Source organism: Mesorhizobium sp. WSM3859 (assembly GCF_002295065.1).
Taxonomy (GTDB): Bacteria; Pseudomonadota; Alphaproteobacteria; order Rhizobiales; family Rhizobiaceae; genus Mesorhizobium.
Genome location: NZ_NSGG01000005.1, coordinates 344,403 through 401,388, shown reverse-complemented (window position 1 = coordinate 401,388; position 56,986 = coordinate 344,403). Strand labels below are relative to the sequence as shown.

General features: G+C 64.8%; 53 protein-coding genes (1 of these 53 running past the window's edge). 34 read left to right on the top strand and 19 right to left on the bottom strand.

The features are described from left to right. Positions 1-828: 828 nt before the first annotated feature. The 8 genes from CK230_RS14450 (at position 829) to CK230_RS14415 (ending at position 6,432) form a co-directional block, all read left to right on the top strand. A complete protein-coding gene (locus tag CK230_RS14450) occupies positions 829-1,017 on the top strand; it encodes a YodC family protein (protein ID WP_095817820.1) in 189 nt (62 codons plus the stop codon). A gap of 133 nt (positions 1,018-1,150) precedes the next feature. Beyond that, on the top strand, positions 1,151-1,600 hold the full coding sequence (locus CK230_RS14445) for an acid-shock protein (protein WP_095817890.1): 450 nt from the start codon (positions 1,151-1,153) through the stop codon (positions 1,598-1,600). Between the two features lie 45 nt (positions 1,601-1,645). Further along, complete coding sequence (locus tag CK230_RS14440; protein WP_095817819.1) at positions 1,646-2,185, top strand: RNA polymerase sigma factor; 540 nt, start codon at positions 1,646-1,648, stop codon at positions 2,183-2,185. A gap of 73 nt (positions 2,186-2,258) precedes the next feature. After that, the gene (locus CK230_RS14435; protein WP_095817818.1) at positions 2,259-2,708 is read left to right on the top strand and encodes a hypothetical protein; all 450 of its coding nucleotides are present in this window, start codon (positions 2,259-2,261) and stop codon (positions 2,706-2,708) included. Then, on the top strand, positions 2,705-3,148 hold the full coding sequence (locus CK230_RS14430; protein WP_095817817.1) for a periplasmic heavy metal sensor: 444 nt from the start codon (positions 2,705-2,707) through the stop codon (positions 3,146-3,148). Before CK230_RS14435 ends, CK230_RS14430 begins: the two co-directional genes overlap by 4 nt. 109 nt (positions 3,149-3,257) lie before the next feature. Beyond that, positions 3,258-3,548, top strand: coding sequence for a hypothetical protein (locus CK230_RS14425; RefSeq protein ID WP_095817816.1), 291 nt, complete (start codon positions 3,258-3,260; stop codon positions 3,546-3,548). A 94-nt stretch (positions 3,549-3,642) separates the two neighbouring features. Continuing rightward, the gene (locus tag CK230_RS14420) at positions 3,643-5,112 is read left to right on the top strand and encodes a DUF1800 family protein (RefSeq protein WP_095817815.1); all 1,470 of its coding nucleotides are present in this window, start codon (positions 3,643-3,645) and stop codon (positions 5,110-5,112) included. A gap of 81 nt (positions 5,113-5,193) precedes the next feature. After that, the gene (locus CK230_RS14415; RefSeq protein WP_095817889.1) at positions 5,194-6,432 is read left to right on the top strand and encodes a DUF1501 domain-containing protein; all 1,239 of its coding nucleotides are present in this window, start codon (positions 5,194-5,196) and stop codon (positions 6,430-6,432) included. A gap of 349 nt (positions 6,433-6,781) precedes the next feature. On the opposite strand, the gene CK230_RS14410 is transcribed toward CK230_RS14415, so the two are convergent. Next, the gene (locus tag CK230_RS14410; RefSeq protein ID WP_095817814.1) at positions 6,782-7,045 is read right to left on the bottom strand and encodes a hypothetical protein; all 264 of its coding nucleotides are present in this window, start codon (positions 7,043-7,045) and stop codon (positions 6,782-6,784) included. Positions 7,046-7,330: 285 nt separating this feature from the next. Between CK230_RS14410 and CK230_RS14405 the strand changes: the two genes are divergently transcribed. Continuing rightward, on the top strand, positions 7,331-7,777 hold the full coding sequence (locus CK230_RS14405; RefSeq protein WP_095817888.1) for a pyridoxamine 5'-phosphate oxidase family protein: 447 nt from the start codon (positions 7,331-7,333) through the stop codon (positions 7,775-7,777). Here CK230_RS14405 and CK230_RS14400 read toward each other — a convergent pair. From CK230_RS14400 to CK230_RS14375, 5 genes are all read right to left on the bottom strand, one after another. Beyond that, complete coding sequence (locus CK230_RS14400) at positions 7,767-9,389, bottom strand: indolepyruvate oxidoreductase subunit beta family protein (protein WP_095817813.1); 1,623 nt, start codon at positions 9,387-9,389, stop codon at positions 7,767-7,769. The two genes, CK230_RS14405 and CK230_RS14400, sit on opposite strands and share 11 nt — an antisense overlap. Further along, entirely contained in the window at positions 9,382-11,535 is a 2,154-nt protein-coding gene (locus tag CK230_RS14395) for an indolepyruvate ferredoxin oxidoreductase subunit alpha (RefSeq protein WP_095817812.1), read from the bottom strand. The genes CK230_RS14400 and CK230_RS14395 overlap by 8 nt, the downstream gene beginning before the upstream one ends. Before the next feature lie 45 nt (positions 11,536-11,580). Then, a complete protein-coding gene (locus CK230_RS14390) occupies positions 11,581-12,063 on the bottom strand; it encodes a MarR family transcriptional regulator (protein ID WP_095817811.1) in 483 nt (160 codons plus the stop codon). Further along, the gene (locus CK230_RS14385; RefSeq protein WP_095817810.1) at positions 12,063-13,634 is read right to left on the bottom strand and encodes an NAD(P)/FAD-dependent oxidoreductase; all 1,572 of its coding nucleotides are present in this window, start codon (positions 13,632-13,634) and stop codon (positions 12,063-12,065) included. Before CK230_RS14385 ends, CK230_RS14390 begins: the two co-directional genes overlap by 1 nt. A gap of 307 nt (positions 13,635-13,941) precedes the next feature. Further along, positions 13,942-14,733: a cyclase family protein gene (locus tag CK230_RS14375; RefSeq protein ID WP_095817809.1), complete on the bottom strand. Its 792-nt coding sequence runs from the start codon at positions 14,731-14,733 to the stop codon at positions 13,942-13,944. 119 nt (positions 14,734-14,852) lie between these two features. Between CK230_RS14375 and CK230_RS14370 the strand changes: the two genes are divergently transcribed. The 13 genes from CK230_RS14370 to CK230_RS14305 all read left to right on the top strand — a co-directional run bounded on the left by CK230_RS14370 (position 14,853) and on the right by CK230_RS14305 (position 28,817). Beyond that, complete coding sequence (locus CK230_RS14370; RefSeq protein WP_095817808.1) at positions 14,853-16,427, top strand: NAD(P)/FAD-dependent oxidoreductase; 1,575 nt, start codon at positions 14,853-14,855, stop codon at positions 16,425-16,427. 144 nt (positions 16,428-16,571) lie between these two features. Then, complete coding sequence (locus tag CK230_RS14365) at positions 16,572-18,098, top strand: ABC transporter substrate-binding protein (RefSeq protein WP_095817807.1); 1,527 nt, start codon at positions 16,572-16,574, stop codon at positions 18,096-18,098. 190 nt (positions 18,099-18,288) lie between these two features. Then, positions 18,289-19,296 carry an ABC transporter permease gene (locus CK230_RS14360; protein ID WP_095817806.1) on the top strand — a complete coding sequence of 336 codons (1,008 nt, stop codon included), beginning with the start codon at positions 18,289-18,291 and terminating at the stop codon, positions 19,294-19,296. Further along, positions 19,289-20,137, top strand: a complete 849-nt coding sequence (locus CK230_RS14355; RefSeq protein WP_095817805.1) for an ABC transporter permease — start codon at positions 19,289-19,291, stop codon at positions 20,135-20,137. The genes CK230_RS14360 and CK230_RS14355 overlap by 8 nt, the downstream gene beginning before the upstream one ends. 8 nt (positions 20,138-20,145) lie before the next feature. Next, positions 20,146-21,024 carry an ABC transporter ATP-binding protein gene (locus tag CK230_RS14350; RefSeq protein WP_245429910.1) on the top strand — a complete coding sequence of 293 codons (879 nt, stop codon included), beginning with the start codon at positions 20,146-20,148 and terminating at the stop codon, positions 21,022-21,024. Next, the gene (locus CK230_RS14345) at positions 21,017-21,841 is read left to right on the top strand and encodes an ATP-binding cassette domain-containing protein (protein ID WP_095817803.1); all 825 of its coding nucleotides are present in this window, start codon (positions 21,017-21,019) and stop codon (positions 21,839-21,841) included. Before CK230_RS14350 ends, CK230_RS14345 begins: the two co-directional genes overlap by 8 nt. An 80-nt stretch (positions 21,842-21,921) precedes the next feature. Further along, entirely contained in the window at positions 21,922-22,521 is a 600-nt protein-coding gene (locus CK230_RS14340) for a VOC family protein (protein WP_095817802.1), read from the top strand. Between the two features lie 136 nt (positions 22,522-22,657). Further along, positions 22,658-24,952, top strand: a complete 2,295-nt coding sequence (locus tag CK230_RS14335) for a bifunctional salicylyl-CoA 5-hydroxylase/oxidoreductase (protein WP_095817801.1) — start codon at positions 22,658-22,660, stop codon at positions 24,950-24,952. Beyond that, entirely contained in the window at positions 24,949-25,722 is a 774-nt protein-coding gene (locus CK230_RS14330) for an SDR family NAD(P)-dependent oxidoreductase (protein WP_095817800.1), read from the top strand. The genes CK230_RS14335 and CK230_RS14330 overlap by 4 nt, the downstream gene beginning before the upstream one ends. Then, positions 25,716-26,180, top strand: coding sequence for a MarR family transcriptional regulator (locus CK230_RS14325; RefSeq protein ID WP_095817799.1), 465 nt, complete (start codon positions 25,716-25,718; stop codon positions 26,178-26,180). The genes CK230_RS14330 and CK230_RS14325 overlap by 7 nt, the downstream gene beginning before the upstream one ends. Further along, entirely contained in the window at positions 26,177-26,989 is an 813-nt protein-coding gene (locus CK230_RS14320) for an enoyl-CoA hydratase family protein (RefSeq protein WP_095817798.1), read from the top strand. The genes CK230_RS14325 and CK230_RS14320 overlap by 4 nt, the downstream gene beginning before the upstream one ends. A 211-nt stretch (positions 26,990-27,200) precedes the next feature. After that, positions 27,201-28,349, top strand: a complete 1,149-nt coding sequence (locus CK230_RS14310) for an acyl-CoA dehydrogenase family protein (RefSeq protein ID WP_095817796.1) — start codon at positions 27,201-27,203, stop codon at positions 28,347-28,349. Positions 28,350-28,421: 72 nt separating this feature from the next. Continuing rightward, complete coding sequence (locus CK230_RS14305) at positions 28,422-28,817, top strand: RidA family protein (protein ID WP_095817795.1); 396 nt, start codon at positions 28,422-28,424, stop codon at positions 28,815-28,817. Here CK230_RS14305 and CK230_RS14300 read toward each other — a convergent pair whose 3' ends face one another. After that, the gene (locus tag CK230_RS14300; protein ID WP_095817794.1) at positions 28,818-29,909 is read right to left on the bottom strand and encodes an LLM class flavin-dependent oxidoreductase; all 1,092 of its coding nucleotides are present in this window, start codon (positions 29,907-29,909) and stop codon (positions 28,818-28,820) included. It abuts the gene before it with no gap. Between the two features lie 122 nt (positions 29,910-30,031). On the opposite strand from CK230_RS14300, the gene CK230_RS14295 reads away from it, so the two are divergent. From CK230_RS14295 to CK230_RS14275, 5 genes are all read left to right on the top strand, one after another. Further along, complete coding sequence (locus tag CK230_RS14295; RefSeq protein WP_095817793.1) at positions 30,032-30,868, top strand: HpcH/HpaI aldolase/citrate lyase family protein; 837 nt, start codon at positions 30,032-30,034, stop codon at positions 30,866-30,868. Between the two features lie 111 nt (positions 30,869-30,979). After that, on the top strand, positions 30,980-32,170 hold the full coding sequence (locus tag CK230_RS14290) for a pyridoxal phosphate-dependent aminotransferase (protein WP_245429919.1): 1,191 nt from the start codon (positions 30,980-30,982) through the stop codon (positions 32,168-32,170). 89 nt (positions 32,171-32,259) lie between these two features. Further along, positions 32,260-33,057, top strand: coding sequence for an ABC transporter substrate-binding protein (locus CK230_RS14285; protein WP_095817791.1), 798 nt, complete (start codon positions 32,260-32,262; stop codon positions 33,055-33,057). 160 nt (positions 33,058-33,217) lie between these two features. Continuing rightward, positions 33,218-33,892 (top strand): amino acid ABC transporter permease, encoded by a 675-nt coding sequence (locus CK230_RS14280; protein WP_095817790.1) that lies wholly within the window; start codon positions 33,218-33,220, stop codon positions 33,890-33,892. Positions 33,893-33,942: 50 nt separating this feature from the next. Continuing rightward, positions 33,943-35,232: a cysteine desulfurase-like protein gene (locus tag CK230_RS14275; protein ID WP_095817789.1), complete on the top strand. Its 1,290-nt coding sequence runs from the start codon at positions 33,943-33,945 to the stop codon at positions 35,230-35,232. Between the two features lie 244 nt (positions 35,233-35,476). Here the strand turns inward: CK230_RS14275 and CK230_RS14270 are convergent, their stop codons facing one another. The 5 genes from CK230_RS14270 to CK230_RS14250 are packed head-to-tail and all read right to left on the bottom strand — an operon-like array spanning position 35,477 to position 40,718. Next, positions 35,477-36,304, bottom strand: a complete 828-nt coding sequence (locus CK230_RS14270; RefSeq protein ID WP_095817788.1) for a dipeptide ABC transporter ATP-binding protein — start codon at positions 36,302-36,304, stop codon at positions 35,477-35,479. Next, complete coding sequence (locus tag CK230_RS14265) at positions 36,301-37,152, bottom strand: ABC transporter ATP-binding protein (protein ID WP_095817787.1); 852 nt, start codon at positions 37,150-37,152, stop codon at positions 36,301-36,303. The genes CK230_RS14270 and CK230_RS14265 overlap by 4 nt, the downstream gene beginning before the upstream one ends. Continuing rightward, entirely contained in the window at positions 37,152-38,036 is an 885-nt protein-coding gene (locus tag CK230_RS14260; RefSeq protein WP_245429918.1) for an ABC transporter permease subunit, read from the bottom strand. Before CK230_RS14260 ends, CK230_RS14265 begins: the two co-directional genes overlap by 1 nt. Positions 38,037-38,060: 24 nt before the next feature. Next, complete coding sequence (locus tag CK230_RS14255) at positions 38,061-39,068, bottom strand: ABC transporter permease subunit (protein WP_095817785.1); 1,008 nt, start codon at positions 39,066-39,068, stop codon at positions 38,061-38,063. A gap of 51 nt (positions 39,069-39,119) precedes the next feature. Beyond that, the gene (locus tag CK230_RS14250; RefSeq protein ID WP_095817784.1) at positions 39,120-40,718 is read right to left on the bottom strand and encodes an ABC transporter substrate-binding protein; all 1,599 of its coding nucleotides are present in this window, start codon (positions 40,716-40,718) and stop codon (positions 39,120-39,122) included. Positions 40,719-41,169: 451 nt separating this feature from the next. Between CK230_RS14250 and CK230_RS14245 the strand changes: the two genes are divergently transcribed. Next, complete coding sequence (locus tag CK230_RS14245) at positions 41,170-43,119, top strand: long-chain fatty acid--CoA ligase (RefSeq protein ID WP_095817783.1); 1,950 nt, start codon at positions 41,170-41,172, stop codon at positions 43,117-43,119. 71 nt (positions 43,120-43,190) lie between these two features. Next, a complete protein-coding gene (locus tag CK230_RS14240; RefSeq protein ID WP_095817887.1) occupies positions 43,191-43,820 on the top strand; it encodes a 50S ribosomal protein L11 methyltransferase in 630 nt (209 codons plus the stop codon). Here CK230_RS14240 and CK230_RS14235 read toward each other — a convergent pair whose 3' ends face one another. Both CK230_RS14235 and pgi read right to left on the bottom strand, forming a co-directional pair. Further along, entirely contained in the window at positions 43,821-44,546 is a 726-nt protein-coding gene (locus tag CK230_RS14235; protein ID WP_095817782.1) for an HAD family hydrolase, read from the bottom strand. 5 nt (positions 44,547-44,551) lie between these two features. Next, a complete protein-coding gene (pgi, locus tag CK230_RS14230; RefSeq protein WP_095817781.1) occupies positions 44,552-46,195 on the bottom strand; it encodes a glucose-6-phosphate isomerase in 1,644 nt (547 codons plus the stop codon). A gap of 421 nt (positions 46,196-46,616) precedes the next feature. Here pgi and CK230_RS14225 point away from each other — a divergent pair, with 421 nt between their 5' ends. Next, the gene (locus CK230_RS14225) at positions 46,617-48,110 is read left to right on the top strand and encodes a PLP-dependent aminotransferase family protein (RefSeq protein ID WP_095817780.1); all 1,494 of its coding nucleotides are present in this window, start codon (positions 46,617-46,619) and stop codon (positions 48,108-48,110) included. A gap of 226 nt (positions 48,111-48,336) precedes the next feature. Then, on the top strand, positions 48,337-49,926 hold the full coding sequence (locus CK230_RS14220) for a trimethylamine methyltransferase family protein (RefSeq protein WP_095817779.1): 1,590 nt from the start codon (positions 48,337-48,339) through the stop codon (positions 49,924-49,926). A 150-nt stretch (positions 49,927-50,076) separates the two neighbouring features. Here CK230_RS14220 and CK230_RS14215 read toward each other — a convergent pair whose 3' ends face one another. Next, the gene (locus tag CK230_RS14215) at positions 50,077-50,475 is read right to left on the bottom strand and encodes a hypothetical protein (protein ID WP_095817778.1); all 399 of its coding nucleotides are present in this window, start codon (positions 50,473-50,475) and stop codon (positions 50,077-50,079) included. 128 nt (positions 50,476-50,603) lie between these two features. Continuing rightward, entirely contained in the window at positions 50,604-52,409 is a 1,806-nt protein-coding gene (locus tag CK230_RS14210; protein WP_095817777.1) for an IlvD/Edd family dehydratase, read from the bottom strand. 150 nt (positions 52,410-52,559) lie between these two features. Between CK230_RS14210 and CK230_RS14205 the strand changes: the two genes are divergently transcribed. Then, positions 52,560-53,009: a carbon monoxide dehydrogenase subunit G gene (locus CK230_RS14205; RefSeq protein ID WP_095817776.1), complete on the top strand. Its 450-nt coding sequence runs from the start codon at positions 52,560-52,562 to the stop codon at positions 53,007-53,009. Between the two features lie 115 nt (positions 53,010-53,124). On the opposite strand, the gene CK230_RS14200 is transcribed toward CK230_RS14205, so the two are convergent. Then, positions 53,125-54,300 carry an Mrp/NBP35 family ATP-binding protein gene (locus tag CK230_RS14200; RefSeq protein WP_095817775.1) on the bottom strand — a complete coding sequence of 392 codons (1,176 nt, stop codon included), beginning with the start codon at positions 54,298-54,300 and terminating at the stop codon, positions 53,125-53,127. Between the two features lie 202 nt (positions 54,301-54,502). On the opposite strand from CK230_RS14200, the gene CK230_RS14195 reads away from it, so the two are divergent. Then, entirely contained in the window at positions 54,503-54,880 is a 378-nt protein-coding gene (locus CK230_RS14195) for a VOC family protein (protein WP_095817886.1), read from the top strand. Positions 54,881-54,893: 13 nt separating this feature from the next. Here the strand turns inward: CK230_RS14195 and CK230_RS14190 are convergent, their stop codons facing one another. Together CK230_RS14190 and CK230_RS14185 are read right to left on the bottom strand one after the other, a co-directional pair. Continuing rightward, positions 54,894-55,898, bottom strand: coding sequence for an inorganic phosphate transporter (locus CK230_RS14190; protein ID WP_095817774.1), 1,005 nt, complete (start codon positions 55,896-55,898; stop codon positions 54,894-54,896). Between the two features lie 3 nt (positions 55,899-55,901). Next, positions 55,902-56,543, bottom strand: a complete 642-nt coding sequence (locus CK230_RS14185) for a DUF47 domain-containing protein (protein WP_095817885.1) — start codon at positions 56,541-56,543, stop codon at positions 55,902-55,904. 159 nt (positions 56,544-56,702) lie between these two features. Here CK230_RS14185 and CK230_RS14180 point away from each other — a divergent pair, with 159 nt between their 5' ends. Continuing rightward, positions 56,703-56,986, top strand: the start of a protein-coding gene (locus CK230_RS14180) for a LysR family transcriptional regulator (RefSeq protein WP_095817773.1). 616 nt of this gene lie beyond the right edge of the window; only the first 284 of its 900 coding nucleotides appear in the window; it begins with the start codon at positions 56,703-56,705; its stop codon lies off the right edge, out of view.

The window sequence follows — 56,986 nt, the reverse complement described above, 5'->3', positions numbered from 1 at the left end:
TAAACGCGATTTAGCGCGGGTTGTCGACTCTCCAGAGCGGCGTCTTTGTCGCCTTTTGACCCGACTCGATCCGCGCCCGATGCCCGTGGCCTGGGACAGTATCTGATGGCGCTTGCAGATTTTTGCAAAGCCCGGCCCTGACTGATCACCGGCACAGGCAATCTGCCCCAACGGAATAAGGGGCTATATCTTTGGTCCCTTCGGACCAATGCGTCCGGCAGGATGGACCTCGGTCGATTGTGGACCAGCGGGCAAATCAGCCAGTCTCGCCATCGCGCCGGCTGATACCCCTAAGCCCCCCGCCCATCGGTTGGCGCATGCCCGGCTCGGGGACCTCAAAATCCTAACCACAAAAGCGAGCCGGGCTTTCATCCGCGTGCCCGCGCCGAGACGCAAATTGCGGGAAATGCAATGAGGAGTTGGATTGTCTATCACGTCGATTTCGAAGCGAGCGGCAACAGCCCGCTTCTCACCGAGATCGGACGCGTTGAAGCAGACAATCTCCTGGTAGCGGTTATGAAGGCACAAGCGTTGTGGCCCGATGAAAGGTCCATGACCGTCCGCCCGGGCGGGCAAGACAGCCAATCGACACAGCCGCCAGCTCCACAGCGCGACACCGATTGAACGCACAGAGCGATCAGGCCGCCCGCTTCGCCTACGAAGACCCGACACGACCGGGCGCCGCATGGAGCGCTGCCCGGCGCGCCACGCAAGCGGGATCAGTTTCTCGACACCTTGCCAACCCTGTGCCACGTCGTCGGCGCGTCTCAGCCATTGTCGGGAATCGCTGTTGGTGGGAAACTCGGCCAGTCAGCATGGGAGGTCGAAATGCCCAATAGTTTCAAGACCGGAGACGTCGTCAGGCTGAAATCCGGAGGCCCGGAAATGACCGTCAGCGACGGGGCGGCTTCCGGCATGTATCTGTGCCACTGGTTCAACCGCGAGGGCGATGTCTGGACGCCGCAGCATGCAGGCTTCAAGCAGGACCAGCTGGTGGCGGTCGACCAGCCGAGATAATCGTCGCCTGCCTTCGATCCGGCTGCGTCGGATCCGGCAGGTTTGGTCGAAAAGGACCGACGGATTTTGCTCCTCGCTGCGTTCAACGGCTGAAGCGTGGCCGCCAATGGCCGCGCCAACCGGAGACGAGAGCATGATCCGCCTATTCGTCGTTGCCCTTGGCCTGCAGACCGCTGCCGCGGTCGCCCAGACGCCGACGTCTGTCCCCGCGCCCGCCCAGACGACGCCGGACGCTGCGGCTGCCGCCAAACCCGACCAGACCAAGCCCGACCAAATCAAGTCCGGCCTGACCATGGAGAAGTTCGAGGCGCGCCGGGAGAAGGCGTTCATGCGGGCCGACACCGACAATGACGGCAAGGTCAGCCTCGCCGAATGGACCGCTTTCCAGACCGCGCGCAAGGCCAAGGGCGATCCGGCCAAATCCTTCGCGCGCATGGACGCCAACAAGGACGGCTTCGTCGACAAGGGAGAACTCGACGCCTTCCTGGCCAAGCGCTTCGCCAAGCTGGACAAAAACGGCGACGGGATGCTTAGCGCCGACGAGCGGCCGGGCCACAAATCCGCTGCCAATGAGGAGCAATGACCACGAGGTTATGGCGCGCAATGACACATGCGAGCGCTCCCGTTGATGGGCGCCGACCCGGACGAGGAACTGGTACGCCGCATCGGCGCCGGCGACCCCGCCGCCGTGCAGGCGATGGTGACGCGCAAGCTGCCGCGCATCCTGGCCCTGGCCGCAAGGATGCTCGGCGACGCGGCGGAGGCCGAGGACGTCGCCCAGGAGACTTTCGTGCGCATCTGGCGCCACGCTTCCGGCTGGCGCCGGGGGCACGCCCGCTTCGACACCTGGATCCATCGCGTCGCGCTCAACCTCTGCTACGACCGGCTGCGGCGACGGCGCGAATGGACGACGGACGAACTGCCGGAGCTGGCCGATGAGGCGCCGCTTCCCGATGCCATGCCGGGCGACGAAGAGCGCAGGGTCAACCAGGCGCTGCAGCGCATCGCGCCGCGCCAGCGCGAGGCGATCGTGCTGGTCTATTATCAGGAGCTGTCCAACATCGAGGCTGCGGGCGCCATGCAGGTCAGCGTCGATGCGCTGGAAAGCCTGCTCGCGCGGGGTCGCCGCGCCCTGCAGGCCATGCTCGCAGGAGATGGCGATGATTGAGACCCGGAACGGACTGCGAATTCTGAGGACTGCGGCGTGGGGGCCACGTCAAAATGGTGGAAGGGGGAGAAAGATGGCTGAGAAAACCACAGGCGGGCCGATGGATGCCGGGCGCTTTGCCGCGCTGGCGGACGCCTATGGCAGCGCCTTGCACCGCTGGCCGCCGGCCGAGCAGGCCGCCGCCATGCTGTTTGCCGAGACCGAGCAAGGCCGCGCCATCCTGAGGCGCGCCGGCAGGCTCGACGTCATGCTCGACCGGTATCGCGTCGAGGCGCCCAGCCCGGCGCTGCATCGCGCCATCGTCGCCCGGGCAACGACCGAGGTCCGGCAGGAGCGCCGCCGCCGGTTCTGGTGGCTGGGCTTCGGGCTTGCCGGCGTCGGGCTCGCCGGTGCCGTGGCCGGGCTGGCGCTGGTGACCGTCGTCAGCCCGGATATCCAGCCCGATCATTATGTGATGGACGCCAATGCGACGTCGTTCGGCGACGCCGGGCCCGATTCCGATCAGGCGGAGGAGGACCTATGAACCCCCGTCTCGTCGCGGCATCCCTGGTGCTCAACGTCTTTCTGATCGGCGCGCTCGCCGGCGGGACTGGCTGGCTGATCGGCAAGTTCAACCCGGGCTATTCGCTGGAATCGGCCGGCGGCAGGCTGCCGGCCGCCGACCGCAAGGCGTTCCGGCAGGCACTGCGCGAGGTGCGCCGGGAATCGCGGGACGTGATCCTCGACGGCCAGGCCGCGAGGCGCGAGGCGGCGAACCTTCTGCAGCAGCCGACGCTCGACACCGCCGCCCTTGCGGCGGCGCTCGAGCGGGCGCGCAATGCGGACGCCACCGTGCGGGCGCGGCTGGAGCAGCGCATCCTCGAATTTGCCGCATCCGGATCGCCGGAAGACCGCCAGTTGCTAGCGGACGCCCTGTTGCGGCGCGCCGGCAGGCAGCCGCCGCCTGCAAAAAAATCGCCATAGGCGACGACGGAAAAAGCGAGCGCGCTCCGTTCAAGGGAAAGAGGGACAGGCCTGCCATCCGTTGACGGCGGCAGGCGCTCTTCAACCTCGGAACTTCGGGAGTATCCCCATGAACAGTCTGACGAAATATTCGCTCGCGGCAGGGCTCGCCATCGGCGGCACGGTCGCCGCAAGCGCGGCTTCGGCCATACCGATCGCGCCGGTTGCGCCCGCCGCGCCGGCAATGATCGAGCATGTCGCCTGGGGCTGCGGTCCGGGCTGGCATCCCAACTACTGGGGCCGCTGCGTCCCCAATCGCCGCGTTGTCTATCCCGGCAATTATTACTGGGGCGGACCGCGCGTCTATATCGGCCCGGTCTGGCATCCGTATCACCGCTGGCACCACTGGCGCCGCTGGTAAGAGCCGCCTCCCGATGTCAGGGCTGCGGCCGGCGTCGTGAAGCCATCCGACGACGAGGACATTCCGGTCGACGCGGCGAGCGCCGGCCGGCGAGATGGAGGCTGGATTGGCCTTACCCGCATCAAATGCAACGCCGCCGGATCCAGCTCTGGTCGCGCTCCACCGCTTCGGCCTCGGCGCGAGACAAAGCGACGATTTCGGCAAGATCGCCGCCGATCCGCGCGGCTACCTCAAGGCCGAGCTCGGGCAGCGGGACATCGCGCTGATTTCCCTCGACGACCCGAAGAATGCCGGGTTGCTGGACAGCACGGCGGCGATCCAGGCCAGCATGACGGCGGCCATGGAGCGCAAGGCGGCGCGGGATGAGAAGACGGCGGCCGCCATGCAGCCGATGGCGGCGGATGATCCAGCCGGCCCGGCCGTGACAAAAGCCAAGCCCGCTGTGCCGCGCGTCGAGGCCGATATCTATCGGGACGAGGCGCAGGCCCGGTTCGGCAAGGCGCTCGCCGCGACGCCCGGCTTCGTCGAGCGCCTGGTCGGCTTCTGGTCGAACCATTTCTGCGTTTCCGTCGCCAAGGCGCCGGTCGTGCGGGCGAGCGCCGGCGCCTTCGAGCGCGAGGCGATCCGCCCCTTCGTGCTCGGCCGTTTCGCCGACATGCTGCTTGCGGTCGAGCATCATCCAGCCATGCTGTTCTATCTCGACAACCAGCAGTCGATCGGGCCGAATTCGCGCGCCGGCAAAAGACGCGGCCGCGGCCTCAACGAGAACCTTGCCCGCGAGATCCTGGAACTGCACACGCTGGGCGTCGGCAGCGGCTATGCCCAGTCCGACGTCACCAGTTTCGCGGGCATGCTGACCGGCTGGACCATGGCTGGACGCGAGGGGCGGCTGGGCGAGCCGGGAAGCTTCGTCTTCAACGCCAATGCGCACCAGCCGGGCCAGGCCGTGATGCTCGGCAAGACCTATCCTGACGGCGGCATGGGCCAAGCGGAGGCCGCGCTCAACGACATTGCCCGCCATCCGGCCACTGCGCGGCACATCGCCAACAAGCTTGCGCGCCATTTCATCGCCGACGATCCGCCGCCGGCGGCGATCGCCCGCCTGGCCTCGGTCTTCGCCAGGACCGACGGCGATCTGCGCTCGATCGCCTTGACGCTGATCGACATGCCGGAAGCCTGGTCGACGCCGCTCACGAAGCTGCGCTCGGCCTTGGACTATGTCTTGGCGCTGCGACGGGCGGTCGGCGCCACCGCCGGCAACGAACTGCAGCGGTCGCTTCGCTGGCTGAGCGTGCTCGGCCAACCGCTATGGCAGCCGACGGGACCGAACGGCTTTTCCGACAGCACCGACGCCTGGGCTTCGGCGGAGGGGCTGAAGACGCGTCTCGACACCGCCTGGCAGGCCGCGAAGCAGGTGAACGATATCGGCGATCCAGACGAGATGCTGGCGTTACTGATCGGCACGTCCGTCTCGACCGAGACGAGGCAGGCGATTTCGCGCGCCGAATCCAAGCAGCAGGGCCTGGCGCTGTTGCTGATGGCGCCGGAATTCCAACGGCGGTGACCTGGAGCAATTCCAGGAAAAGTGTGCAGCGGTTTTCCGTCCGGAATTGCGTAAAAACAAATAGTTAGTGGAGATATGGCCATGAGCCTCCTTTGCGAAATGCCAAACTCCTCCCGCCGCGCGGTGCTGATGACCGGCGGGGCGCTGTTTGCCTGGGCCTATCTGCCGCGCTTCGCGCGCGCAGCAGACAAGCGCGACCCGCGCCTGATCGTCATCGTGCTGCGCGGCGCGCTGGACGGGCTGTCGACGATCGGGCCGGTCGGCGACCCGGACTATGCCGGCCTGCATGGCGACATCGCGCTTTCACTCTCAGGCGCCAACCCGGCATTGCCGCTCGACGGTTTCTTCGCCGTCAACCCGGCAATGCCGGTGTTTGCGCGGCTGTTCAGAGCGGGCCAGGCGGCGGCGGTACATGCGGCGGCGACCGGCTACCGCGACCGCTCGCATTTCGACGGCCAGGACGTGCTGGAAAGCGGCCTCCCCGGCCCCGGCAACGCCACCACCGGATGGCTCAACCGAGCGCTGGACAGCCTGCCGGCGGGCGAGCGCGTGGCGAAGCTCGGCGGGCTGGCGGTCGGGCCTTCGACGCCGCTGGTGATCCGAGGCGGCGCCCCTGTGCTCGGTTGGGCGCCGCAGGCGCTGCCGACGCCCGGCGATGCGCTCGCCGAGCGGGTGCTCGATCTCTACAACCATCGCGATCCGGTGCTGGCTGCTGCCCTGCAGAAAGGTCTCGACGCCGACCGCATGGCGATGGGCGATCAGCTCGACGGCAAGACGATGAAGCCGAAAGGCGGCCTCGACAATGCCGTCGGCATGCGCCAGTCGGCGCAGGGCGCAGCAAGGCTGATGGCGGCCGATGACGGTCCGCGTATCGCGGCTTTAGCCTTCGACGGCTGGGACACGCATGTCAACGAAGGCGGTGCGACGGGGCGGCTCGCCAATCTGCTCGGTGGCCTCGACGGCGCGTTCGAGGAATTCGAGAAAGGGCTCGGCGAGCGCTGGAAGGATACGGCGGTCGTCACCATCACCGAGTTCGGCCGCACGGCGCGCATCAACGGCACCGTCGGCACCGACCACGGCACCGGCACGATGGTGCTTTTGGCCGGCGGCGCGATCAAGGGCGGCCGCGTCATCGCCGACTGGCCGGGCCTGAAGCCGACGCAGCTCTATGAAGGCCGCGACCTCGCGCCGACCAGCGATGTGCGCGCGGTGCTGAAGGGATTGCTTGCCGACCAGTTCGGGCTGTCGGCAGCGGTGCTTGGCGACAAGGTGTTTCCGGAGTCGGCTGCGGTGAAGCCGATGCGGGATCTGGTGGTGTGAGCCCTGGGTTTGCCGGTCAGAGATGGCTTCGCCGCCTGTCAGTTCGTCATCCACGGGCGGAGCGGGAGCGAAGTGGACGCGGAGACCCGAGGATCCGTTCCGTTACCTTCACCGAAGGGCGCAGCGGAGCAGAATTCTGAACCGTGGCAACGCCTCAACGTCACGGAATGGATCCTCGGGTCTGCGCTGCGTCGCTTCGCTCCTTGCTCCGCCCCGTGGATGACGAGGCTGAGGGGCCGCTGCCAATCACGAACGCTGGCGCGGAGGTTTCGAACCTGTGCGTGGGGACCTTAGCCAAATTGCCCGCGCCGTTGCCAGCGCAGGCGTCGATGGCGATCCGGAGCGATCATCAGCTCCAAAAACCGCGATGCCAGCGGCCGTGATACCAAAAGCCGGGATGCCAGTGGCGTACATGCATCGGGCGGACCCGGCCGTTCGGCACGCATCTGCGCCAGCGGTTCATGTGCCAGCCGGGACCGCAGCGCCAGCCGATGGTCTCGACCGGCAGCGGTGCAGCACCCGGCTTGACAAGCGGCATGGATTGCGAGCCGGCGGCCGACAGCATCAAAGTGCCGGCGGCCAGGGCGATAGGCAGAAAGTATCTTGTGAACATGCGTCGTCTCCGTAATTCATCCCTACCGCCGTGAAACGGAGGAAAGGCTGAATTCCGTCGGAGCGGTGCGGATCACATCTTCGTTAGCCCCGTTCGACGGTTCCGCTCTCGCGGCGGTTCGGCGCGCGGCGCCTCGCGGTTGCGCCATTGAAACGGCATGTCGCGGCCATTGCCGGCACCAAATTGATCCATATCAAGGAGCCAGGACGTGCCCCGCTCTAGGTTTGATTAAGGCCGATCGGCGGAGACCGGCTGGAGGCCGGTTGAAGACGGGAGTTCATGGCGATGATGATCCGCACGCTCTCCACTTTGGAATGCACGAAATTGCTGGCGGCAAACCGCACCGGACACCTGGCATGCGTGAAGGACGGACAACCCTATGTCGTGCCCTTCAATTACGCCTATGCCGACAGCCACCTCTATGCGTTTTCGCTGCTTGGCAAGAAGGTCGACTGGATGCGGGCCAATCCCTTGGTGTGCGCACAAGTGGCGGCACGCACACAGGCGCGCGGGTGGAAAAGCGTGGTCGTCGACGGCCGCTATGAGGAACTGCCGGACCGGATCGGCCACAAGGTTCAGCGCGACCATGCATGGTCGGTGTTGAGCAAGCACACCGACTGGTGGGAGCCCGGCGCGCTCAAGCCGGTCTCGCCTGCCACCTCGGACAGCATGCCGCATATCTTTTTCAGGATTCTTGTCGAGCAGATTTCGGGACGGGAAGCTACAGAGTAGCCAGGTTCGCGACCGCAATCCGAGCGTCTACTGAACCGGGGTATGCGCCAAGCGTCGCCACCGTCTTCAGCGCGCCGTCCAGCATGTCGCCCTTTTCGTCCTTGAGAGCCGCCTCGCGCAGGCGGCGGAGCCAGTCGGCGGCGTCGTCGCGCCCCTCGAGCATCGGCAGCGCCGAGAGCACGCGGTCGAATTTCGACTGGGCGCGGGCATGGGTATCGCTGTAGCCCTTGATCAGGCGGCGGCAATTCAGGATTTCGGTGGCCAAAGCGTAGTCCTTGCGCGCGTGGCTGAGCGCCAGTTCGTACCAGCGCTCGAGATGCTCGACTTCGACCTTGTGGCGCAACAGGCGGCGGCGCCAGCGGCGCAGGCCGCCGATGAACCAGAGCATGGCGAAGCCGGTAAAGCTGTCGGTGCGGATGTGGCGGCCGCGATTGATGCGGCGGTCGAGGAAGGCGGCAAGCTTCGGCCGGCTCTCGATGTAGCTGCCGAGCCCCGCCGGCAGCGTGCCGCAGAACTCCTCGATGCGCGGATGGAAATATTCGGTGACCTGCAGCACCGAGCCTTCCTTGACGCCGACCTCCTTGCGCACGCGCTTGTCGCGGGTCGAGCGCGTCTTCAGATCGGCGACGCGGATCATGTCGTCGTAGCACATGGCATTGGCGAGATGCTTTGCCGCGGCGATCGACAGCGCGTAGCCGCGCTCCGCATTGTCGAGCGCGACCGCCTTGTCCAGCCGGTCGAGATATTCGCCGCCATAGGCGATGTCCTGGTAGTCGACGACCTTTTTCAGGCCGCGTTCGGCCATATCGCGCGTCGGCTCCGGCAGCGCCGCGACGCGGGCGGCAAGCCCTTGCCAGCCCTTAAGCAGGGTTTCCGGGCCGCTGACCTTCGCCGTCGACTTGAGTTCGGCGGCGACAGGCTTCGCCGCCTTCTCGCTTGTTGGCGCGGCCGCGATGCCGCGCGCGCGATCGCAAGCGGCACCAAACGCTGCGAGGCTGGCCTTGACGCCACGGCCGCCGGCGCCGATCGCCTGCTCGTAGCTTTCGCGGGTGAAGGGCAACGCATCGGACCCGGCCAGCGCGCCGAGCAGGCTGGCCGAGATCATGGTGCCGTTGTCGGCGGCGATCTTTTCCATGTCGAAGGCGATGAAGCGCTTGGCCGCCGCTTGCGCCGTCGCGTGCACCTTCTCCGACGAGGCGCGGCCATCGCCCGGTTCGATCTTTTCCGAGACGGCGGCGATGCGGTGCGAAGAGGTGATCAGCGTGGTGCGCTCGGGCGTGACGAAGCCGCGGATGATGGCGCGGCCGGCTTCCATCAGCTCGGCGGCAATCAGGATGTCGACGTCGCCCTGCGATGGCGATAGCGCGAAGACCGGCAGCCGGCCGGTGTCGCGGGCCATCTCGATGTAATAGATCGTCGCCCCGGTGCGCTGGGCGACGCCCGCCACGGAGGTCGATTGCGCGATGTAGCCGTTGCGCTCGGCGACATCGGTGATCCAATCGGCGAGCACGCCGCCGCCCTGGCCGCCGACGGCGAGTACGGCGAGCTTTATCACACGCTCGTCGTTTGAGGCGCCCGTCTTCGGGCGCAGCGCTGCGCTGGGGTCAAGCATCGGCGAACATCAAACGGCGGCTCTCGCGGCGGCGCTGCAGCAGGCCGATCACGGCGCGGCGGGCGCTTTCCAGGAAACGGTCCCAGCGGCCGGGATTGTTGACGACATCGGCGCGGTAGAAGGACGGGCATAGCACGGCGGCGTCCGCCACCTCGCCGCAATTGCCGCAGCCGACGCAGTTCTGGTCGATCGAGGCCACCGGATCGTCGCGTAGCGGATCGTCGAGCGACTTGACCGACAGCGACGGACAGCCGGAGAGCCGCATGCAGGCATGGTCGCCGGTGCAGATGTCCTCATCGACGCCGAATTTCGGCTTCACCACGCGCTCGCCGCCCTTGATCGCCTTGTCGACCAGCGGCTTCTCGCGGCGCTGGCGGTTGAGCATGCATTCGGACGAGGCGACGATGACCTTCGGCCCCTTCTCCTCGGTCGTCAGCGCCTCGCGCAGCGCGGCGCGCATCTTGCCGACATCATAGGTGCGGTCGATGTGGCGCAGCCATTTGACGCCCATGCCCTTCACCGCTTCATCGATGGGATGTTTTGTCGACTTGGTGCGGTTGTTGGCGCGCGACGACAGGATGTCCTGCCCGCCGGTGGCGGCCGAGTAGAAATTGTCGACGATGACGATGACGCCGTCATTCTTGTTGAAGACGGCGTTGCCGATCGAGGAGGTCAGGCCATTGTGCCAGAAGCCGCCGTCGCCGACGAAGGAGATCGAACGGCGTTTTGCTTCCGGCGAGTTGAAGGCGGAGGCCGAGGCCGGCCCAAGCCCGTAGCCCATCGTCGTGGCGCCGAGCTCGAAGGGCGGCATGATCGAGAACAAATGGCAGCCTATATCGGAGGCGATGTGGTGCTTGCCGAGTTCCTGCTCGACCAGTTTTGTGGCCGCGAAGATCGGCCGCTCTGGGCAGCCGACACAGAAGCCCGGAGGACGTCCAGGCACGACATTGATCAGGTCGGCGGTGTCGACGCCCTCGCCCAGCTTGTTCGGCGCACGCACCTCGCCGGGCAGCAGGTGCGGGGCGTTGGCGCGCAGGAAGGAGCCGATGCCGTCGAGCATCACCTGCCCAGTATATTCGCCGGCCATCGGCAAATGCTCCTTGCCGACCAGCTTGGTGCCGCGCCCGGCCTTGTGCAGCATGGCCGCGAAAGCCTGCTCGATATAGTTGGGCTGCCCCTCCTCGACGACCAGCACCGCCTGCTTGCCCTCGCAGAAGGACAGGAACTCGTCGTCGACCAACGGATAGACGGCGTTGAGCACATAGAGCGGCACGTCGGTGTCGCCATAGATGTCGGCAAGGCCAAGCCGCTGCAGCGCGCGGATGACGGAATTGTACATGCCGCCTTGCATGACGATGCCGACCGAGCCGTGGTCCGGCCCGAACATCTCGTTGATCTTGCGGCTCTTGATGAAATCGACCGCCGCCGGCCAGCGCTTGGCAACCTTCTCCTTCTCATGCAGGAAGGAGGCGGGCGGCAGCACGATGCGGCCGGTGTCGCGGCGTGGCGCCGACAGCGCGTCGGCGACCGACATTGGCGGGCGCTTGTTGTCCTTGGCGGTGAAGTGGCCATGCACGTGGCAGCAGCGGATGCGCACCTGCAGCATCACGGGTGTGTTCGACGCCTCGGACAGTTCGAAGCCGTCCTCGACCGCCTTGACGATCGAGGGCAGGTTCGGGCGCGGATCGAGCAGCCACACCTGGCTCTTCATGGCGAAGGCGTGGCTGCGCTCCTGCATGATGGAGGAGCCCTCGCCATAATCCTCGCCGACGATGATCAGTGCGCCGCCGGTGACGCCGCCGGACGCCAAATTCGCCAGCGCGTCGGAAGCGACATTGGTGCCGACCGTCGACTTGAAGGTGGCCGCGCCCCGGATCGGGTAATGCACCGAAGCGGCGAGCATTGCCGTGGCGGTTGCCTCCGAGGCGCTCGCCTCGAAATGCACGCCGAGCTCGCCCAGGATGTCCTGCGCGTCGGCCAGCACATCCATTAGATGGCTGATCGGCGCGCCCTGGTAGCCGCCGACATAGCCGACGCCGCATTGCAGCAGCGCCTTGGTGATGGCGAGGATGCCCTCGCCGGCGAATTCCTCGCCGGAGCCGAGCCTCAGCTTTTCGACTTCCTTGGCAAAAGACCGTTCGGCCATCCCTGCCTCCTTCCGTTGCCGCAATCACGCGGCGCGTACGTCAACTCAGATGTCGTGCTTGCGGATATTCTTCAGCATCTTCTGCAGGATCGCGATCAGCGCGGCGTATTCGGCATCGTCGACGCCGTCGAACATCGCCTCGAAGGCGTCATGCATGGCCGGCCAGGCGCGGGTGAACAGCGCCCGCCCGTCGTCGGTCAGGAAAACATGGCGGATGCGGCTGTCGGTGACGCCCTGCTCGCGCCTCACCAGGCCCTGGCCTTCCAGCGTGTCGAGCGTGCGGCTCAAGGTCGACTGCTCGATCACCGTATAGACCGACAGGTCGTTGACGGTGACGCCGTCGGTGACCGAGAGCACGGCGAGCGTCCGCACCTGCGGAATGGTCAGGCCCTGCTTGCGGAAGTCGTCGCGCAAAGTGGCGTTGTAGCGGCCCATGATGCGGTTCATCAGATAGGGCGCGAATTGCTGCAGGCCGATCTGGCCGAGGGTCGAGATGCGCTGACGCTTTTCGAGAGGTTTCTGATCCATCAGAGCCTCCCCGCCAGAAGAAAGCCGGAGCCGCCGCCAAGGCCGGCGCCCGGATGGGTCGAGGCGCCGATATGGTAGAGGCCCTTGATGCCGGTCTCATGGTTGCGGCTCGCCTTGAACGGCCGCCACAGGAAGGACTGGTCGATGGTCGACGAGCCGCTATAGGGATCGCCGCCGACGAGGTTGATGTTCATCGCTTCGAGATCGGCCGGCGAATAGGCGCGGCGCGCGATGATCGTGCCGCGGAAACCGTCGATGTGGTTGGCAAGGATTGCTTCGGCGCGGTCGGCATAGGCCTCGCGAAGCGCTTCGTTCCAGCGCCCGTCGGCGGGCGCCTCCAGCTTGCCGGCGGCATCGCCCTTGATGTGGCGCGGCGCTTCCGGAAGCTGCAGCCACAGGATCGCCTTGCCTTCCGGGCAGCGCGATGGGTCGAGCGCATGCGGCTGGCCGACACAAATGGTCGGCACTTCCGGCAGCAGGCCGCGCACCGCCTCGTTGCAGGCTTTGGAAACGCCGTCCAAACCCGGCGTCAGATGCAGCAGCGCCACCTTGTCGAGGCCCTCGCGGCGCCAGGCCGGCGGCTTGTTCAGCGCATAGTGGATCTGGAAATTGCCTTTGCCGTAGCGATAGGACTGCGTGGCCTTGGTTGCTGCCTGCGGCGCATCCCTGCCGAGCAGGCGGCCGTAGAGCTGTGTCGGCGTGACCGAGCAGATGACGCTCTTCGCCGCGCTCACCGTCTCGCCGGGCGCGAGCCGCACGCCGGAGGCGCGGCCACCGGCCTGGACGATCGAGGTGACATCGGCGTTGACGCGGATCTCGCCGCCGCGTTCCCTGATCAGCGCCTCAAAGGCGGCGAGCAGGTTTTTCGCGCCGCCCTTGACGATCGGCGCGCCTGCCGCCTCCAGCGCGAAGGCGATGACCTTGGCGATCTGGCCGGAGAAGGCGTCTTCCGGGCCGAGCCCGGCATGCAGCACCCAGGGCGCCCAGAGCGCGCGGATCGTGTCGGAATTGTAAGTCGTTTCCAGCCAGCCGCGCGCAGGCACCAGCGCCTCGCCCATGAAGGCGGCGAGGTTGCGCGGGCCGCGCCGCCAGGCCTCGCCGGCCAGCAGCTTGGTTGTCGGGTAGGACCAGAGCGCGCCGCCGAGCAGGCCGAACAGCAGCGCGGCATTGCGCTCGATGTCGCCGACATCGATGCCGTGACGGTCGCCGTCGCCGGAGACGATCCGGTTCAGCGCCGCAATGTTGGCGGCGCGATCGGTGGAGAGCACGGCATGGCTGCCATCGGGCGTGAGCACACCGGTCGGCGTGGCGGTGTGGCAGAACTCCAGCCCGTGCCGCGCAAGGTCCTTGCCGAGCGCGGCGAAGGCCGGCGAGGTGATGAACAGCACGAAGGTCGTCGCCATCACGTCATGGACGAAGCCCGGCGCGGTGATCTCCTCGGTGCGCATGCAGCCGCCAATGCGGTCGTTGCGCTCGAGCACGAGCACCTTGGCGCCCTTGGCGCCAAGCATCGCCGCGCAGACCAGGGCGTTGATGCCGCTGCCGACGATGATGTGATCGACGTCGGTCATTGAGGGATCCCATGTGCCGGCAGTTGAAGGTCAATGGCGCAAAGCCGAGTTCCTTCGCGCCCCCCTCTGTCCTGCCGGACATCTCCCCCACAAGGGGGGGGATCAGCTGTCATCGCGGCTTTCGCCAATTGCCCGCGCTGCAGGATCGAGCGGGGCGCCAAAACTGCCAATCTCCCCCCTTGTGGGGGAGATGTCCGGCAGGACAGAGGGGGGCGCCGTAGAGCGCCAGCGCTCCAAGACGGCCGCTCCAAATCCATCACTCCATCGCTTGCGACCATGATCTTCTCCCGAAGACCGCCGCCTCGCCTTACTTGCCCGGCACCAGCGCCAGCGCCCGGATCGGGCTGCCGGTGCCGCGCTCGATCTTGAGCGGAGCGGCGATCAGGATCGCGCCCTTCGGCGGCAGCTGGTCGAGATTGCAGAGGCTGGCGAGCCCATAGCGGTTGGCCTTGTGCATCAGCGTGTGCGCCGGGAACGGCGGCTCCATGCCGCCGGCCTTGCCGGCATCGGTGCCGATCGTCTCCGAGCCCCAGCCCTTGATGTCCTTGGCTATCAGGAACTGGATGGCTTCGGCCGTCGGGCCGGGCGTGTGCGGGCCGGTCTCGTTGGCGTTGAGGAACTCGGCTTCGGAGCCGTTGCGCTTGTACCAGTCGGTGCGCATCACCACCCACTCGCCGGGGTTGATGGCGCCGTGCGTGGCCTCCCAGGCCTTGATGTGGTCGACGGTGAGCAGGAAGTCGTGATCGGCGGCCGCCTCTTTCGAGCAGTCGATGACATTGACCGGGCCGATGAAATTCTGCGCCGGAATGGTGTCGGTGGCGCCGTCCGGATAGTCCTTGCCGGTGATCCAGTGCTGCGGCGCATCGAAATGCGTGCCGGAATGCTCGCCGAGCTTCAGCCAGTTCCAGGCCCACCACGGACCGTTCTTGTCGTATTTGGAAATCTCATGGATCTCGACCTTCGGCGTGTCGACGGCGAGTTCCGGCGGCAACTTGATCAGCGGCGTGTTCGGTCCGAGCGGCGCCGTCAGGTCGACCACCTTGATGGCGCCCGAGAGCAGCTGGCCGGCGACCTCGCCGAGGAGTTTCTGCGTGTCCATGGTCTTTGTTCCCTCTTGTCTCTGACGATCAAGGCTCGTTGCGGCCCTTAATATACCTACTAGACGAAAACATATGCATCTGCAATTATCTTTAAGCATAAAGCATTTTGGGGCGGGGCGTGAGCGAGTTCGACGCCATCTTGATCGGGGCGGGCCACAACAGTCTGGCATGCGCCGCGCATCTGGCGCTCAAAGGCTGGAAAATAGCGATTTTCGAGCGCAGCCAGACGATCGGCGGTGCCGTGCAAACCGGCGAATACACGCTTCCCGGCTTCCGGCACGATTTCGGCGCGATGAATTTGAGCCTCTTCGCCGGCTCCGCCTTTCACCGGAAATATGCAAATGAATTGAAAAGCCATGGGTTGGAGTTCGCGCCTGTGGCCGATTGTTTCGCCAGCGCCTTCCCGGATGGGAAATGGTTCGGTGTCAGCAACGACCTCGAAAAAACCGCTACTCGGCTGGCCGCCTTCTCCGCAGAGGACGCGGCCACATGGCGGAAACTGTTCGCCGCCTTCCCGGGTGAGGCCGAACATCTGTTCCGGCTGCTGGGTTCGCCGATGAGCGCGCGGGCGCCGGCCGGCATAGGCTGGAATCTCTGGCGCAAGAAAGGTCTTGCCGGCGCGCTGGATACGGCTCGATTGCTGCTCTCCTCGCCGCGCGCATGGCTGGAGGAAAATTTCAAGACGCCGCATGTCCGCACCACGCTCGCGGCCTGGGGCATGCATCTCGACTTCGCGCCCGACATCGCCGGCGGCGCTGTGTTCTCCTATCTGGAATCGATGGCCAACCAGAGTTTCGGCATGGTGCTGGGCAAGGGGGGCGCCGATACGATCATCCGCGCCCTGGCCGGCATGGTGAAGGCGGCCGGCGGCCAGATCACGACCGGCGCGGATGTCGCCGAAATCATGGTTTCCGGCGGCAGGGCGACCGGCGTGCGGCTGGCATCGGGCGAAACCCATTTCGCGACCAAGGCCGTCATTGCCGGCGTCGCGCCGAAAGCGCTGACGGGCAAGCTGCTGCCCAACGGCTCAGGCGACGCCGGCTTTGATGCGGCGATGCTGAAATTCCGTCATGCGCCCGGCACGATGATGATCCACCTGGCGATGGACGATTTGCCCGACTGGAGTACCGGCGCCGAGCTTCGCCAGTTCGCCTATGTGCATCTGGCGCCGTCGCTCGACGCCATGTCGCGCGTCTACCAGCAGGCGATCGCCGGCCTGCTGCCCGACCAGCCCGTGCTGGTGGTCGGCCAGCCGACGGCCGTCGACCCGTCGCGGGCGCCGCAAGGCAAGCATGTGCTGTGGGTGCAGGTGCGCATGCTGCCGGCGGAGATTGCCGGAGACGCGGCCGGCAAAATCGCGCCGGCGCATTGGGATATAGTCAAGGACGCCTATGCGGAGCGCGTGCTCGACATCATCGAGAGCTATGCGCCGGGCCTGCGACAGAAAATCCTTGGCCGCGCGATCTTCTCGCCGCTCGATCTTGAGCGCGAAAACCCGAACCTCGTGGGCGGGGACCAGATCTGCGGCAGCCACCATCTGGCGCAGAATTTCCTGTTCCGCCCGGCGCGCGGCTTCGCGCGCTGGAACACGCCGGTCGCGAACCTCTACCTCACCGGCGCCGCGACATGGCCGGGCGCCGGCACGGGCGCGGGCTCCGGCTTCATGCTCGCCCAACAGCTGGGAGGGAACTAGAGCATGATCCCGAAAAGTGGGAACCGGTTTTCGGAGAAAGATCATGCTCCAACAAAGAGCTAGAATTCCGGGATGGACAAGGCGCGGTTGCCCACTACCGAATGAAAACGCCGCGCACAATGACAACCAACAAGGGGAACGACCATGACCATCAACAGACGTGACTTGCTTGGATATGGCGCCGCCGCAATCGGCGCGGCGATGCTCGGCCTGCCGAGGGCGGCCAAGGCGGCTGGCGAGCTCACCATCGCCTACAACGTCAACCTGCCGTCCTGGGATCCGACCACCGGCCCCTCGGCGGTGAACCCGACCATCCAGGGCCTCTACCAGTCGGTGTTCGACCAAATCATCGGCCAGAAGCCGGACCTTTCCTTCACGCCCGGACTGCTCACCGAATGGGGCTGGAACGACGACCGCACCAAGGTGACGATGACGGTGCGCGAGGGCGTCAAATGGCATGACGGCTCGCCCTTCACGCCCGAAGACGTCGTGTGGTCGCTGACCCGCGCCGGCGACGAGAAGACCGGCAACCCGATCCAGTTCGTCTGGAAGAACGTCAACAACTTCAAGATCGACGGCAACAAGATCACCGGCGACGTGGTGCAGTTCGACCCGGTCTATTTCAAATGGATGTCGTTCCTGACCGGCTACATCCTGCCCAAGGCCTATTACGAGAAGGTCGGCGCGGACGGCTTCGAGAAGGCGCCGATCGGCACCGGTCCCTATATGGTCGACAAGTTCGAGCGTAACGCCTTCCTGCGGCTGAAGGCCAATCCGCACTATTGGGGCACCAAGCCGGCCTTCGAGAATGTGACGATCAAATTTGTCACCGACGCGGCGAGCCGTGTCGCCGAGATCGAGTCCGGCTCTTCGCAGGTGACGCTTGAAATCCCCTATGAGGAATATGACCGCCTCATCAAGAAGAGCGGGCTCGCCGGCTCGATCAAGAACGTCTCCGACATCGGCATGATTTTCTTCAACGACATCGAGGCGATGCTGGACAAGAATGTCCGGCAGGCGGCCGTGATGGCAGTGGACAAGGAACTCCTGGTCAAGCGGCTGCTGCGCGGCTACGGCCAGCCGATCGCGACGCTGGAGACGCCGGAATACACGGCCTTCGACCCGTCGATCAAGGTCGAGCACAACCCGGAGAAAGCCAAGGAATTGCTTGCCGCTTCCGGCTATTCGACCAAGAAGCCGGTCAAGTTCACCATCCAGACCACCAAGGGCTTCAAGCCCAAGGACTATGAGATGATCCAGGCGATCGTCGGCATGTGGCGCAAGGTCGGCATCGAGGCCAATATCGAGGTCTATGAGATCGCCAAGCATTACGAGCTGCGCGCCGCCGACAAGCTGGCGCCGGCCGCCTTCTACAATTGGGGCAACTCCATCGGCGACCCGACCACCTCGACAGGCTTCGCCATGTACGGCCCGAGCCCGCATTCGGTGTGGGACAGCAAGGACCTTGTCGACATGATCAACCCGCTGTGGGGCGAGAAGGACGAGGCCAAGCGCATCGCCGGCTGGAAGGCCGTCGACAAATATATCGCCGAACAGGCTTATGTGCTGCCGCTGATCCAATATGCGCAACCGATCGTGCATTCGAAGAAGGTCAATGTCGTGCAGCACGTGTCCGGCGCGCTGCTGCCGGCGCTGATGACCCCGGCCTGATCGAGATGAGGAGGCGCGGTAGCGTGTCTCCTTCAACGACGCAGCCCTCTCATCCGGCCCTTCGGGCCACCTTCTCCCCGAGGGGAGAAGAGGTCGCCGACGGCTGAGCCAGCCTCTTCTCCCCACCGGAGAGAAGGTGGTCGCGAAGCGCCTGGATGAGGGGGAGTCCGTTCAGAGTGATTACGCACGCATGCTGCTGCAGAGATTTCTCGTTCGTCTGTTGACGATGCTGGTGACGCTTTTTGGCGTCGCCATCGTCGTCTTCGTCGTCATCCGCGTGGCGCCCGGCGATCCGATCGCCATGATGCTGCCGCCTGGTGCCAGCGATGACGACATCGCCCGGCTGCGCGCGCTCTATGGGCTCGACAAGTCAATCGTGCAGCAATTTTTCATCTGGCTCGGCGGCGTGCTGCATGGCGATTTCGGCACCTCGATCTCGCTGCGCCAGGACGTGCTCGGCCTGGTCTTCGACCGGCTGCCGGCGACACTGGAGCTGGCGACCGTGGCGCTGCTGATGGCGATCGCGATCGGCGCCACGGCCGCGATCCTCGGCGCGCGCTCGCGCGGCACGGCGATCGAAGCGGGCATCGACATCGCCAGCGGCGCGACGCTCTCCATTCCCGATTTCCTGTGGGGCCTGGTGCTGATCCTTTTGTTCGGTGTTCTGGTGCCTGTCTTCGACATTTCCGGTCGGGTGTCGCCCGAGCTCGACCTGCCCTTTGTTACGCAATTCTACCTGGTCGAGAGTATCCTCAGGCTGCGCTTCGATCTCACCTGGGATCTGCTCAAGCACATGCTGATGCCCGCCGTCGCGCTCGCGCTGCCGCTGGCGGCGATCATCGCACAGTTGCTCAAACAGTCGCTGAAGGAAGTGCTCGACCTCGACTATGTCGTGCTCGCCCGGGTGAAGGGCTTTTCCGAGACGCAGGTCATCCTGCGCGAGGCGCTGAAGAACGCCGCATTGCCGACGCTGACGCTGGCCGGCGTGCAGTTCACCTTCCTCATCGGCGGCACCGTCATCGTCGAGCGGCTGTTTTCCTATGAGGGCCTCGGCAACATGGCGATCGACGCCGTCATCAACCGCGACCTGCCGCTGATCCAGGGCATCGTGCTGGTGTTCGCGCTGCTCTTCGTGCTGATCAACCTTGCCGTCGACATGATGTATGCGCTGCTCAATCCGAGGCTGCGCCATGGATGAGGCGCGCATCCCGCGACGCGGTTTGAGCCCGAGGCTCTGGCTGGCCGGCGGCTGGCTGCTCTTGGCGCTACTGGCGGCGATCTTCGCGCCGCTGGTCGCGCCGCAGGATCCGCTGGCGCAGGACCTGATGCTGGAGCGGCTGCCGCCGTTCTGGCTGGACGGCGCCGAGCCCGGCTATTGGCTGGGCACCGACAGCCTGGGACGTGATCTGTTGTCGCGGCTGATCTTCGGCGGCCGCATCGCCTTCATCGTCGCCTTCGCCGCGGCGATCTCTGCATGCTTCATCGGCTCAGCGCTGGGGCTGATCGCCGGTTATTTCGGCGGCTGGGCCGACCGCATCATCTCGCGTATCGTCGATGTGTGGATGGCCTTCCCGCCGGTGCTGTTCGCGATCCTGCTGGTCGCGGTGCTGGGCACGGGGCTGAGCTCCGTCATCCTCGCCATTGCGATCATCGACTGGACGCGCTTCTGCCGGGTAATCCGCGCCGAGGCGATGAGTCAGGCGCGCATGGACTATGTCGAGAGCGCGCGCGTCGCCGGCTATGGTCGCATCGGCATCATGCTGCGCGAGGTGCTGCCCAATGTGCTGCCGTCGGTGGTCGCGCTGCTGTCGCTCGAAATGGGCATCGCCGTCATCGTCGAGGCGATCCTGTCATTCGTCAATCTGTCGATCTCGACCGACGATCCGACCTGGGGCAGCATCATCGCCGAGGGCCGGCTGTCGATCCATCAGGCCTGGTGGGTGCTGGTGTTCCCGCTGATCACGCTGATCCTCACCGTGCTCTCCTTCAGCCAGTTCGGCGAAGCGCTGAAGGCGCGCTTCGATCCGGTGCTGCGATGAGCGCCAATATGGAACCATGTCTCGACATCCGCGGTTTGAGCGCCGTGCTGCCCAACGGCCAGCGCGTGCTGCGCTCGGTGTCGCTCACCGTGCAGCCGGGCGAGGTGCGCGCGCTGGTCGGCGAAAGCGGCGCCGGCAAGACGATGATCGGCAAGGCGGTGCTCGGCGTGCTGCCGAAAAGCGTGCGTGTCGTCGAAGGCGAGATGCTGATCGAAGGCGAGGATCTCGGCCGCCTCGATGCCAAGGCCCGACGGAACCTGATCGGCGCGCGCACGGCGCTGATCCCGCAGGATCCGCTGACCGCGCTCAACCCGTCGCGCCGCATCGGCCCGCAGATGACCGACCGGCTGGTGCGCACCCTTGGCTGGAGCGGCGAGCGGGCGGACAAACGCATCCGGCAATTGCTCGACGAGGTGCAGATCCGCGACCCCGAGCGCGTGCGGAAGAGCTATCCGCATGAACTCTCCGGCGGCATGCGCCAGCGCGTGCTGATCGCGGCCGCCTTCGCGGCGGAACCGAGGCTGATCGTCGCCGACGAGCCGACGACGGCGCTGGACGTCACCGTGCAGAAGCAGATCCTGCGGCTGATCGCGCAGTTGCAGCGCGACCATGGCACCGCGATCCTGTTCGTCACCCACGATCTCGGCGTCGTCGCCAAGATCAGCCAGAAAGTGTCGGTGCTCTATGCCGGCAAGGTGGTGGAGGAGGCCGAGACCGCTCAGCTCTTCGCCGCTCCGCAGCACGCCTACACGCGCGCTCTGATCGCGGCGACGCCGCGCTACACCGATCCATACGCGTCGCTGAAGCCGGTGGACGAGAGCGTGCTTGCCGGGCTCACGGCCGAGATCGCGGCCGCCGACAAGGACTGGAGGCCCGGCCATGGCTGAGCCGCTGTTTTCCGTGCGGGGGCTGAAAGTGGCGCTGCCCGACATGACGCGCAAGCCGCTGATCGGCCGGGCGCCGCTGGCGGAAATCCTGAAAGGGCTCGACTTCGACCTGCCCAAGGGCTCGGTCACCGGGATCGTCGGCGAGTCCGGCTCCGGCAAGTCGACGCTCGGCCGCGCCCTGGTCAGGCTGCTCGAGCCGAGCGCCGGCTCGATCAGCTTCGAGGGGCGCGACATCAGCCGTCTTTCGGAAGCCCAGTTGAGGCCGCTGCGCCGCGACCTGCAGATGATCTTCCAGGATCCTATGTCGTCGCTCAATCCGCGGCATACGATCTTCAACATCATTGCAGCCCCCTTGAGGCAGAACGGGCTTGGCGACAGGCTGAAGGAACGCGTCGCGGAAGCCCTGCAGCGCGTCGGCCTGCCGCAGAGCTTTGCCAGCCGCTACCGTCACGAGCTGTCGGGTGGCCAGCGCCAGCGCGTCGGCATCGCACGGGCGCTGGCGCTGTCGCCGAAATTCGTGCTGGCCGACGAGATCGTCTCCGGCCTCGACGTTTCGACGCAGGCGCAGATCCTGACGCTGCTGGAAAAGCTGGCGGCCGAGATGGGGCTGACGGTTGCCTTCATCAGCCACGATCTGTCGGTGATCCGGCGGCTCTGCCAACAGGTCATCGTCATGCGCGAAGGCAGGATCGTCGAGGCCAGCGTCACGGACGCGCTGTTCGACAACCCGAAGGAGACTTACACGCGCGACCTGCTCGCCGCCATTCCGCTGCCGGAGATCGATCCGGACTGGCTGCGGCCCAAGGCGCCGGCATGAAGTGAGCTTCGATAGCCGCACGCCGACCAGCGGGCCTCGGATGTGCGCAAGGACAAGTCAGCCCGCCAACGGAGGGTGACATGAAATACGCAATCCAGGCAGCGGTCCTCGCGGCCTCCTTGTTCGGCGCAATGGGAGCGGCATCGGCGGATTCGATCCCCGGCATGCGCGGGCACGACCATACCGGCATCACCGTGCCCGACATGAAGCAGGCCGTCGATTTCTTCACCACTATCGTCGGCTGCAAGAAGGCGATGTCGTTCGGCCCGTTTGCCGACGACAAGGGCACCTTCATGCAGGACCTGCTCGGCGTCGATCCGAAGGCGGTGATCGAGGAGATCACCTTGGTCCGCTGCGGCACTGGATCGAACATCGAATTGTTCAAATACACCGCGCCCGACCAGAAGGACCTGACGCCGAAGAACAGCGACATCGGCGGCTTCCACATCGCCTTCTATGTCGACGACGTCGCCGCCGCGAAGGCCTATCTCGACGGCAAGGGCGTGAAGACCAGGCTGGGACCGTTGCCGGTGAAGGAAGGTCCCGCGGCCGGCCAGACCATCCTCTATTTCCAGGCGCCGTGGGGCCTGCAGCTCGAAGCGATCAGCTACCCGCAGGGCATGGCTTATGAGAAGGATGCGGAGACCGTGTTGTGGAGCCCGAAGGATCCGACCAAATGACCTCAACCGCCCCTGCCCAAACCATCGTTCAATTGTAAAACTTTAAGCTTGAAATAATTTTCCTTGGGCGCGATACTGATCGTTGGAGATCGTCGGCTTTGCCGGCGACTCCTGAGCGAAGAGGAGATCGCAAGACATGAAGGTTGCGGTTCTCGGCGGCGGACCGGCCGGACTCTATTTTGCCATCTCGCTCAAGCTGCGCGATGCCGCGCATGATGTGACAGTCTATGAGCGCAACCGGCCGGACGACACGTTCGGCTGGGGCGTGGTGTTGTCGGCGGAGACGCTGGAGAACCTGACCAGGAACGACCCGGTCAGCGCGGTCTGGATCAAGAAGCATTTCGCCTATTGGGACGACATCGCGGTCATCCATGACGGCGTGCGCACCGTCTCCTCCGGCCATGGCTTCTGCGGCATCGGCCGCAAGCGGCTGCTGATCCTGTTGCAGCGCCGCGCTCGCGAGCTCGGCATCAAGCTGCAGTTCGAGACCGAGATTTCCGACCCGAAACCTTTCATGGAAACGCATGACCTGGTGGTCGCGGCGGATGGGCTCAACTCGAAATCCCGGGCCACTTTCGCCGATGTGTTCAAGCCCGACATCGACACACGCAAGTGCAAGTTCGTGTGGCTCGGCACCACGCAGAAATTCGACGACGCCTTCACCTTCATCTTCGAGAAGACCGAGCATGGCTGGGTGTGGGCACATGCCTACCAGTTCGACAGCGAGACCGCGACCTTCATCGTCGAATGCAGCGAGCAGACCTGGGCTGCGTTCGGCTTCGGCCAGATGACGCAGCAGGAATCGATCGCGGTCTGCGAGCGCATCTTCCAAAAGCATCTCGGCGGCCACCCGCTGATGACCAACGCCAACCACATAAGGGGGTCGGCCTGGATCAACTTCCCGCGCGTCCTGTGCGAGCGCTGGTCGTACAAGAACCTGGCGCTGATGGGCGATGCGGCGGCATCGGCACATTTCTCGATCGGTTCCGGCACTAAGCTGGCGCTCGAAAGCGCGGTGGCGCTGGCCGACTATGTCGAAGCCGAGCCCAACCTCGAGGCTGCCTTCCGCAAGTATGAGGATGCGCGGCGCACCGAGGTGCTCAAGCTGCAATCGGCGGCGCGCAACTCTCTTGAATGGTTCGAGGAAGTCGAACGATATCTCGGACTTGATCCAGTTCAGTTCAACTATTCGCTGCTCACCCGCTCGCAGCGCATCAGCCACGAGAACCTGCGCCTGCGCGACGCCGAATGGCTGGCCGGCGCCGAGGAGTGGTTCCAGCGCAAGGCCGGAGCCGGCGGCAACATGTTGCGTCGCGCGCCGATGTTCGCGCCGTTCAGGCTGCGCGACATGACGCTCACCAACCGCATCGTCGTTTCGCCGATGGCGCAGTACAAGGCGGTCGACGGCTGCCCGACCGACTGGCATTTTTCCCACTATGCCGAGCGCGCCAAGGGCGGCGCGGGGCTGCTCTATATCGAGATGACCTGCGTCAGCCCAGAGGGACGCATCACGCCCGGATGCCCCGGCTTCTACAAACCCGAGCACGAAGTCGCCTGGAAGCGGCTGGTCGATTTCGTCCATGCCGAGACCGAAGCAAAAATCTGCGCGCAGATCGGCCATTCCGGCGCCAAGGGCTCGACCCGCGTCGGCTGGGAAGGAACCGACGTACCGCTCCCCTCCGGCAACTGGCTGGTGATGGCGCCCTCGGCCGTGCCATGGTCGCCGAACAACCAGGTGCCAAAGGCGATGGACCGCGCCGACATGGACATGGTCCGCGATCAGTTTGTCGCCTCGGCCGAGATGGCCGGGCGTTGCGGCTTCGACATGCTGGAGATCCATGCCGCGCATGGCTATCTGCTGTCGGCCTTCATCACACCGCTGACCAATCGGCGCACCGACGACTATGGCGGCTCGCTGGAGAACCGCATGCGCTATCCGCTGGAGATCTTCCACGCGGTGCGCGCGGTGTGGCCGGCGGAAAAGCCGATCTCGATGCGCATCTCGGCCAATGACTGGGTCGGCATCGAGGGCGTGACGCCGGCGGACGCGGTCGAGATCGCCAGGTTGCTACGCGAGGCCGGCGTCGATCTTTGCGACGTCTCGGCCGGACAGACCTCGATCGCCGCCAAGCCGGTCTATGGCCGCATGTTCCAGACGCCGTTCTCCGACCGCATCCGCAATGAGGTCGGCATGGCGACGATGGCGGTTGGCAATATCTACGAGCCGGATCATGCCAACTCGATCCTGATGGCCGGACGCGCCGATCTTGTGGCGCTGGCGCGCCCGCATCTTGCCGACCCCTACTGGACGCTGCATGCCGCGGTCACGCTCGGCGATCGCGGCGTCAAATGGCCGGATCCCTATCTGCCCGGACGCGACCAGATCTACCGGCTGGCCGAGCGCGAAGCGGCGGCGGGGCTGAAAGTATGAGCGCCGCGCGGACAATCGACGGCAAGCATGCGCTGGTCACCGGTGGCGGCTCCGGCGTCGGCAAGGCCATAGCGTTGGCGCTGGCGGAAGCCGGCGTGAACGTAACCATCTGCGGGCGGCGCGAGGCGGAGCTTGCCAAGGTGGCTCGCGCAAGCGACCGCATCCTCGGTATTGCCGCCGACGTCACCGACGAGGCGTCGATGGCGGCCCTTTATCAACAAGCCGAGGCCGGGCGCGGACCGTTCGACATCGTCGTCGCCAATGCCGGCATGGCCGGCAGCGCGCCGGCGCACAAGACGTCTTTGGCCGACTGGCAACGCACGCTCGACGTCAACCTCACCGGCGCCTTCCTTACGGTGAAGCCGGCGCTGGCCGGCATGCTCGGGCGAAAGGCAGGCCGAATTGTCTTCGTCGCCTCGACCGCTGGCCTGAAGGGCTACGCCTATGTCGCGCCCTATGTGGCCGCCAAGCATGGCATCGTCGGGCTGATGCGCGCCTTGGCCGCTGAGACGGCCAAGTCGGGCGTGACGGTCAACGCCGTCTGCCCCGGCTTCGTCGAAACCGACATGCTGGAGGAATCAATCCAACGCATCGTCGAGAAGACCGGCCGCTCGGTGGAAGAAGCACGGCAGAGCCTGTCGGCGACGAATCCGCAAGGGCGTTTTATTCAGCCGAACGAGGTCGCAGACGCGGTGCTGTGGCTGTGCAGCGATACGGCGCGATCGATCACCGGACAGGCAATCTCCATCTCCGGAGGCGAGACATGGTAGCGGGACCGACATCCACCGGGCCGGGCAAGGAGAGGCTGAGGCTCTGGATCAGGCTGCTGCGCGCCTCGCGCACCATCGAGGCCGAACTGCGCGAGCGGCTGAAGAAGGAGTTCGACACCACGCTGCCGCGCTTCGACGTGATGGCGGCGCTCTATCGCGTGCCGGAAGGGATGCTGATGAGCGACCTGTCGCGCTTCCTTCTGGTGTCGAACGGCAACGTCACCGGCATCGTCGACCGCCTGGTTTCGGAAGGGCTGGTGACACGCGCGCGCCGCAACGGCGACCGCCGCACCTCGATGGTGCGGCTGACCGAGGAAGGCGCCAAGTCTTTCGCGACGATCGCGGCCGTGCATGAGGGCTGGGTCGGCGAGCTGCTCGGCGGTGTCAGCGACGACGAAGCGCGGCAGCTCGCCGGCATGCTGAAATCGTTCCGCAGCAATTGGGAGGGACGCGAATGAGCGCCATGGCCAGGCTCAAGCCGAAGCATTTTCTCTGGGAGGTTGACGGCCGGGTCGCGAAAGTCCGGCTCGACCGACCCGAGCGCAAGAATCCGCTGACCTTCGACAGCTATGCCGAGCTGCGCGACATGTTTCGCGAGCTCGTCTATGCAGACGATGTCGACGCGGTGGTGTTCCTGCCCAATGGCGGAAATTTCTGCTCGGGCGGCGATGTCCACGACATCATCGGGCCGCTGGTCAAGATGGACATGAAGCAGCTGCTGGCCTTCACGCGCATGACCGGTGACTTCGTCAAGGCGATGCTGAACTGCGGCAAGCCGATCATTTCCGCCGTCGACGGCGTGGCCGTCGGCGCCGGCGCGATCATAGCCATGGCCTCTGACATCCGTATCGCGACACCGGAAGCGAAAACCGCGTTCCTGTTCACCCGGGTCGGCCTCGCCGGCTGCGACATGGGCGCCTGCGCGATCCTGCCGCGCATCATCGGCCAGGGCCGCGCCGCCGAGTTGCTCTATACCGGCCGAACCATGAGCGCTGCCGAAGGCGAACGCTGGGGCTTCTACAACCGCCTGGTCGCTGCGGCAGCGCTCGAAGCCGACGCGCTCGACATGGCGGCGCGGATCGTTTCAGGCCCGACCTTCGCGCATGGCATCACCAAGACGCAGCTCAACCAGGAATGGTCGATGGGTCTCGACCAGGCGATCGAAGCGGAAGCGCAAGCGCAGGCGATCTGCATGCAGACCGGCGATTTCGAGCGGGCGTACAAGGCGTTTGTCGCCAAGGAAAAGCCGGTATTCGAGGGGGACTAGATGATGATCGGTTTTCGCCCAGGCACCCCCCTCTGGCCTGCCGGCCATCTCCCCCGCAAGGGGGGAGATCAGATGTCACGACCGCTTTCGCCAATCATCACCGTGGCGGGAAGTGCGCCGCCGATGCAACGGCTAATCTCCCCTCTTGCGGGGGAGATGTCCGGCAGGACAGAGGGGGGTGGGAAGGACCGCGACCCAGGAGACTTTCTCCATGCCTGACCTTTCCTTCCTCTCCTGGCCCTTCTTCGAAGACCGCCACCGCCAACTCGCCGAACGCCTCGACGCCTGGTGCGCGAAGAACCTGCCCGTCGACCACCACGACGTCGATGCCGCCTGCCGGGAACTCGTCGCCAGGCTCGGCCGCGACAACTGGCTGAAGCCGACAGCGCTCGACCCGGCCAATCCCGGGCCGCTCGATGTGCGCACGCTCTGCATCACGCGCGAAACACTCGCCCGCCATGACGGGCTCGCCGATTTCGCCTTCGCCATGCAGGGGCTGGGCACTGGCGCGATCTCGCTGTTCGGGACGCCGGACCAGCAGCGCTGGCTTGTGAAGACGCGGGCGGGCGAGGCGATCTCGGCCTTCGCGCTCTCCGAGCCACGCTCAGGATCGGACGTCGCCAACATGGAGATGACGGCTGTCCGCGACGGCGACGACTATGTGCTTTCCGGCGAAAAGACCTGGATCTCCAATGGCGGCATCGCCGACCTCTATGTCGTGTTCGCCCGCACTGGCGAGGTGCCGGGCGCCAAGGGGATTTCCGCTTTCATCGTGCCGGCCGACACGAGTGGCCTCGGCATCGCCGAGCGGCTCGAGGTCATTGCCCCCCACCCGCTGGCGCGGCTCTCTTTCGACAATGTCCGCATCCCGGCTTCCGCCATGATCGGCAAGCCCGGCGACGGTTTCCGCATCGCCATGTCGGTGCTCGATGTCTTCCGCTCGACCGTGGGCGCGGCGGCGCTTGGCTTCGCGCGGCGCGCGCTGGACGAGAGCGTCAGGCGCGCCGCCGAGCGCAAACTGTTCGGCGCGCCGATGGCAGAGCTGCAGATGGTGCAGGGTCACATCGCCGACATGGCGCTCGATGTCGACGCCGCCGCGCTGCTCATCTACCGCGCCGCCTGGACCAAGGACATGGGCGCCGCCCGCGTCACGCGCGAAGCGGCTATGGCGAAGCTGTTCGCCACCGACAAGGCGCAGGAGGTGATCGACAAGGCCGTGCAGTTGCATGGCGGCGACGGCGTGCGCAAGGGCCATATCATCGAGAGCCTCTATCGCGAAATAAGGGCGCTGCGCATCTATGAGGGCGCCTCCGACGTGCAGAAGGTGGTCATTGCCCGGCAGGTGATGGGAGCGGCTTGAGCTGCCGGCGGGTCCTGTGAGTTTTTCGAACGCCATCATTGCAGGCGTTGTCTGTTTTTGGGGAGGCTAGACATGCACACCATCCTGCAGCCAGAGGGCTGGGCCAAACCGGTCGGCTACGCCAATGGCGTCGCCGCGCGTGGCCGGCTTGTCTTTATCGGCGGCCAGGTCGGCTGGAATGCCGAATGCAAATTCGAGACCGACGACTTCGTCGGCCAGGTGCGCCAGACGCTCGCCAATATCGTCGCCGTTCTGGCCGAGGCCGGCGGCGAGCCACAGCACATCACCTCGATGACCTGGTATTTCACCGACAAGGCCGAATATGTCGGCAACCTCAAAGGCATAGGCGAGGCCTATCGCGACGTGATCGGCCGGCACTTTCCGGCGATGGCGGCCATGCAGGTGGTGGCGCTGGTCGAGGACCGCGCCAAGGTGGAGATCCAGGCGACGGCGGTCATTCCGGAATAATCAGCTACGCAGCCCTGCCTGCTTGAGCAGCGGCAGAACGTGGTCGCAGAAATAGGGCAGTTCCTGCGTGTAGTTGACGAAGGACAAAGCGATGCCCTGATAGCCATGGCTGGCGATGGCAGCCATGTCGGCGGCGATCGTCTCGGGGGTGCCGATCAGCGGATAGGTTCCGGCGCCGCCGGCGAAGCGCTGGCGGTAGCGGTCATAGGCATGTGGGTCGTGCGACTGCGAGAATTCCTTCTTGCCGGCCATATGCGCGTCGACCGCTTCGTGATCGGCCATGGTGACGGCATAGCGCGTGTAATAAGCCTGCGCTTCCTCCATCGTCGGGCGGCACACCACATGCGCCACCGTGTAAACACCGACATCGCGGCCCGCCTTGGCGGCGCGTTCGCCGATATCGGCGACATGCTTGCCGGCGTCACTCATCTCCGAGAAGGTCGTGAACAGATAATCGCATCTGGCGGCGGCGAAATCACGGCCCGGGCCGCCGAAAGCGGCGTTCATGGTCACCGGGCGCGGCAGTTGCAGGCTGGCCGGCCGGCTCACCGCCTCCTTCAGGCGATAGTAGGCGCCCTCGTAATCGAGCGGCTCGCTCGACGCGTAAAGCCGCTCCAGGATCTCGATCCATTCCGCCGCCTGGTCGTACCCCTTCTCGACCAGCGGCGTGCCGAACATGCCGAATTCCTTCGGGTTCCAGCCGCAGACGATGTTGAGCCCCGCGCGGCCCTGGCTGATATGGTCGACCGTCGCCAGCGCCTTGGCGGCGTAGAGCGGGTGGACCAGCGGCACGTGCACGGTCATGAACAGGCCGATCTGCTCCGTGGCCGCGGCAAGGGCTGCCGCCCAGGTAAAGGTTTCGAACGAGAATTCGCGCACCTTGTTGCGGCCGCCGAAGCCGCGCCAGCGCGCGATCGGCAGCATGAACTCCAGCCCGGCTCGGTCGGCGATCTGCGCCGCCGTCAGATTGTCCTGCCAGCTCGCCGTCCAGCGCTCCGGCACATCGGTGATGGCGAGGCCGCCATCCGCATTGGTCGAGAACACGCCAAGCTTCAGTCTGTTCGGGCCATGCAGGGGATGCGCTTTGATCATCTTGGCAACTCTTGGGCGGGACGCCACACGCTAGGCCGGCGTGAAAATATTTCAAGCCTGAAATAGCTTCGCCTCGTCGTCGTTTGCGGGTATGGATTGGACAACATGAAAAAGGGATCGGCATGAGCGAGTTCCGCCAGAAATGCATCGGCAAGACCAACCTCGTCGGCTCCTTTGCCGCCATTCCGCATTCGGTCGCCGTCGAAGTGATGGCATCGTCCGGGCTCGATTTCCTGTGCATCGACTGGGAGCACGCGCAGATCTCGCGCGAGACGATCGAGAGCATGGTGCGGGCGGCCGACGTGCATCGCGTGCCGGCCATGGTACGCGTTCCCGGCCATGCGCCTGAGGCCATCCAGGCGGCGCTGGACAGCGGCGCGCAGGGCGTGCTCGTGCCGCGTGTTTCGACCGCAGAGCAGGCGGCGATGGCCGTCAAGGCCTCGCGCTATCCGCCGCTGGGCGAGCGCGGCGTCGGCCCCGGACGCGCCGCCGGCTATGGTTATCGCATTCCCGAATATCTTGCCGCCGCCAATGAGCGGATCGTCGTCGCGGTCCAGGTCGAGACGGCGGAAGGTCTCGCCAACATAGAAGCAATCGCGGCCGTCGACGGCGTCGATGTGATCTTCGTCGGCCCAGGCGATCTCTCAGTGTCGATCGATGCTGGTGGGCCGGCGGGCACGGACAAGCTCTCCCAGGCGATCAGGACAATCATCACCGCGACGGTGGCGCATGGCAGGACCGCCGGCATATTCTGCGCCAGCCCGCAGAATGTCGGCCGATGGGCAGCCAGCGGCGCGAGCTTCTTCGTGCTGGCCAGCGACACGATGTTTCTTGGCGCCGGTGCAGCGGCCAATTTTGCCGCGGCGCGCGATGAGCTGGCGCAAAACGGACGCGGCCTGGGGCGCATCAGAGGAGCCACAGGCACGCCGAACTTTTTAAGCTTAAAACTTTTGCCTTGAAATACGCGGCGCTTTGGATAGCATCCTTGATGGCGGCTGCCGCGGCAGAGGGGCTTTCCGGTCAGTCCGCCGTCGTGCTCCGGGTGGGAGGGGTTTCAGTCCTTGTCGTTTGTGTTGCCCCAATCGTCGTGCAGCGCGCGCTATGCCTTCGATGGCGTGCGCGCCCAGATTCGCGATCTGCACACGGAAAACATCGCCAATCTCGCGGTCCGCGCGCGGGAACTCGGCGATGTCATCGCGCTCTGGTACGGCGAAGGCGACGTGGTGACGCCGGCCTTCATCCGCGACGCGGCAAAGGCCGCCTTCGATGAAGGCCTGACCTTCTACGTCCCCAACATGCGTGGGCATGGCCCGCTGAATGAAGCGCTGTCGGAATACCAGACGCGCATCCATGGCCGCCCGATCCCGATCGCACGCACCACGGTAACGCCGGGCGGCATGCAGGCGCTGTATCTTGCCTTGGAGCTGCTGGTCGATACCGGCACCAATGTCGTCTATGTCGCGCCGCAATGGCCCAACATCCACAACGCCATCCACCTGATCGGCGGCGAGCCGCGGCCCTTCTCGCTCGACTTCAAGGATGACTGGCGGCTCGATCTCGATCGGCTGTTTTCGACCTGCGACGCGCGCACCCGCGCCATCTTCCTGTCGACGCCGTCCAACCCGACCGGCTGGACCGCGTCGCGCGAGGAGATGCAGGCGCTGCTGGATTTCAGCCGGCGCACCGGCATCTGGATCATTTCCGACGAGGTCTATGGCCGGCTTTATTTCGACGGCGACGTCGCGCCCTCGATCTTGCAGATCGCCGAGGACGGCGACCGGGTGCTGTCGGTCAACAGTTTTTCGAAAGCCTGGGCGATGACCGGCTGGCGCATCGGCTGGCTGACGCATCCGTCGGGTGTGGCCGACCAGCTCGGCGCCATGACGCAATATATCAACAGCGGCACCGCGGCGCCGATTCAGGCCGGCGCCGTCGCGGCGATCCGCCAGGGCGAACCGCTGGTCGAAGAGATCAGGCAGCGGATCAGGACCGGCCTCGACCTTGCCTATGACCGGCTGACGCAGATCCCGGGCGTCATTCTGCCAACTAAACCGCGCGGCGGCATGTATGCATTCTTCGCTCTGGAAGGCGAAGCCGATGCAAGGCAGGCCTGCACAAAAATCCTGGAGACGGCGCGCGTCGGACTGGCGCCCGGCCATCTCTTCGGCAGCGCGGCAACGCCGTTCCTGCGCATGTGTGTTTGCCGGGACCGCGACCAGATTGCGACAGCGCTCGAGCGCATGGTCGCCGCCATGAATTGACGCCCCGCTGGGAGGCGGGACGGCAACAAACCGTGCGGGGCAAGCCCCGCCCGATCGACAACAGAGGGAAGACCCAGAGGGAAAACCAAATGAGCTTTACGCGTCGCAATTTGCTTCTCATGGCCGCCGCCATCGGCATCGTCGCCGGCCCGGCCACCGCTTATGCCGCCGATGTGCTCAACGTCGGCGCCTACCCGACCAATCCGCCTTTCGAATACAAGAACGAGAGCGGCACTTTCGAAGGGTTCGAGGTCGACATCGTCAACGAAGCGGCCAAGCGCATCGGCATGACCACCGATATCGCCGATCTCGGTTTCCAGGCGCTGTTCGCAGCTGTCAGTTCCAAGCGCATCGATGTTGCGATCTCCTCGATCACAATCACCCCGGAGCGGTTGAAGACGCTCTCCTTCAGCCAGCCCTACTATGATTCCGACATGGGCATCGCCACCAAGACCGACAGCGCGATCAGCAAGGAAGCCGATCTCAAGGGCAAGGTCGTCGGCGTGCTCTCCGGCTCGACCGGCGAGACCTGGGTCAAGGACCACCAGGCAGCCGACGGCTTCAGCGACGTGAAGGGTTACGACACGCAGCAGAACCTGTTGCTCGATCTCAGCGCCGGCCGCGTCGATGCCGCGGTCAGCGACATCCCCGGCATGCAGTACTCGTTCCAGAAGATGAAGGACCTCGTCGTCAAGGAACGCATCAAGACCGGCGAGCAGTATGGCTTGATGATGAGCAAGGACCATCCGCTGCTCGGCAAGCTCAACGACGCGCTGACGGCGATGAAGAAGGACGGGACGCTGGCCGCGATCCACAAGAAGTGGTTCGGCAGCGACGCGCCGGCAGATTCCTCGACGGTCAAGGAAATGCCGCTGCCCAAGGCCTGAGCGGCCACCGGCAAAACGAGCGACGTGCCGGCTCCAAAGGCCGGCACGTCTTGTTTGACGAGTGACGTCCCCGGACCACCACGCTTTCGGCTAATCCGATTTCGACAGTCCGGGTCCTGTCAGGGCATCGCATGACGCAACACGGTCCGGGAACGCTCCCATGTCGCTGATCGACACCTTCTTCAATCCCGAGGTCATTGCGTCCAGTTTGCCGGCGCTGCTGCGCGGCTTCCTCAACACGCTGCTGCTCGGGATCATGAGCATCGTCATCGGCATCGCGGTCGGGCTGGCGATCAGCCTGGTGCGGCTCTACGCACCAAAGCCGCTGCGCTGGCTCGCCATCGGTTATACCGACATCTTCCGCGCCCTGCCGGTGCTGGTGGTGCTGATCCTGATCTATTACGCGCTGCCCTTCCTGGGCATCCGCCTGTCGTCCTGGGCATCAGCGGTGACCGCATTTGCCATCATCATGTCGGCCTATTCGGCCGAAGTGTTCCGCTCCGGCATCGAAAGCATTCCGAAGGGCCAGTTCGAGGCGGCGCAGGCGCTCGGCCTGCCGTTCATGCTCACCCTGCGCAAGGTCGTGCTGCCGCAGGCGATCCGCGTCGTCATCCCGCCGATGACCAGCAACTGCGTCTCGATGTTCAAGGATACCTCGCTCGCCTCGACGGTGGCGCTGCCGGAACTTCTGAAGGAAGCGACCAACGCGCAATCGCTCTACGCCAACCCCTCGCCGCTGATCGGCGCCGCGCTCGTCTACCTCATCTTCCTCTGGCCGATGGTCCGTCTCGTCAGCCTGCTCGAGCGCCGCTTCAAGGACGAGAAAGCGCGCTGACCGCCATCGATACCCATCCCCCGTCCAAGCCCTTCGCAGGAGCGTCCCCCGTGAACAAGCACCACACCGACAACACCAACGCCGCCGCGTTCCCGGTCGAAAAGATCCGCGCCATGTTTCCCGCCTTGCAGCGGGCCGGCGATTTCATCTTCATGGACAATGCCGCGGGCGCGCAGATCCCGCAAAGCGTGCTCGACGCGGTGACCAACCATCTGGTGGCGCACAATGTGCAGCGCGGCGGCCGCTATGGGCGCAGCGTCACCGTCGACCAGTCTGTCGCGACAGCGCGCGAGAGCGTCGCGCTCCTGATCAACGCCTACAGCCCGTCGGAAATCTGCTTCGGCATGAACGCCACCTCGTTCATCCGCCTGGTCAGCCTCGGCATAGGCCAGATGCTTGCCAAGGACACTGATGGGGGGCGCGACGAGATCATCGTCACCGACATGGATCACGACGCCAATATCGCCACCTGGCTGGCGCTGGAGCCGGCGGGCGCCAAGTTCAAATGGTGGCGCATGCGCGAGGACGGCAATCTGCATGTCGACGACCTCAAGCCGCTGGTGTCGGAGCGCACGCGCCTCGTCGCCTGCACGGTGACGGCGCATTCGATCGGCTCGATCGTCGACGTCGCTTCGGTGGCGAAGATCGCGCATGCGGCCGGCGCCGAAGTGTTCCTCGACTGCGTGCATTACGGCCCGCACGGGCTTATGGACGTGCAGGCCTGGGACTGCGACTATCTGGTCTGCTCCGGCTACAAGAATTTCTCGCCGCATATGGGTTTTCTCTGGGGCCGCTTCGACACGCTGAAGCGGCTGCCGACCTTCCGCGAGGATTTCATTCCGGACGAGCCGCCTTACAAGGTCGAGGCAGGCACCTTCATCTACGAGAACGTGTCGGGCATGGACGCGGCGGTGCGCTACCTGGAATCGATCGGCCGCAATTTTCTGCCCGAAAACAACCGCTCGCGCCGCGACAACATCGTCGCCGGCATGAACGCCATCCGCGACTACGAGCTGATGCTGGCGCGCGAGATGCTGAAGGTTCTCAAGGATTGCAATGCCACGATCTACGGCGTCGCCGACGAGGCGCGCATCACCGAGCGCGTGCCGACCTTCTGCTTCAACATCGGCAAGCTGTCGCCGCAACGGATCGTCGAGGAAATGGCGGCGATGCAGATCGGCATCCGCGACGGCCATATGTATGCGCCGCGGCTGATGAAGCGGCTGAACCTCTCGATGGACAGCGGCGCGATCCGTGCCTCGCTGGTGCATTACAACACGGTGGAGGAAGTGCACAAATTCGGCGAGGCATTGCGCGCGATCATCGCGAAGCTTTCGTAGGCGAGGGCGCACTGGGCTCAGCGTCGTCATCCACGGGCGGAGCAAGGAGCGAAGCGACGCGCGCAGACCCGAGGATCCATGCCGTGACATACGAGCGCCGCTCACGGTGCAGAATTCTGCTCCGCCTGCGCCTTTCGAGTGAGGTAACGGCATGGATTCTAGGGTCTGCGCGCCGCTTCGGCGGCGCTCCGCCCTAGAACGACGACCTCTGGGCTAGCGCCCTTTACGAGGACGAAGCAGACCGTCAGGCCGCCTTCTTCTTCGCCAGCCTCGCCTTGATCGAGGCGATGTCGGCGCGCGGCGTCGCGGCGAACAGCGTCTTGGTGTAGGCGTGCTTGGGGTCGGAGAAGACCTCGTCGCGCGGGCCGTATTCGACGGCTTCGCCGAAATACATCACCATCACGTCGTCGGCGATGTAGCGGACCACCGACAGATCGTGGCTGATGAAGACATAGGTGAGTTGGAACTCGTCCTGCAGGTCGGCCAGCAGGTTGAGCACCTGCGCCTGCACGGACAGATCGAGCGCCGAGACCGGCTCGTCCAGCACCAAGAGGCTCGGGTTCAGCATCAGCGCGCGCGCAATGGCAATGCGCTGGCGCTGGCCACCCGAGAACATGTGCGGGTAGCGGTTGTAATGCTCAGGTCCCAGCCCGACCTTCTTCAGCATCTTCATTGCCAGGTCGCGCCGTTCCTCGGCCGGCTTGTCGGTGTTGATCAGCAGCGGCTCGCCAAGCACGTCACCGATCTTCTGGCGCGGATTGAGTGAGCCATAAGGGTTCTGGAAGACGATCTGCACCTTGCGGCGCATTTCCTTGGTGAGTCCGTCCCTGGCGATATCGACCTTGTTGCCGTCGATGAAGAGCTCGCCGGACGTGGCCGGATCGATCAGCGTGATGATGCGGGCGAGCGTGGACTTGCCGCAGCCGGACTCGCCGACGATCGCCAGCGTCTTGCCCTTCTCGACGCTGAAGGAAACGCCCTTCACCGCATGCACGGTGCGCGCGCCGCGGAACAGGCCGCCGCCGACATGGTAGTCGCGCTTGATGTTCTTGCCTTCGACGACCTTGGTCATGCGCCGGCTCCCGAAGGTGCGGCCTCGAACAGCATGTCGGTCACGGTCGGCAGCCGGTCGCCCACGGCGTTTTCCGGCAGCGCCGAAAGCAGCGCGCGCGTGTAGTTGCTCTTCGGCGATTCAAACAGCGACAGCACGTCGGCCTCTTCCATCTTGCGGCCCTTGTACTGGACGATGACGCGGTCGGCGGTCTCGGCCACCACGCCCATATTGTGGGTGATCATGATCAGGCCCATGCCGTATTTGGCCTGCAGCGAGACCAGCAGATCGAGGATCTGCTTCTGGATGGTGACGTCGAGCGCAGTGGTCGGCTCGTCGGCGATGAGAAGCTTCGGATTGCAGGCGATCGCCATCGCGATCATGACGCGCTGGCACTGGCCGCCCGACATCTGGTGCGGGAAGGAATTCAGCCGGTCGGCGGGATCGGGAATGCCGACCTGCTTGAAAAGCTCGATGGCGCGCGCCCGGCGCTTGGCCTTGTCCATGCCCATGTGGAAGCGCAGAACTTCCTCGATCTGGAAGCCGACGGTGAAGCAGGGATTGAGGCTGGCGATCGGCTCCTGGAAGATCATGGCGATGTCCTTGCCGATGATCTTGCGACGGTCGGCCGGGCTGATCTTCAACAGGTCGCGGCCGTTGAAGCTCATGCGGTCGGCGGTGACGGTCGCCGTCCATGGCAGGAGCCCCATCACGGCCAGCATCGACACCGATTTGCCGGAGCCGGATTCGCCGACAATGGCGAGCACCTCGCGCTCGTCGACATGGAGCGAGACGCCGTCGACGGCGCGGAACGGGCCGGACGCGGTCTGGAATTCGACGACGAGGTTCTGGATGTCGAGCAGCGCCATCACGACCTCCTGAGCTTGGGATCGAGCGCGTCGCGCAGGCCGTCGCCGATCAGGTTGATGGCAAGCACGGTGATGAGGATGGCGAGACCCGGGAAGGTCACGACCCACCAGGCACGCAGGATGAATTCGCGCGCCGTGGCGAGCATGGTGCCCCATTCCGGCGTCGGCGGCTGGGCGCCGAGGCCGAGGAAGCCGAGCGCGGCGGCCTCCAGGATGGCGTTGGAGAAGGACAGCGTGCCCTGGACGATCAGCGGCGCCAGGCAGTTGGGCAGGATGGTGGCGAGCATCAGCCTGAGATGACCGGCGCCGGCGACCTTCGCCGCAACGACATATTCGCGGCCTTTCTCGGCCATGACGGCGGCGCGCACCAGGCGGGCGAAATGCGGCTGCAGCACCAGCGCGATCGCCAGCATGGCATTGAACAGGCCCGGGCCGAGGATGGTGACCAGAACCAGCGCCAGCAGCAGCGACGGGAAGGCCAGGATCAGATCCATGACGCGCATGATCGCGACGTCGACCCAGCCGCGGAAATAGCCGGCGAGCAGCCCGAGCGTGATGCCGCCGGTGAGCGCCAGCGTGACGACGACCGCGCCGATGAGCAGCGAGAAGCGCGCGCCATAGAGAAGGCGCGAGAGGATGTCGCGGCCGACCGGATCGGTGCCGAGCAGATATTGCGTCGAGCCGCCGTCCTGCCAGGCCGGCGGCCTGAGGAACGCGGTCTTGTCCTGCACGTCCGGCGCATAGGGCGCGAGCAGCGGCGCGGAGAGCGCGGCCAGCACCAAAAGGATGAAGACGAACAGGCCGATGACGGCGCCGCGGTTCACCGAGAAATAGTGCCAGAAGGTCTTGAACCCGGTGAGACGATCCGGGTTGCCGGCGGCCATCGGGGCGATTTCTGTCTGGCTCATTTATGCCGCCCTGATGCGTGGGTTGATGACGGCATAGAGCACATCGACGATGAGGTTCACCGCCATGACGATGAGCGCGATCAAAAGCAGGCCTGACTGCACGACGACATAGTCGCGCTTGGATATGGATTCGACCATCCACCTGCCGATGCCGGGCCACGAGAAGATCGTTTCGGTAAGGATGGCGCCGGCGAGCAGCGTACTAACCTGCAGGCCGATAGTGGTGACCACCGGGATGAGTGCATTGCGCAGCGCATGCACACCGATAACCCGGGCCGACGAGAGGCCTTTGGCGCGGGCAGTCCGTACATAGTCCTCGCTCAGCACCTCGAGCATGGCCGAGCGCGTCTGGCGGGCTATCACAGCCAGCGGAATGGTGCCGAGCACAATTGTCGGCAGCACCAGATGGCGCAATACCGAACGGAATGCAGCCCACTTGCCGTAGATCAAAGTGTCGATGGTCATGAAGCCGGTGATCGGCTTGAAGAAGTACTGCAAGTCGATGCGGCCGTTAACTGGTGTCCAGCCAAGATAACCGGAGAAAAAGATGATCAGTAGCAGGCCCCACCAAAAGATCGGCATGGAATAGCCGACGAGCGCCGTGCCCATCAGCGACTGGTCGAACCACGAGCCACGCTTGACGGCCGCGAAGATGCCGGCCGGAATGCCGAGCACCATGGCGAAGATCATGGCGAAGAAGGACAGTTCCAGCGTCGCCGGGAAGAGCGTCTTGAACTCCTCGATCACCGGGCGCTTGGACGAAATGGAGACGCCGAAATCGCCGGTGGCGACCTCACCGACATAGCGCGCGTACTGCTCCCAGATCGGCAGATCGAAGCCGAACTGTTGCTTGAGCTCTTCGTAGCGGGCGGGGGCGACGCCATGCTCGCCGGCCATGGCGAGGATCGGATCGCCGGGCAGGAGCCGGACGAAGGCGAAGGCGCAGATGGTGATACCGACCAGGGTCGGAATCAGGAGGGCGATTTTGTTGAGAAGATATCGGAGCATCGTCGAATTGAAGGGGGCGGCGCCAAAAGTTGCGCCGCCCCGTTCGCAATATTATTCGGCCTTGTCAACGCCGTCGAAGCGATGAATGCCGAGCGGGTCCATCTTGAAGCCGCTGACATTATTACGAACAACCGCGTAAACCTGGCTGTGGGCGAGCAGGAAAGCCGGAGCCTCCTTGGCGAAGATCACCTGCGCCTGCTCATAGAGCTTGGTGCGCTCGGCCTGGTCGCTGGTCTTCTTGGCCTTCTGGATCAGGTCCTCGAAGTCCTTGTCGCACCAGCTGGAGTAGTTCGAGACGCCGATGGCCGAGCAGGCGAACAGGGTGGCGAAGAAATTGTCCGGATCGCCATTGTCGCCGGTCCAGCCGATCTGGAAGGCGCCGGGACGGTCCTTCTTCTTGCCTTCGGCGCGATACTTCGTCCACTCGTAGTTGACGATCTCAGCCTTGACGCCGACCTTGGCCCAGTCGGCCTGGATCAGCTCCGCGGCGCGCTGGAAGTTCGGGTTATACGGGCGGACGCGGTCGGAAGCCCAGAGCTGGATTTCCTTCAGCCCGGCAGCCTCGAGCACCTTCTTGGCCTCATCCGGATTGTAGGCGTCGGTCTTCACGTCCTTGTCCCACGACCACATGGTCGGCGGGATCAGGTTCTCGGCGGGCGTGGCGCCGGCGTCCTGGAATAGCGACTTGATCAGCGCTTCCCGGTCGATCGCCTGGTTGAGCGCATGGCGCACTTCCGGCTTGTCGAGCGGCGGGATCGTGGTGTTGTAGCTCATATAGCCGATGTTCAGGCCTGCCTGGTCGAGCAGGGTGACATCCTTGTTGGCCTTGATCGTGCCGATGTCGGCCGGGTTCGGATATGGCGCAACGTCGCATTCGCCAGCCAGCACCTTCTGGATGCGGGCGGTGGCGTCAGGCGTGATGGCGAAGACGAGATCGTCGATCTTTTCCTTGCCCTTGAAGTAGTCCGGGTTGGCTGCGTAGCGGATGACCGAATCCAGCTGATAGTCGACGAACTGGAACGGACCGGTGCCGATCGGCTTGGTCGAGAAGTCGGCCATCTTGCCGTCCTTCTGCAGCTGGTCGGCATATTCCTTCGACACGATCGAGGCGAAATCCATGCCGAGATTGGCCAGCATCGGCGCGTTCGGCTCGGTCAGCGTCAGCTTGACGGTGAGGTCGTCGACCTTCTCCCACTTGGCGACATATTTCGGCATGTCCATGCCGGTGTAATAGTCCCAGGTGAGGTTCGGCAGATACTTGTCGCCGTTCCAAGGATTCTCCTTGTTGAACTGGCGATCGAAGGAGAAGACGACGTCATCGGCGTTGAGGTCGCGCGTCGGCTTGAAATAGTCGGTGGTCTGGAACTTCACACCCGGATGCAGGTGGAAAGTGTAGACCAGACCGTCGTCGGAAATTTCCCACTTGTCGGCGAGACCAGGCTCGATCTCGGTGCCGCCATGCTTGAATTCGACCAGTCGCGAATAGACGGTGCGCGAGGACGCGTCGAAGTCGTTGCCGCCGGTCGTCGTGCCGGGATCGAAATTGGCCGGCGACGCTTCCGAGCAATAAACGAGCGTCTTGGCACTGGCCACGCCGCTGAGGACGCTTGCAGCCAGCAACGCGGCTGCAAAAGTCATTGTCTTTTTCATTGAGCACTCCCTGATTTTCTCTCAAGCCCCTCTATCAGGCTCGCGAAGGGCGCATATAAGCACCGTTTCTTCGCCTTTGGAACACCTCGCATGCGTACCCCACGGGAAGCAGGAAAAGAATCTAGATTGTGCTCCAACAGTAGAAAGAACGAGCATTATTTTCTCCTCGCAACATTGTTAACGACAGGATTTTTTTGTTGATCGGCTGTCTCGGGAAACGAGCCCATGAGGCGGCGCTGCTGGAGGTCCGCCTGCCCTCCCGGGAGGCCCTCGAGGTCTGGATTTCGACGGCAAATCTTTCCTCGCATTTGCCGCTGCAGCAAGGCTTGCACGGTCGCGGATAGAGGCAATACATAGATGGCGGGCGGGATTTCCCGGAAAATCCGGACCGGCGTGGAGGACGCTTCTTGCGGAAGCGGGCGCCCAGATCGAACGCGACAGGGAGAGACAGGTGGCAAAAGCAGCCAAGACAACAGCTCCGGCGAAAAAAAGAGATAAGGCCGGCCCGGAAAGCAATACGCCCAGGGGTGCCAAGGCTGCCGCCGCATCGAAGCCGAAGGCAGCCGCAAAGCGTGCCGCCGCCAAACCCGCAGCCGCAAAGACCAAGGCCGCAGCCGCGAAAGTTGACAAGCCGGCAGCCACGAAAGCAGCAGCCGTGAAGCCGGCCACTGCTAGACCTGCCTCGAAGGGCTTGCCGAAGGCTATCACCGAACTCACGGTCGGCCTGCCGGAAAAGCCGTGGCTGAAAAGCTATCCGAAGAACATGCCGGCGGAGATCGGCGCCCTGCCCTACAAGTCGATCGGCGAGTTCCTGGTCGGCGCCTGCAAGCAATTCGCCGGGCGGCCGGCCTTCGTGTGCATGGGCAAGTCGATCACCTACGCCGAGCTCGAGCGGCTGTCGGCCGCGTTCGGTGCCTATCTGCAGGCAAGAGGCCTGGAGAAGGGCGCGCGCGTGGCGCTGATGATGCCGAACGTGCTGCAGTATCCGGTGGCGCTGATGGCAGTGCTTCGCGCCGGCTACACGGTGGTGAATATCAACCCGCTCTACACGCCGCGCGAACTGGAACATCAGTTGAAGGATTCCGGCGCGCAGGCGATCGTCATCCTCGAGAACTTCGCCGGCACGCTGCAGGCGGTCATCGCCAGGACGCCTGTGAAGCATGTCATCGTCGCGTCGATGGGCGACATGCTCGGCGGCCTCAAGGGCGCCATCGTCAACTTCGTCGTGCGGCGGGTGAAGAAGATGGTTCCGGCATGGTCGCTACCCGGCCATGTCAAGTTCAACGCCGTGCTCAAGACCGGCGCGACCATCGCCTTCAAGCCACCGACGGTCTCCGGCGACGACATCGCCTTCCTGCAATATACGGGCGGCACCACCGGCGTCTCGAAGGGCGCTGTGCTGCTGCATCGCAACGTGCTTTCGAACGTGGCGCAGAATTCGCTGTGGGTGGAGGACGCCTATGCGGTGAAGCCCAAGCCGGCGCATCTCAACTTCATCTGCGCGCTGCCGCTCTATCATATCTTCGCGCTTACGGTGAACGCGCTGATGGGCATGCAGCAGGGCGCGCAGAACGTGCTGATCCCCAACCCGCGCGACATTCCGGGCTTCGTCAAGGAACTGTCGAAATACCCGATGCACATCTTCCCCGGCCTCAACACGCTGTTCAACGCGCTGCTCAACAATGAGGAGTTCCGCAAGCTGGACTTCAAGCCGCTGATCCTGACGCTGGGCGGCGGCATGGCGGTGCAGAAGGGCGTCGCCGAACGCTGGAAGGCGCTGACCGGCTGCCCGGTGAGCGAAGGATACGGGCTTTCCGAAACATCGCCGGTGGCGACCGCCAACAAGTTCAGCTCCAGCGACTTCACCGGCACGATCGGCCTGCCGCTGCCTTCGACCGAGATCGCCATCCGCGACGACGACGGCAACAACGTGCCGCTCGGCGAGGTGGGCGAGATCTGCATCCGCGGCCCGCAGGTGATGGCCGGCTACTGGAACCGGCCCGACGAGACGGCCAAGGTGATGACCAAGGACGGCTTCTTCAAATCCGGCGACATGGGCTTCATGGACGAACGCGGCTACACCAAGATCGTCGACCGCAAGAAGGACATGATCCTGGTCTCCGGCTTCAACGTCTATCCCAACGAACTGGAAGAAGTGGTGGCGCATCACCCCGGTGTGCTGGAAGCGGCAGCGGTCGGCGTGCCGGACGAGCATTCCGGCGAAGTGCCTAAATTGTTCGTGGTCAGGAAGGATCCGGCGCTCACCGTCGAGGCGCTGATGGCTTATTGCCGCGAGAACCTGACCGGCTACAAGCGGCCGAGATATATCGAGTTCCGCACCGAACTGCCGAAGACGCCGGTCGGCAAGATCCTGCGTCGCGCGCTGCGGGACCAGGCTTGAGAGATAGCACGGCCAACCTGAGGCGAGAGCCGGCGAAAGTGCTCGATCCGGCGGAGTTCATCAAGGCGAATATGCGGCTGGCGCCGGTATCCGCGCTGCCCGAAATCCGTCTCTATCTGGCGCATCCCGGCAGCGGCCTGCGGCGGCTGCTCGAACCGGACGATGGTGACGAAGGCGAGGCAGAGCCACAGCCGCCCTACTGGGCCTATGCCTGGGCCGGCGGCGCCGTGCTGGCCCGCTATGTGCTGGACCGTCCGTCGATAGTGGCCGGCAAACGCGTGCTCGATCTCGGCGCCGGCTCGGGGCTGGTCGGCATCGCGGCGGCAAAGGCCGGGGCGCGCTCGGTGATCGCGGCGGAGATCGACCGCAACGGGATCGTGGCGCTGGGCCTCAACGCGGAAGCCAACGGCGTCGCCTTCCAGATATGCGAGGGGGATGTCACCGGCGGTCCGCCGCCCGCGGTCGAGCTGGTGCTCGCGGGCGACGTCTTTTACGCGCAGGATGTGGGGCAGCGGATGATGCCGTTCCTCGACCGCTGCCTGGCCGCCGGTATCGATGTGCTGGTCGGCGATCCGGGCCGCGCATGGCTGCCGAGGTCGCGGCTTTGCCTGCTCGGCGAATACCAGGTGCCGGATGTCGGCGGAAACGGCGGCGGCGAGCCGAAGCCGAGCGCGGTATTCGCGCTTGTCGCGGAAGGCTGATCAGCCGGCCGGCACACTCATGCGCGCAGTTAAAAAATCCGGCAGGTCGGCTACCGAATCCAGGATGACATCGGCCATCGGCGCCAGCGAGTCGCGCGTGCCGGTGCCGGAAAGGACGCCCACGGCCAGCCCGCAGCCGCCGGCGCGCGCCATTTCGAGATCGTGGCGGTTGTCGCCGACCATGGCGATCTCGCCCGGTTTCAGCCCGGTCAGATCGCAGAAGGCGACGACGGTGTCCGGCGCCGGCTTCGGGTTGGCCACGGCATCATAGCCGAAGGCGGCGTCGAAGAGCTGCGCGACTCCGAGCGTGGCGAGCGTCTTCTCGGCGCCGCTGGTGGAATCGTTGGTGGCGACGCCCATGCGGTAGGATCGCTTGTGCAGCGCCCGCAGCGAATCAATAACGCCGGGAAGCGCTACCGCCATCGACGAGCCCTGCACCGAGGTGATCTCATTGAAGCGCGAAACGGCGAGCAGCTGATCCTCGTTGGACAGGCGCGGGAACCAGAGCTCGACGACATCCATGTTCGAGCCGGACGCAAAGATCGAATCGGGCTTGAAGCGCTTGGTAGCGAAGTCGAAGCCGGCGGCGGCGAGCAGCCTGTCGGCCTTCCAGCGGTCGCCCTCGGCAGCGTCCATGGCCATGAAATCGGCGATGCCGAGCCAGGTTGCGTTGAAATCGACAAGCGTACCGTCCTTGTCGAAGAGAATTCCCTTGATGTCTGCCAATCCTGTTACTCCGCGCCGCGCAATTGGTGGATGTGTCCCACCAGACCGGCAGTCGAGGCGTCGCGGTTTGCGGCAGTCTCCTTGCCCTCAACGACAGGCAGAAGGCCGGTCGCCAGTTCCTTGCCGAGCTCGACCCCCCATTGGTCGAAGGAATTGATGTTGAAAAGCGTGCCTTCGACGAAGACGCGATGCTCATAGAGCGCGATAAGCCGGCCCAATGTGCGTGGATCGAGCTTACGGTAGAGGATGGTGAGCGAGGGGCGGTTGCCCGAAAAGACGCGATGCGGCGCGATCCTGTCGACATCGGCCGGCTTCATGCCCTTGGCCAGCATCTGCGCGCGCGCTTCTTCCAGCGTGCGACCCTTCATGAAGGCTTCCGACTGGGCCAGGCAGTTGGCGAGCAGAAGATCGTGCTGGTGCTTCAGTTCGGGCTCATGGCCTATCGCCGCGGCGAGGAATTCGACCGGGATGAAGTCGGTGCCCTGATGCAGAAGCTGGAAGAAGGCATGCTGGCCGTTGGTGCCGGGTTCGCCCCAAACCAGCGGGCCGGTCGGCGTGGCGACCGCGGTGCCGTCCAGCGTCACGCTCTTACCGTTCGATTCCATGTCGAGCTGCTGCAGATAGGCCGGCAAGCGCGACAGGCGCTGGTCGTAGGGGATGACGGCACGGGCCGGATATTTGCACACGACCCGGTGCCACCAGCCGATCAGCCCCAAAAGCACCGGCAGGTTCTTTTGCATGGGCGCCGAGCGGAAATGCTCGTCCATCTCATGCGCGCCGTCTAGGAAGGCGCGGAAGTTGCGCGGGCCGACGGCAATCATCACCGGCAGGCCGATGGCGCTCCAGACCGAGTAGCGGCCGCCGACCCAGTCCCAGAAGCCGAAGACGCGGTCCTGTTCGATGCCGAACTTCGCCACGAGGTCGAGCGCTGTCGAGACGGCGGCGAAATGCTTGCCGACCGCGTCCTTGCCCAGCGCCTTCTGTACCCAGTCGCGCGCAGTCTCAGCATTCGTCATCGTCTCGACCGTGGTGAAGGTCTTGGAGGCGATGATGAACAGCGTCGTTTCCGCCGACAGGCCCTTCAGCGTGTCATGGATATGGGCGCCGTCGACATTGGAGACGTAATGCGCGCGTGGCCCGTCGTGGTAGGGCGCGAGCGCCAGCGTCACCATCGCCGGGCCGAGGTCCGAGCCGCCGATGCCGATGTTGACGATGTCGGTGATCTTCTTGCCGGTGGCGCCCGCAGCCTTGCCGGAGCGGATGGCGTCGGCGAAGGCGCCCATGGCGTCGAGCACGGCAATCACGTCGGCCTTGGTGTCCTGGCCGTCGACGATGACGCTCTTGCCGGTCAGGTTGCGCAGCGCAGTGTGCAGAACAGCGCGGTTCTCGGTGATGTTGATCTTCTTGCCTTCGAACATCGCTGCGCGGCGTCCCGCGAGATCGGCCGCACCCGCGAGCTTCTCCAGCATCGCCATCGTATTTGCGTCGACCGCGCATTTCGACCAGTCGAGGAGGAGTTCGCCGTCGGTGACGGAGAAGGTCTCGAAGCGCATGGGATCGGCTGCGAAGGCCTCGCGCATCGTACCCTTGGCCGCCGCGCGCTGATCACGCAGGGCGGCAAGTTGCTTGTCGAAAGATGACTGGTCCACTGGCGGGCTCCTGGCGGGTTTTTAGACCATTTTAACAGGCCGGATGTTTCCGGCGCGTGTCGCGCAACACTCTATCTAGCCGATTTCCATTTCGTTCAAGCGCGGCTTTGCCGCACTGCATCACGCTTTGATGATGGGCGGTGTTGGACGGTGAGGCTGGGAGATTTTCAGCACGGCAACGCTGAGCGTTGTGGGCGACGATGCTTCCGCATCGCGCCTTGGGATGGCGCCGCGACGATGCTGTCGCATCGCGCTTAGATGCTGCGCATCGCAGGCGACGATGCTGCGCATCGTCGCCTAATAGATCACTGGCATAAATCCCAGCGATCAGAAAAATTGATTGGCGCAACCCCTTATGCCACCCATACACTCCACTGGTCCAGCCAAGTGAAAACAGCTGGCCATCCGAGGAAGATTCCCCATGCCACAGCGCAATGACACGGCCATATGGTCCGGCCTCTTCCGGATTTCGGCTGAATCCGGCCAAACCCTCCAGGCGCAGATACGCCAGGCGATCGTCGCGGCCATTCTCGACCGACAGATCGCCGCTTCGATGCCGCTGCCGTCCTGCCGGATTCTCGCGGAAAAACTTGGGGTTGCCCGCGGGACGGTGGTGCTCGCCTTCCAGCAACTGGTCGACCAGGGTTTCCTCGTGGCGCGCGAACGGCGCGGCCATTTCGTCAATCCGGACGTGCTGGCCACCCCCGCCAAGCCGCACCAGAAGGCGCCGGACCAGCAGAACGAGATCGACTGGAAAGCGCGCCGGCAGATCGCCGCCAGCGACATGCCGCCGCCGGCCAAGCACGACAACTGGATCAAGTCCTCCTACCCATTCGTCTATGGCCAGTTCGACCCGGCGCTGTTCCCGACCGCCGAATGGCGCGAATGCAACCGCATGGCGCTGGCCGTGCTCGAGATCCGCAATTGGGCGTCCGACATGGTGGATCGCGACGACCCTCTGCTGATCGAGCAGATCCAGGCCAGGCTCCTGCCGCGCCGCGGCATCTTCGCCAATCCCGACGAGATCATCGTGACGCTGGGCGCGCAGAACGCGCTCTATATGCTCGCTTCGCTCTTGATGACCAAGGGCTCGAAGGTGGCGATGGAGGATCCCGGCTATCCCGATGCCCGTTCGATCTTCAGGCTGGCCGGCGCCGACATCCAGCCGGTTCCGGTCGACCAGCAGGGCATCGTCACCTCGTCGATCCCGAGCGATTCGGGCTTCGTCTTCGTCACGCCGAGCCACCACTGCCCGACCATGGTGCCTTTGTCGGCGGAGCGGCGGCAGGATCTCCTGGCGCGCGCCAACCGCAACAACCAGATCATCATCGAGGACGGCTATGACAGCCAGTTGCTCGACGAGGCGCCGCAGCAGGCGCTGAAGAGCCTCGATCGCTCGGGCCGCGTCGTCTATGTCGGCTCGATGTCGAAGACGCTGGCTCCAGGTCTCAGGCTTGGTTACATCGTCGCCTCGGCCGGGCTGATCGCCGAGCTGCGCGCGCTGCGCCGCTTCATGCTCAGGCACCCGCCGGCGAACAACCAGCGCGCCGTGGCGCTGTTCCTGTCGCTCGGCCATCACGAAGCGCTGGTGCGCAGGCTTTCCGCCGCCTTCGATGAGCGGCGCAAGCGGCTGGTCCATGCGATTTCCGCTTTCCTGCCAGAATGGCGCTCGACCGACTCGGCGGGCGGCACATCGCTCTGGCTGGAAGGGCCGCGCGGTACCGATTCACGCGGCCTGGCCGAAGCCGCCGCTTCGCGCAGCGTTATCATCGAACCCGGCGACCGGTTCTTCGACCGCAGCGAAAAGCCCTCTCGTTTCATGCGCTTGGGCATCTCCTCGATCTCGCTGCAGCATATCGAGCCGGGCATCCGCGAGCTCGCCACCGCCGCCGGCCGCAGGCCCGCGGCCGCCTGATTGCCACAGACTTCGTGAAAAAGAGCCGGCGCCGCGCCGGCTCTTTTTGTTTTGGCACGCAGCCATTGCTTTAGAGGTCTGGCATATTCGACGGAAATGGCTGGCCCATAGGCTGTACCAATGCCGGCGGCATAGTCGGGGCCAGAAGGGGACGAGGCAGGCCAATGGTGGACCAACAACCGCCGCGGGCCGTCTCGCAGATAAAGACAAAAAGTGGAGTGCTTCCATGTCAGTGGCTCTCGAGAAGCAGGAATCGTCGTCGGACCAGCGTTCGCGGCGGTCCGGCGGGCGCGAAGCGCGCCGCGCGATGCGGGCAGCGCCCTTGGCCGACGACATCCGTCCGGTGCGAGCGGGACTTGAAGGCGGCAGCTATGGGCCATTGAGCCAGAACGACCGCGAACGCATCCACGAAGCGGTGCTGACGCTCCTGGAGACCGTCGGCTTCGCCAACGCCATCCCATCCTGCATCGAAGCGCTGGTCCGGGTCGGCGGCATCCATGGCGACGACGGCCGCATCCGGCTGCCGCGTGCGCTGGTGCTGGACACGATCAAGAAGGCAGCCCGCAATTTCACCCTCTACGGCCAAGATCCGAAGCACGACATGCTCATCCAGGGAAAACGTGTGCATTACGGCACTGCGGGCGCGGCGGTGCATCTGGTCGATGTCGAGAAGCGCGAATATCGCGAATCGCTGCTGCAGGACCTCTATGACGCCGCCCGCCTCGTCGACGGGCTGGACAACATCCATTTCTTCCAGCGTACCATGGTGCCGCGCGATATCCCCGATCCGCTCGATATGGATTTCAACACGCTTTACGCCTGCGTGATGGGGACATCCAAGCATGTCGGCACCTCCTTCACGGTGCGCGAGAACGTCAAGCCGGCGCTGGAAATGCTCTATGCGATCGCTGGCGCCGAGGAGAATTTCAGGGCCCGCCCCTTCGTCTCCAACTCCAATTGCTTCGTCGTGCCGCCGATGAAATTCGCCGAGGACGCCTGCGGCGTGCTCGAAGCCTGCGTCGAAGGCGGCATTCCGATCCTGCTGCTGTCGGCCGGCCAGGCCGGCGCCACGGCGCCCGCCGCGATTGCCGGCGCGGTCGTGCAAGCGGTGGCGGAAGTGCTGATGGGTCTGGTCTACGTCAACGCCATCAAGCCCGGGCATCCGGCGATCTTCGGCACCTGGCCATTCGTTTCCGATCTCAGGACCGGCGCCATGTCCGGTGGTTCGGCCGAGCAGGCTGTGCTGACCGCGGCCTGCGCGCAGATGGCGCAATATTACGACCTGCCGGGTGGTTCGGCCGCCGGCATGACGGATTCGAAACTGCCGGACATCCAGTCCGGCTATGAAAAGGGCATCACTGACGTGATGGCCGGTCTTGCCGGTCTCAATCTCGTCTATGAATCGGCCGGCATGCATGCCTCGCTGCTTGGCTTCTGCCTGGAAAGCCTGATCATCGACAACGACATGCTGGGACATTGCCTGCGCTGCGTGCGCGGCATCGAGGTCACCGACGATGCGCTGTCGATCGACACCATCGCCGAGGTCTGCCTCAAGGGCCCCGGGCACTATCTCGGCAACGATCAGACATTGAAGCTGATGCAGACCGAGTATTTCTATCCCGCCGTCGGCGATCGTTTCTCGCCTAAGGAATGGAACGAAAGGGGCCGGCCCGACATCCTGTCGCGGGCGATTGCGGAGAAGAAGCGCGTGCTTGCCGAGCGTTTCCCGCGCCACGTCTCGCGCCTGCTCGACGACAAATTGCGCGCTCGCTTCGGCGAGATGATCAAGTTGCCGCGCAGCGGCATGGGCGGATAGGAAGCGTCGATATATCGGTGAGGCCGGCCTGCAAATGGCGGCTTCCTGCGCTTCCGGTGCTCACGTACTCAAGTACGCTCCGCTCCGGTTCTCGGAGACCACCATTTTCGACTCGGCCTGACCTGAATCTCAACGTCTCCTACCTGCCAGTCAATCGGCCCTCAAGTCGTAGCGCTGGACCACCTCGGCGTTGATCAGCTTGGCGTGCAGCGTCATCAGCACGATCCGCGCGTCGAAACTGTCGCCGGCCTCCAGCGCCGCTTCGATGCGGCGCTCGACCGCCAAGGTCGTCTCACGGCCATTGGCCTGCTCGAACACGTCCGGCCCAGCGACACAATAGCCGCAGAGCTGCGCCACCGAGCTATAGGCGTCAGCCGGTGGCTCGTCCGGCCAGCGGTCGTTCATCAGATTGACGATGGTGAGTTTGACGCCTTCGGGAACCAGGGCCGGATGCAGGTCGGCCTTGCGCAACGCCTCATCCAGCTGGCGCAGGTCGCCGGAGCGGCCGAACATGCCGAGGAAGCCAAGGGAAGAGCGCCGTCTCGCCACAGATGATCTCCCCTTAGCGAGGCTGCCGAGGTTCAACTTATCTGTGGGTTCCGTTGAGACGAAACAAGGCAACAGAAAAGGGCGACCTGCTGTGGGCAGGCCGCCCTAATGATTAGCCGGCTACGCGATCAATGATTGTCGCGCGGCACGCCGCTGGTGTGGGCGACGTCCTGATACTTCACCGCGGGCTTCAACACCATGCCGGCCGAGAACTGGTCGACCATGCCGCGCTGGATCTCCTGCCACGGCGTCTGGTGCTTGGGATAGTGATAGCCGCCATTGCCCTGAAGTGCTGCGCGCCGCTTGGCGATCTCCTCGTCGCTGACGAGAATGTTGGCCGTGCCCTTCTTCAGATCGATGCGGACGCGGTCGCCGGTCTTCAGCAGCGCGAGTCCGCCGCCGATCGCGGCTTCCGGCGAGGCGTTGAGGATCGACGGCGAGCCTGAGGTGCCGGACTGGCGGCCGTCGCCGATGCAGGCCAGCGCATGGATGCCCTTCTTGATGAGGTAGGCCGGCGGCTGCATGTTGACCACCTCGGCGCCGCCCGGATAGCCGACCGGACCGGCGCCGCGCATGAACAGGATCGTGTGCTCGTCGATGCCCTGCGCGGGATCGTCGATGCGGGCGTGGTAATCCTCCGGCCCATCGAAGACCATGGCGTTGCCTTCGAAGGCCTCGGGGTCGTTCGGGTTGGAGAGGTAGCGCTGGCGGAATTCGGGCGAGATGCCGCTGGTCTTCATGATGGCGGAATCGAACAGATTGCCCTTGAGGTTGATGAAGCCGGCATTGGCCTTGAGCGGCTGGTCGGCGCTGCGGATGACGTCGTGGTTCTCGTTGACGGCGTCACGGCAATTGTCGCCCATCGACTTGCCGTTGGCGGTGATCGCACCGGGATGCGGCAGCAGGCCGCCCTTCATCAGTTCGGCTACAACCGCCGGCACGCCGCCGGCATGGTGATAATCTTCGCCAAGATATTCGCCGGTCGGCTGCAGGTTGACGAGCAGCGGCACGTTAAGGCCGATCTTCTGCCAGTCGTCATTGTCGAGCGGCACGCCGAGATGGCGGGCGATGGCGTTGAGGTGGATTGGCGCGTTGGTGGAGCCGCCGATCGCCGAATTGACGACGATGGCGTTCTCGAAGGCCTGGCGCGTCATGATGTCGGAGGGCTTCAAATCCTCATGCACCATATCGACGATGCGCTTGCCGGTCTCATAGGCGATCTGGCCGCGTTCGCGATAGGGCGCCGGAATGGCGGCCGAGCCCGGCAGTTGCATGCCGAGCGCCTCGGCCAGCGAGTTCATGGTGGTGGCGGTGCCCATTGTGTTGCAATAGCCGGTCGACGGCGCCGAGGAGGCGACGATGTCCATGAACTCGTCATAGTCGATCTCGCCTGCCGAGAGCCGTTGCCGGGATTCCCAGACGATGGTGCCGGAACCGGTGCGCTTGCCCTTGTGCCAGCCATTGAGCATCGGGCCGACCGACAGCGCGATCGCCGGAATGTTCACGGTGGCCGCCGCCATCAGCAGCGCCGGCGTGGTCTTGTCGCAGCCGATGGTGAGCACGACGCCGTCAAGCGGATAGCCGTAGAGCACCTCGACGAGGCTCAGATAGGCGAGATTGCGGTCGAGCGACGCGGTCGGGCGCTTGCCGGTTTCCTGGATCGGATGGCACGGGAACTCGAAGGGGATGCCGCCCATCGAGACGATGCCCTCGCGCACGCGCTTGGCAAGCTCGAGGTGGTGGCGGTTGCAGGGCGAAAGGTCGGAACCGGTCTGCGCGATGCCGATCAGCGGCTTGCCCGACATCAGCTCGGCGCGCGTCAGGCCGTAATTGAGATAGCGCTCGAGATAGAGCGCCGTCATGCCCGGATTGTCGGGATTGTCGAACCACTCCTGCGAGCGAAACTTCTTTTTCTTGGTGGGGGCGCCTGCCATGGTGGTCTCCGTATTTGTATGACAAATCGATAGGACAACGCGCGAGCGCAAGCAAGAGGCAGGCGCTGCCCGACCCCGGACTTTGGTGCGATAGACTTGTTACTGGCCGCGCGCTACGACCAACCGATAACAGCAATCGGGGAGGTCTTGATGGCTTTGGTGATCGAAGGCGAGGAGCGGATCGCCGCACCCGTCGAAAAAGTGTGGGAGGCCCTCAACGACCCGGAAATCCTGAAAGAGGCGATTCCCGGCTGCCAGAGCCTGGAAAAGAACTCGGCCACCGAGATGGCGGCGACCGTGGTGCTGAAGATCGGGCCGATCAAGGCGACCTTCAATGGCGAAGTGACGCTGAAGAACCTCAAGCCGCCGCATTCCTACACCATCCAGGGCGAAGGCAAGGGCGGCATCGCCGGTTTCGCCAAGGGCGGCGCCGACGTGACGCTGACCGAGGATGGGCCGGATGCGACGCTGCTCAAATACGCCGCCAAAGCCGAGGTCGGCGGCAAGATCGCGCAGCTCGGCAGCCGGCTGATCCAGTCGACATCGAAGAAGCTCGCGGGGCAGTTCTTCTCGACGTTCGGCGAGAAGGTCGGCGCCTAGAGCGTTTCACGTTTCACGGAAACGGCGAACCGCTCTATCTCCTTGTTTTTGCGCAATTCCGGACGGAAACCGCTCACACTTTTCCTGGAATTGCTCTAGCGCCGACCGAGCAGGACTATTCGAACACGATGCTCGGCACGGCGGCTTCGGCCGCGCCGCGCTCTTCCTGGACCCGATCCCAGACCTTTAATGCGATGTCTCGGTAGATTTTCGCCTCCGCGCCCTCCGGCTTTGAGGCAACGACCGGCGCGCCGGCGTCCGAGCTTTCACGAATTCCCATCTCCAGCGGCACCTCGCCGAGGAAGGTGACGCCGAGGCGCTCGGCCTCGCGGCGCGCGCCACCATGGCCGAAAATGTCGTAGCGCTTGCCGGTGTCGGGGGCGAGGAAGTAGCTCATGTTCTCGACGATGCCGAGCAGCGGCACGTCGACCTTCTTGAACATGTTGAGACCCTTGCGCGCATCGATCAGCGCCAGGTCCTGCGGCGTCGAGACGATGACGGCACCGGCGAGCGGCACCTGCTGGGCCATGGTGAGCTGGGCGTCGCCGGTGCCGGGCGGCATATCGACCACCAGCACGTCGAGCGGGCCCCATTCGACCTCGCGCAGCATCTGGGTCAGCGCCGACATCACCATCGGGCCGCGCCAGATCATCGGCGTCTCCTCATCGACGAGGAAGCCCATGGACATGACCTTCAGGCCATAATTCTGCATCGGCTTCAAGATCTTGCCGTCGACCGTCTGCGGCCGGCCATGGATGTTGAGCAGCCTGGGCATCGACGGCCCGTAGATGTCGGCGTCAAGCACGCCGACCTTCAGCCCATTGGCCGCAAGGCCAAGCGCGACGTTCACCGCGGTGGTCGACTTGCCGACGCCACCCTTGCCGGAGGCGACGGCGATGATGGCGTCGATGCCGGGCACGCCGCGCCTGCCGTGGCTGTGCGACGCAGGCGCCTGCGGTGCGGGACGCTGTGGCGCCGGCTGCGGTGCGGCGGGCCTCGGCGCCGCCGGACGCGGCGGTACAGGCGCTTCCATGCCGCCGCCCTTCTTCTCCGCCGTCAGCGCGACGACGGCGCTGGCGACGCCGGGGATCGCCTTTACCGCGCGCTCGGCGGCGGCGCGCAGCGGCTCCAGCTCCTGGGCACGGGCGGCGGGAACAGTGATCGAGAAGAAGACCTTGGAATCGGCGATGAATATCTCCGAGACCATGCCCAGGTCGACGATATTGCCGGTGAAATCCGGCCCGTTCACCGTCTTCAGGCGTTCGACGACGGATTCCTTGGTAACGGTCATGATCTTTCCTCGGGGGCTTTGGCGTTCCAGATAGTGCAGTTTGCCGGCGGAACCAAGTCGTGGCGCAATCGCTCAGCCGGCCTGCCCCGGAAAGCGACGGACGGTGTCAGATCTCCCGATCGGCATTCGAAGCTTGTCATGGCCAAACGAGCTGCCCGCGCTATCTCTCTTGCCATCACGACAGACTGTGAAGGAGATCGTCATGCTCGAAAACAGCAATGCGACAGCCAATCTCGCGGTGCGAGACCTGGAAAAGGCCAAAGCTTTCTATGAGGGAACGCTGGGTCTCAGCCAGGTGGATGACATGGGCGGCGAACTGATCGTCTACAAAAGCGGCGACACGCTCATCAATGTCTATCATTCGCAGTTCGCCGGCACCAACAAGGCGACGGCGGTGACGTGGACGGTCGGCGACCAGATCGAGCCGATCGTCAAATCGTTGAAGTCGAAGGGCGTGAGCTTCGAACATTACGAAATGCCTGGTCTGACGCTGCAGGGCGACATCCATGTCGGTGACGGGATGAAGGTCGCCTGGTTCAAGGATCCCGACGGCAACATCCTGAACCTGGTCGACAAATAGCCTCGCCGCGAAGCTAAGCGGCCAGCCTGGTGGCGAGGTAGGTCAGCGCTGCAATCGCCGCCGTCGCCGGCAAGGTGATCACCCATGCGACGACGATGTTGCCGGCGATGCCCCAGCGCACGGCGGAGACACGGCGCGCGGCGCCGACGCCGATGATGGCGCCGGTGATGGTGTGGGTGGTCGAGACCGGAACACCGAGCCAGGTGGCGGCGAACAGCGTTATGGCGCCGCCGGTCTCGGCGCAAAAACCCTGCATGGGGTTCAGCCGCGTGATCTTCGATCCCATCGTGTGGACGATGCGCCAGCCGCCGAGCAACGTGCCCAGAGCCAGCGCCGACTGGCAGGTAATGACCACCCACAGCGGCACGTAGAAGCTCTGGCCGAGCATGCCTTGCGAATAGAGCAGCACGGCGATGATGCCCATGGTCTTCTGCGCGTCGTTGCCGCCATGTCCCAGCGAATAGAGCGAGGCGGAAAAGAACTGCAGCACGCGAAACGTGTTGTCGACCGCGAACGGCGTCTGGCGCACGAACAGCCAGGAGACCACTAGAACGAGGAGGAGCGCGAGCACGAATCCCGTCGCCGGCGAGAGCACGATGGCCGCGACCGTCTTGCCGAGCCCCGACCAGACGATGGCGCCCGATCCGGCCTTGGCGACGCCAGCGCCGACCAGCCCACCGATCAGCGCGTGCGAGCTGCTGGACGGAATGCCGGCGACCCAGGTGACGATGTTCCAGACGATGGCGCCGACAAGTGCTGAGAAGATCACCGCCGGCGTGACAATGCTGGCGTCGACAATGCCTTTCCCCACCGTCTCGGCGACATGCAGGCCGAAGAACAGGAAGGCGATGAAATTGAAGAAAGCTGCCCAGAACACCGCATAATGCGGCCTGAGCACACGGGTGGAGACGATGGTCGCGATCGAATTTGCCGCATCGTGCAAGCCGTTGAGGAAATCGAAGAACAGCGCCACGGCAACGAGGCTGACCAGCAGGGGAAAAGCGATTGTGGCGTCCATCGCCTAAACGTTCTCGATCACGATGCCGCTGATCTCGTTGGCGACGTCCTCGAAGCGGTCGACCACCTTTTCCAGTTGGCCGTAGATCTCCGAGCCGATCAGGTAAGCCATCGGGTCGCTGCGGCCGTGATGCATGAACAAGTCCTTCAGGCCCTGCTCGTGCAGGTCGTCGGCGCGGCCCTCGACGCGCATGACCTCCTCGGCGATGGCGTTGAGGCGGGCCGCGTTGGCGCCGACCTTGCCGAGCAGCGGTATCGCTTCGGCGACCAGCCGGGCAGCCTGGACGATGACGTCGCCCATTTCCTGCATCAGCGGGTCGAACTCCTTCACCTCGAACAGTTTCACCGTCTTGACGGTCTTGTGCATCATGTCGATGGCGTCATCCATCGATTGGATCAAATCCTTGATGTCGCCGCGATCGAAAGGGGTGATGAAGGAGCGCCTGACCGCAAGCAGGACCTCGGCGGTGATGCCGTCAGCCTCGTTTTCGAGATCCACGATCTTCTGGCACCAGCGGTCGATGTCATTGCCGCCGAGAAGCTGCTGAAGGGCTTCCGCGCCGCCGACCACGGTGCGCGAATGCCGCTCGAACAGGTCGAAGAAGCGATCCTCGCGCGGCAACAGCTTGCGAAACCAGCCCAGCATCTCGTCCTCCTTGCCTTCGCCTATCTCACATAGCGCCATGCGTGGCGCGGGAAAACAGATAGCCGGCTCAAAAATGTGGAAGACGTCCGATTGCGCCCACGTCTTGCGCGGCAAGGCGATTTCTCCGACCTTGAGTTAAACCGTGGTGGATCGGATGGCATGATCGACAAACTGGAATTCTTCATCGCTTTGGCCAAGGAAGAGCATTTCGGCCGGGCGGCGGAGGTGTGCGGCGTCACCCAGCCGACGCTGTCAGCCGGCATCAAGCAGCTCGAGGAGCAGCTCGGCGTCATGCTGGTGCTGCGCGGCTCGCGGTTTCAGGGGCTGACGCCGGAAGGAACGCAGGTGCTGGGCTGGGCGCGCCGCATCGTCGGCGACACAAGGACGATGCGCGAGGAGATGCGGGCGGCGCGCCGCGGCCTCTCCGGCCGCATCCGCATCGC

Coding starts and splice junctions, on each gene's coding strand:
- CK230_RS14450 (WP_095817820.1), top strand. CDS start 829: ATGCCCAATAGTTTCAAGACCGGAGACGTCGTCAGGCTGAAATCCGGA.
- CK230_RS14445 (WP_095817890.1), top strand. CDS start 1,151: ATGATCCGCCTATTCGTCGTTGCCCTTGGCCTGCAGACCGCTGCCGCG.
- CK230_RS14440 (WP_095817819.1), top strand. CDS start 1,646: ATGGGCGCCGACCCGGACGAGGAACTGGTACGCCGCATCGGCGCCGGC.
- CK230_RS14435 (WP_095817818.1), top strand. CDS start 2,259: ATGGCTGAGAAAACCACAGGCGGGCCGATGGATGCCGGGCGCTTTGCC.
- CK230_RS14430 (WP_095817817.1), top strand. CDS start 2,705: ATGAACCCCCGTCTCGTCGCGGCATCCCTGGTGCTCAACGTCTTTCTG.
- CK230_RS14425 (WP_095817816.1), top strand. CDS start 3,258: ATGAACAGTCTGACGAAATATTCGCTCGCGGCAGGGCTCGCCATCGGC.
- CK230_RS14420 (WP_095817815.1), top strand. CDS start 3,643: ATGGAGGCTGGATTGGCCTTACCCGCATCAAATGCAACGCCGCCGGAT.
- CK230_RS14415 (WP_095817889.1), top strand. CDS start 5,194: ATGAGCCTCCTTTGCGAAATGCCAAACTCCTCCCGCCGCGCGGTGCTG.
- CK230_RS14410 (WP_095817814.1), bottom strand. CDS start 7,045: ATGTTCACAAGATACTTTCTGCCTATCGCCCTGGCCGCCGGCACTTTG.
- CK230_RS14405 (WP_095817888.1), top strand. CDS start 7,331: ATGATGATCCGCACGCTCTCCACTTTGGAATGCACGAAATTGCTGGCG.
- CK230_RS14400 (WP_095817813.1), bottom strand. CDS start 9,389: ATGCTTGACCCCAGCGCAGCGCTGCGCCCGAAGACGGGCGCCTCAAAC.
- CK230_RS14395 (WP_095817812.1), bottom strand. CDS start 11,535: ATGGCCGAACGGTCTTTTGCCAAGGAAGTCGAAAAGCTGAGGCTCGGC.
- CK230_RS14390 (WP_095817811.1), bottom strand. CDS start 12,063: ATGGATCAGAAACCTCTCGAAAAGCGTCAGCGCATCTCGACCCTCGGC.
- CK230_RS14385 (WP_095817810.1), bottom strand. CDS start 13,634: ATGACCGACGTCGATCACATCATCGTCGGCAGCGGCATCAACGCCCTG.
- CK230_RS14375 (WP_095817809.1), bottom strand. CDS start 14,733: ATGGACACGCAGAAACTCCTCGGCGAGGTCGCCGGCCAGCTGCTCTCG.
- CK230_RS14365 (WP_095817807.1), top strand. CDS start 16,572: ATGACCATCAACAGACGTGACTTGCTTGGATATGGCGCCGCCGCAATC.
- CK230_RS14360 (WP_095817806.1), top strand. CDS start 18,289: ATGCTGCTGCAGAGATTTCTCGTTCGTCTGTTGACGATGCTGGTGACG.
- CK230_RS14355 (WP_095817805.1), top strand. CDS start 19,289: ATGGATGAGGCGCGCATCCCGCGACGCGGTTTGAGCCCGAGGCTCTGG.
- CK230_RS14350 (WP_245429910.1), top strand. CDS start 20,146: ATGGAACCATGTCTCGACATCCGCGGTTTGAGCGCCGTGCTGCCCAAC.
- CK230_RS14345 (WP_095817803.1), top strand. CDS start 21,017: ATGGCTGAGCCGCTGTTTTCCGTGCGGGGGCTGAAAGTGGCGCTGCCC.
- CK230_RS14340 (WP_095817802.1), top strand. CDS start 21,922: ATGAAATACGCAATCCAGGCAGCGGTCCTCGCGGCCTCCTTGTTCGGC.
- CK230_RS14335 (WP_095817801.1), top strand. CDS start 22,658: ATGAAGGTTGCGGTTCTCGGCGGCGGACCGGCCGGACTCTATTTTGCC.
- CK230_RS14330 (WP_095817800.1), top strand. CDS start 24,949: ATGAGCGCCGCGCGGACAATCGACGGCAAGCATGCGCTGGTCACCGGT.
- CK230_RS14325 (WP_095817799.1), top strand. CDS start 25,716: ATGGTAGCGGGACCGACATCCACCGGGCCGGGCAAGGAGAGGCTGAGG.
- CK230_RS14320 (WP_095817798.1), top strand. CDS start 26,177: ATGAGCGCCATGGCCAGGCTCAAGCCGAAGCATTTTCTCTGGGAGGTT.
- CK230_RS14310 (WP_095817796.1), top strand. CDS start 27,201: ATGCCTGACCTTTCCTTCCTCTCCTGGCCCTTCTTCGAAGACCGCCAC.
- CK230_RS14305 (WP_095817795.1), top strand. CDS start 28,422: ATGCACACCATCCTGCAGCCAGAGGGCTGGGCCAAACCGGTCGGCTAC.
- CK230_RS14300 (WP_095817794.1), bottom strand. CDS start 29,909: ATGATCAAAGCGCATCCCCTGCATGGCCCGAACAGACTGAAGCTTGGC.
- CK230_RS14295 (WP_095817793.1), top strand. CDS start 30,032: ATGAGCGAGTTCCGCCAGAAATGCATCGGCAAGACCAACCTCGTCGGC.
- CK230_RS14285 (WP_095817791.1), top strand. CDS start 32,260: ATGAGCTTTACGCGTCGCAATTTGCTTCTCATGGCCGCCGCCATCGGC.
- CK230_RS14280 (WP_095817790.1), top strand. CDS start 33,218: ATGTCGCTGATCGACACCTTCTTCAATCCCGAGGTCATTGCGTCCAGT.
- CK230_RS14270 (WP_095817788.1), bottom strand. CDS start 36,304: ATGACCAAGGTCGTCGAAGGCAAGAACATCAAGCGCGACTACCATGTC.
- CK230_RS14265 (WP_095817787.1), bottom strand. CDS start 37,152: ATGGCGCTGCTCGACATCCAGAACCTCGTCGTCGAATTCCAGACCGCG.
- CK230_RS14260 (WP_245429918.1), bottom strand. CDS start 38,036: ATGGCCGCCGGCAACCCGGATCGTCTCACCGGGTTCAAGACCTTCTGG.
- CK230_RS14255 (WP_095817785.1), bottom strand. CDS start 39,068: ATGCTCCGATATCTTCTCAACAAAATCGCCCTCCTGATTCCGACCCTG.
- CK230_RS14250 (WP_095817784.1), bottom strand. CDS start 40,718: ATGAAAAAGACAATGACTTTTGCAGCCGCGTTGCTGGCTGCAAGCGTC.
- CK230_RS14240 (WP_095817887.1), top strand. CDS start 43,191: ATGCGGCTGGCGCCGGTATCCGCGCTGCCCGAAATCCGTCTCTATCTG.
- CK230_RS14225 (WP_095817780.1), top strand. CDS start 46,617: ATGCCACAGCGCAATGACACGGCCATATGGTCCGGCCTCTTCCGGATT.
- CK230_RS14220 (WP_095817779.1), top strand. CDS start 48,337: ATGTCAGTGGCTCTCGAGAAGCAGGAATCGTCGTCGGACCAGCGTTCG.
- CK230_RS14210 (WP_095817777.1), bottom strand. CDS start 52,409: ATGGCAGGCGCCCCCACCAAGAAAAAGAAGTTTCGCTCGCAGGAGTGG.
- CK230_RS14205 (WP_095817776.1), top strand. CDS start 52,560: ATGGCTTTGGTGATCGAAGGCGAGGAGCGGATCGCCGCACCCGTCGAA.
- CK230_RS14200 (WP_095817775.1), bottom strand. CDS start 54,300: ATGACCGTTACCAAGGAATCCGTCGTCGAACGCCTGAAGACGGTGAAC.
- CK230_RS14195 (WP_095817886.1), top strand. CDS start 54,503: ATGCTCGAAAACAGCAATGCGACAGCCAATCTCGCGGTGCGAGACCTG.
- CK230_RS14190 (WP_095817774.1), bottom strand. CDS start 55,898: ATGGACGCCACAATCGCTTTTCCCCTGCTGGTCAGCCTCGTTGCCGTG.
- CK230_RS14185 (WP_095817885.1), bottom strand. CDS start 56,543: ATGCTGGGCTGGTTTCGCAAGCTGTTGCCGCGCGAGGATCGCTTCTTC.